Origin of the sequence: Azospirillum picis, assembly GCF_017876115.1 — a bacterium.
Taxonomy (GTDB): Bacteria; Pseudomonadota; Alphaproteobacteria; order Azospirillales; family Azospirillaceae; genus Azospirillum; species Azospirillum picis.
Window position 1 is genome coordinate 57672 of record NZ_JAGINO010000022.1, and the last position, 56072, is coordinate 113743.

52 protein-coding genes, 2 tRNA genes and 1 pseudogene (1 of these 55 only partly in view) are annotated in these 56072 nt (G+C 69.0%); 34 read left to right on the plus strand and 21 right to left on the minus strand.

The window, feature by feature from the left end:
• Window positions 1-24, minus strand: partial view of an O-methyltransferase gene (locus J2850_RS24310; RefSeq protein ID WP_209987636.1) — the 5' portion only. Its footprint begins 570 nt before the window's first position; only the first 24 of its 594 coding nucleotides appear in the window; its start codon is at window positions 22-24; the stop codon falls past the left edge of the window.
• A gap of 103 nt (window positions 25-127) precedes the next feature.
• On the opposite strand from J2850_RS24310, the gene J2850_RS24315 reads away from it, so the two are divergent.
• The 4 genes from J2850_RS24315 to J2850_RS24330 all read left to right on the plus strand — a co-directional run bounded on the left by J2850_RS24315 (window position 128) and on the right by J2850_RS24330 (window position 2750).
• On the plus strand, window positions 128-817 hold the full coding sequence (locus J2850_RS24315) for a GntR family transcriptional regulator (protein WP_209987639.1): 690 nt from the start codon (window positions 128-130) through the stop codon (window positions 815-817).
• Between the two features lie 160 nt (window positions 818-977).
• Window positions 978-1322 (plus strand): antibiotic biosynthesis monooxygenase family protein, encoded by a 345-nt coding sequence (locus J2850_RS24320; RefSeq protein WP_209987642.1) that lies wholly within the window; start codon window positions 978-980, stop codon window positions 1320-1322.
• Window positions 1323-1345: 23 nt separating this feature from the next.
• Complete coding sequence (locus tag J2850_RS24325; protein WP_209987645.1) at window positions 1346-2236, plus strand: sigma-70 family RNA polymerase sigma factor; 891 nt, start codon at window positions 1346-1348, stop codon at window positions 2234-2236.
• Between the two features lie 7 nt (window positions 2237-2243).
• Window positions 2244-2750 carry a GNAT family N-acetyltransferase gene (locus tag J2850_RS24330; RefSeq protein WP_209987648.1) on the plus strand — a complete coding sequence of 169 codons (507 nt, stop codon included), beginning with the start codon at window positions 2244-2246 and terminating at the stop codon, window positions 2748-2750.
• Window positions 2751-2833: 83 nt separating this feature from the next.
• On the opposite strand, the gene mmsB is transcribed toward J2850_RS24330, so the two are convergent.
• The 3 genes from mmsB to J2850_RS24345 form a co-directional block, all read right to left on the minus strand.
• Window positions 2834-3724: a 3-hydroxyisobutyrate dehydrogenase gene (gene mmsB, locus J2850_RS24335; RefSeq protein WP_209987651.1), complete on the minus strand. Its 891-nt coding sequence runs from the start codon at window positions 3722-3724 to the stop codon at window positions 2834-2836.
• Window positions 3725-3814: 90 nt separating this feature from the next.
• On the minus strand, window positions 3815-4960 hold the full coding sequence (locus tag J2850_RS24340) for an acyl-CoA dehydrogenase family protein (protein ID WP_209987654.1): 1146 nt from the start codon (window positions 4958-4960) through the stop codon (window positions 3815-3817).
• Between the two features lie 182 nt (window positions 4961-5142).
• Window positions 5143-6642, minus strand: coding sequence for a CoA-acylating methylmalonate-semialdehyde dehydrogenase (locus tag J2850_RS24345; protein WP_209987657.1), 1500 nt, complete (start codon window positions 6640-6642; stop codon window positions 5143-5145).
• A gap of 216 nt (window positions 6643-6858) precedes the next feature.
• On the opposite strand from J2850_RS24345, the gene ilvA reads away from it, so the two are divergent.
• Window positions 6859-8391 (plus strand): threonine ammonia-lyase, biosynthetic, encoded by a 1533-nt coding sequence (gene ilvA / locus J2850_RS24350; protein ID WP_425514136.1) that lies wholly within the window; start codon window positions 6859-6861, stop codon window positions 8389-8391.
• A gap of 20 nt (window positions 8392-8411) precedes the next feature.
• Here the strand turns inward: ilvA and J2850_RS24355 are convergent, their stop codons facing one another.
• Genes J2850_RS24355 through napE form a run of 6 tightly spaced genes read right to left on the minus strand, consistent with a single transcriptional unit; the run spans window position 8412 to window position 13270 of the window.
• On the minus strand, window positions 8412-9095 hold the full coding sequence (locus J2850_RS24355; protein ID WP_209987660.1) for a cytochrome c3 family protein: 684 nt from the start codon (window positions 9093-9095) through the stop codon (window positions 8412-8414).
• Entirely contained in the window at window positions 9092-9577 is a 486-nt protein-coding gene (locus J2850_RS24360) for a nitrate reductase cytochrome c-type subunit (RefSeq protein ID WP_209987663.1), read from the minus strand. Before J2850_RS24360 ends, J2850_RS24355 begins: the two co-directional genes overlap by 4 nt.
• A 15-nt stretch (window positions 9578-9592) precedes the next feature.
• Entirely contained in the window at window positions 9593-12085 is a 2493-nt protein-coding gene (napA, locus tag J2850_RS24365) for a periplasmic nitrate reductase subunit alpha (RefSeq protein WP_209987667.1), read from the minus strand.
• A 53-nt stretch (window positions 12086-12138) separates the two neighbouring features.
• A complete protein-coding gene (locus tag J2850_RS24370) occupies window positions 12139-12501 on the minus strand; it encodes a chaperone NapD (RefSeq protein ID WP_209987669.1) in 363 nt (120 codons plus the stop codon).
• On the minus strand, window positions 12491-13030 hold the full coding sequence (napF, locus tag J2850_RS24375) for a ferredoxin-type protein NapF (protein ID WP_209987671.1): 540 nt from the start codon (window positions 13028-13030) through the stop codon (window positions 12491-12493). Before napF ends, J2850_RS24370 begins: the two co-directional genes overlap by 11 nt.
• A gap of 15 nt (window positions 13031-13045) precedes the next feature.
• The gene (gene napE, locus J2850_RS24380; protein ID WP_209987674.1) at window positions 13046-13270 is read right to left on the minus strand and encodes a periplasmic nitrate reductase, NapE protein; all 225 of its coding nucleotides are present in this window, start codon (window positions 13268-13270) and stop codon (window positions 13046-13048) included.
• A 261-nt stretch (window positions 13271-13531) separates the two neighbouring features.
• On the opposite strand from napE, the gene J2850_RS24385 reads away from it, so the two are divergent.
• From J2850_RS24385 to rplC, 16 genes and pseudogenes are all read left to right on the plus strand, one after another.
• On the plus strand, window positions 13532-14215 hold the full coding sequence (locus J2850_RS24385) for a TetR/AcrR family transcriptional regulator (RefSeq protein ID WP_209987677.1): 684 nt from the start codon (window positions 13532-13534) through the stop codon (window positions 14213-14215).
• Between the two features lie 62 nt (window positions 14216-14277).
• On the plus strand, window positions 14278-15594 hold the full coding sequence (locus tag J2850_RS24390; RefSeq protein ID WP_209987680.1) for an amidase: 1317 nt from the start codon (window positions 14278-14280) through the stop codon (window positions 15592-15594).
• A gap of 498 nt (window positions 15595-16092) precedes the next feature.
• Window positions 16093-17046, plus strand: coding sequence for a ubiquinol oxidase subunit II (cyoA, locus tag J2850_RS24395; protein ID WP_209987683.1), 954 nt, complete (start codon window positions 16093-16095; stop codon window positions 17044-17046).
• 2 nt (window positions 17047-17048) lie between these two features.
• Window positions 17049-19061, plus strand: coding sequence for a cbb3-type cytochrome c oxidase subunit I (locus tag J2850_RS24400; RefSeq protein WP_209987685.1), 2013 nt, complete (start codon window positions 17049-17051; stop codon window positions 19059-19061).
• A 20-nt stretch (window positions 19062-19081) separates the two neighbouring features.
• Window positions 19082-19801: a cytochrome c oxidase subunit 3 gene (locus tag J2850_RS24405; protein ID WP_209987688.1), complete on the plus strand. Its 720-nt coding sequence runs from the start codon at window positions 19082-19084 to the stop codon at window positions 19799-19801.
• On the plus strand, window positions 19798-20211 hold the full coding sequence (cyoD, locus tag J2850_RS24410; protein ID WP_209987691.1) for a cytochrome o ubiquinol oxidase subunit IV: 414 nt from the start codon (window positions 19798-19800) through the stop codon (window positions 20209-20211). Before J2850_RS24405 ends, cyoD begins: the two co-directional genes overlap by 4 nt.
• A 167-nt stretch (window positions 20212-20378) precedes the next feature.
• The gene (locus tag J2850_RS24415) at window positions 20379-21188 is read left to right on the plus strand and encodes an ABC transporter permease (RefSeq protein ID WP_209987693.1); all 810 of its coding nucleotides are present in this window, start codon (window positions 20379-20381) and stop codon (window positions 21186-21188) included.
• Window positions 21189-21292: 104 nt separating this feature from the next.
• Window positions 21293-22312, plus strand: coding sequence for an ABC transporter substrate-binding protein (locus J2850_RS24420; protein ID WP_209987696.1), 1020 nt, complete (start codon window positions 21293-21295; stop codon window positions 22310-22312).
• A 45-nt stretch (window positions 22313-22357) separates the two neighbouring features.
• Window positions 22358-23182 (plus strand): ABC transporter ATP-binding protein, encoded by an 825-nt coding sequence (locus J2850_RS24425; protein ID WP_209987699.1) that lies wholly within the window; start codon window positions 22358-22360, stop codon window positions 23180-23182.
• Window positions 23183-23310: 128 nt separating this feature from the next.
• On the plus strand, window positions 23311-24708 hold the full coding sequence (locus J2850_RS24430) for an enolase-like domain-containing protein (RefSeq protein WP_209987702.1): 1398 nt from the start codon (window positions 23311-23313) through the stop codon (window positions 24706-24708).
• Window positions 24705-25856, plus strand: coding sequence for a Gfo/Idh/MocA family protein (locus tag J2850_RS24435; protein WP_209987704.1), 1152 nt, complete (start codon window positions 24705-24707; stop codon window positions 25854-25856). The genes J2850_RS24430 and J2850_RS24435 overlap by 4 nt, the downstream gene beginning before the upstream one ends.
• Before the next feature lie 158 nt (window positions 25857-26014).
• Window positions 26015-27175 (plus strand): dihydrodipicolinate synthase family protein, encoded by a 1161-nt coding sequence (locus J2850_RS24440; protein ID WP_209987707.1) that lies wholly within the window; start codon window positions 26015-26017, stop codon window positions 27173-27175.
• Complete coding sequence (locus tag J2850_RS24445; protein ID WP_209987710.1) at window positions 27175-28041, plus strand: sugar phosphate isomerase/epimerase family protein; 867 nt, start codon at window positions 27175-27177, stop codon at window positions 28039-28041. Before J2850_RS24440 ends, J2850_RS24445 begins: the two co-directional genes overlap by 1 nt.
• Before the next feature lie 219 nt (window positions 28042-28260).
• A complete protein-coding gene (locus J2850_RS24450; protein ID WP_209987713.1) occupies window positions 28261-29460 on the plus strand; it encodes a hypothetical protein in 1200 nt (399 codons plus the stop codon).
• Between the two features lie 38 nt (window positions 29461-29498).
• Window positions 29499-30701: a hypothetical protein gene (locus J2850_RS24455; protein ID WP_209987715.1), complete on the plus strand. Its 1203-nt coding sequence runs from the start codon at window positions 29499-29501 to the stop codon at window positions 30699-30701.
• Window positions 30702-30835: 134 nt separating this feature from the next.
• Window positions 30836-31522: pseudogene (gene rplC / locus J2850_RS24460) on the plus strand (50S ribosomal protein L3); the annotation flags it as partial.
• A 1041-nt stretch (window positions 31523-32563) separates the two neighbouring features.
• On the opposite strand, the gene J2850_RS24465 reads toward rplC, so the two are convergent.
• Entirely contained in the window at window positions 32564-33382 is an 819-nt protein-coding gene (locus J2850_RS24465) for a hypothetical protein (protein ID WP_209987718.1), read from the minus strand.
• Window positions 33383-33960: 578 nt separating this feature from the next.
• Here J2850_RS24465 and J2850_RS24470 point away from each other — a divergent pair.
• The 4 genes from J2850_RS24470 to J2850_RS24485 are packed head-to-tail and all read left to right on the plus strand — an operon-like array spanning window position 33961 to window position 36513.
• Window positions 33961-34248: a DUF1127 domain-containing protein gene (locus tag J2850_RS24470; protein ID WP_246513499.1), complete on the plus strand. Its 288-nt coding sequence runs from the start codon at window positions 33961-33963 to the stop codon at window positions 34246-34248.
• 4 nt (window positions 34249-34252) lie between these two features.
• On the plus strand, window positions 34253-34687 hold the full coding sequence (locus J2850_RS24475) for a GNAT family N-acetyltransferase (RefSeq protein WP_209987720.1): 435 nt from the start codon (window positions 34253-34255) through the stop codon (window positions 34685-34687).
• A gap of 17 nt (window positions 34688-34704) precedes the next feature.
• Window positions 34705-35682 (plus strand): threo-3-hydroxy-L-aspartate ammonia-lyase, encoded by a 978-nt coding sequence (locus J2850_RS24480; protein WP_209987722.1) that lies wholly within the window; start codon window positions 34705-34707, stop codon window positions 35680-35682.
• A gap of 39 nt (window positions 35683-35721) precedes the next feature.
• Window positions 35722-36513, plus strand: a complete 792-nt coding sequence (locus tag J2850_RS24485; RefSeq protein ID WP_209987725.1) for a PhzF family phenazine biosynthesis protein — start codon at window positions 35722-35724, stop codon at window positions 36511-36513.
• 78 nt (window positions 36514-36591) lie between these two features.
• On the opposite strand, the gene J2850_RS24490 is transcribed toward J2850_RS24485, so the two are convergent.
• The 3 genes from J2850_RS24490 to J2850_RS24500 all read right to left on the minus strand — a co-directional run bounded on the left by J2850_RS24490 (window position 36592) and on the right by J2850_RS24500 (window position 39345).
• Window positions 36592-37113 carry a GNAT family N-acetyltransferase gene (locus J2850_RS24490; RefSeq protein ID WP_209987728.1) on the minus strand — a complete coding sequence of 174 codons (522 nt, stop codon included), beginning with the start codon at window positions 37111-37113 and terminating at the stop codon, window positions 36592-36594.
• A gap of 134 nt (window positions 37114-37247) precedes the next feature.
• Window positions 37248-38138 carry an RNA polymerase sigma factor RpoH gene (rpoH, locus tag J2850_RS24495; RefSeq protein WP_209987731.1) on the minus strand — a complete coding sequence of 297 codons (891 nt, stop codon included), beginning with the start codon at window positions 38136-38138 and terminating at the stop codon, window positions 37248-37250.
• Between the two features lie 160 nt (window positions 38139-38298).
• Window positions 38299-39345: an RluA family pseudouridine synthase gene (locus J2850_RS24500; RefSeq protein ID WP_209987734.1), complete on the minus strand. Its 1047-nt coding sequence runs from the start codon at window positions 39343-39345 to the stop codon at window positions 38299-38301.
• 55 nt (window positions 39346-39400) lie between these two features.
• On the opposite strand from J2850_RS24500, the gene J2850_RS24505 reads away from it, so the two are divergent.
• The 5 genes from J2850_RS24505 (at window position 39401) to J2850_RS24525 (ending at window position 41832) form a co-directional block, all read left to right on the plus strand.
• Entirely contained in the window at window positions 39401-39730 is a 330-nt protein-coding gene (locus J2850_RS24505; protein WP_209987735.1) for a hypothetical protein, read from the plus strand.
• Window positions 39731-39791: 61 nt separating this feature from the next.
• Window positions 39792-40826 carry a threonine aldolase family protein gene (locus J2850_RS24510; protein ID WP_209987738.1) on the plus strand — a complete coding sequence of 345 codons (1035 nt, stop codon included), beginning with the start codon at window positions 39792-39794 and terminating at the stop codon, window positions 40824-40826.
• Window positions 40827-40869: 43 nt separating this feature from the next.
• Window positions 40870-40945: transfer RNA gene (locus J2850_RS24515), tRNA-Glu, on the plus strand.
• A 66-nt stretch (window positions 40946-41011) separates the two neighbouring features.
• Window positions 41012-41087, plus strand: a tRNA-Glu gene (locus J2850_RS24520).
• Between the two features lie 427 nt (window positions 41088-41514).
• Window positions 41515-41832 carry a hypothetical protein gene (locus J2850_RS24525; RefSeq protein WP_209987742.1) on the plus strand — a complete coding sequence of 106 codons (318 nt, stop codon included), beginning with the start codon at window positions 41515-41517 and terminating at the stop codon, window positions 41830-41832.
• Window positions 41833-41961: 129 nt separating this feature from the next.
• Here J2850_RS24525 and J2850_RS24530 read toward each other — a convergent pair whose 3' ends face one another.
• Window positions 41962-43500: a cation:proton antiporter gene (locus tag J2850_RS24530; protein ID WP_209987745.1), complete on the minus strand. Its 1539-nt coding sequence runs from the start codon at window positions 43498-43500 to the stop codon at window positions 41962-41964.
• Window positions 43501-43945: 445 nt separating this feature from the next.
• Between J2850_RS24530 and J2850_RS24535 the strand changes: the two genes are divergently transcribed.
• Window positions 43946-45838: a right-handed parallel beta-helix repeat-containing protein gene (locus J2850_RS24535; RefSeq protein WP_209987748.1), complete on the plus strand. Its 1893-nt coding sequence runs from the start codon at window positions 43946-43948 to the stop codon at window positions 45836-45838.
• Between the two features lie 325 nt (window positions 45839-46163).
• A complete protein-coding gene (locus tag J2850_RS24540) occupies window positions 46164-46880 on the plus strand; it encodes a TerC family protein (protein ID WP_209987751.1) in 717 nt (238 codons plus the stop codon).
• 16 nt (window positions 46881-46896) lie between these two features.
• Here the strand turns inward: J2850_RS24540 and J2850_RS24545 are convergent, their stop codons facing one another.
• The 3 genes from J2850_RS24545 to J2850_RS24555 form a co-directional block, all read right to left on the minus strand.
• On the minus strand, window positions 46897-48021 hold the full coding sequence (locus tag J2850_RS24545) for a THUMP domain-containing class I SAM-dependent RNA methyltransferase (RefSeq protein WP_209987754.1): 1125 nt from the start codon (window positions 48019-48021) through the stop codon (window positions 46897-46899).
• A 196-nt stretch (window positions 48022-48217) separates the two neighbouring features.
• Window positions 48218-48586, minus strand: coding sequence for a hypothetical protein (locus J2850_RS24550; RefSeq protein ID WP_209987757.1), 369 nt, complete (start codon window positions 48584-48586; stop codon window positions 48218-48220).
• Between the two features lie 261 nt (window positions 48587-48847).
• Complete coding sequence (locus tag J2850_RS24555) at window positions 48848-49576, minus strand: SDR family oxidoreductase (protein WP_425514137.1); 729 nt, start codon at window positions 49574-49576, stop codon at window positions 48848-48850.
• A 214-nt stretch (window positions 49577-49790) separates the two neighbouring features.
• Here J2850_RS24555 and J2850_RS24560 point away from each other — a divergent pair, with 214 nt between their 5' ends.
• Complete coding sequence (locus J2850_RS24560) at window positions 49791-50777, plus strand: AraC family transcriptional regulator (protein WP_209987763.1); 987 nt, start codon at window positions 49791-49793, stop codon at window positions 50775-50777.
• Between the two features lie 96 nt (window positions 50778-50873).
• Here J2850_RS24560 and J2850_RS24565 read toward each other — a convergent pair whose 3' ends face one another.
• Window positions 50874-53285, minus strand: coding sequence for a cellulase family glycosylhydrolase (locus tag J2850_RS24565; protein WP_209987766.1), 2412 nt, complete (start codon window positions 53283-53285; stop codon window positions 50874-50876).
• A 730-nt stretch (window positions 53286-54015) separates the two neighbouring features.
• Window positions 54016-54780, minus strand: coding sequence for an SDR family oxidoreductase (locus tag J2850_RS24570; RefSeq protein WP_209987768.1), 765 nt, complete (start codon window positions 54778-54780; stop codon window positions 54016-54018).
• A 134-nt stretch (window positions 54781-54914) separates the two neighbouring features.
• Here J2850_RS24570 and J2850_RS24575 point away from each other — a divergent pair, with 134 nt between their 5' ends.
• The gene (locus J2850_RS24575) at window positions 54915-55862 is read left to right on the plus strand and encodes a LysR family transcriptional regulator (protein ID WP_209987771.1); all 948 of its coding nucleotides are present in this window, start codon (window positions 54915-54917) and stop codon (window positions 55860-55862) included.
• A gap of 3 nt (window positions 55863-55865) precedes the next feature.
• On the opposite strand, the gene J2850_RS24580 is transcribed toward J2850_RS24575, so the two are convergent.
• Window positions 55866-56036, minus strand: coding sequence for an ATP-binding cassette domain-containing protein (locus J2850_RS24580; RefSeq protein WP_370878964.1), 171 nt, complete (start codon window positions 56034-56036; stop codon window positions 55866-55868).
• Between the last annotated feature and the right edge of the window lie 36 nt (window positions 56037-56072).

Sequence of the window (56072 nt, forward strand, 5' to 3'; positions counted from 1 at the left end):
ATCGACGACTGGTTCCAGGCGCATGGCATTCCTCTCCGGACGGAGTGTGCAAGGGGGTGCGTGACTGTGGGCATCTGACAGGTTAGAGTCAATGGTGACATGACAACCCGGATTAGAGGGGGGTGACTTGACCACCACTGCGGGCCGTGGCGCGGAACGCCGTCCGAATCTGGGTGAGGAGGCGTACATCAGGCTGCGCCGGCTGCTGGTCGAGGCGAAGCGCTTCGCACCGGGCGACAGGATCGGCGTGATGGAACTGGCGCGGGAGCTGGCGATCGGCCGCTCCCCCCTGTGGGATGCCATCAACCGCCTGGAGAGCGAGGGGCTGGTGGAGGTGGCGCCGCGCCGCGGTGTGTTCCTCGTGCGTTTCGACCGCCAGGGGCTGGCGGACCTGTTCGAAACCCGCGAGGCCCTGGAAGGCATGGCTGCGCGCCTGGCCGCGGAACGCGCCGTCCTGGCCGACGTCGCTGCGCTGGAGCGGTCGCTGGCACAGCAGGAGGAGTGTCTGGATCGCGCAGACCCTGCCGCCTATGCCGACGCCGCTCTCGCCTTTCATCAACTGGTGCTGCGCATCGCCGGCAACCCCACCATCGAGCGGCTGCTGGACACGCTCTACGCCCGAAGCCGGGCGATGTGCCGGGGGCTGCCGGCCAGCGTCCCGGACCTGACGGCACGCCGTGACGATCATGCCCACCTGGTGGCCGCCATCCGTGCACGCGACCCCGACCGGGCGGAAGCCGTGGCCCGCGTGCATGTCCGCTACCTGGCTGCCACCGTGCCGGCAGCGCCGGCCGACGGGCAGGGCGGCGAGGACTGAACGCGCCGGTCCTCGAAAAAACGATACGGACACGTGCCGGGATGTCACGTCGCGCCGCGCCGGTTTGTCATCTCCTGTGCAACCGGCCATCGCAGGCCGGCAATCACAGGCCAGACATCACGGGCCAGACATCACAGGCCAGACATCACAGGAGTGCACCATGGCGCCGTCCAACGCCGCAACCATCGAGGCGGAAGCCGACCGTCTCACGCTGATCAACGTCTATGAGGTGGAGCCGGAGAAGCAGGTGGACCTGAGCAGGCTTCTCTCCAAGGTGACGGAAGACACGATCCGGCATCAGCCGGGCTTCGTGTCGGTCTGCATCCACACCAGCCTCGACGGGTCGAAGGTCGTGAACTACGCCCAATGGGAGTCGAAGAAGCACTTCCAGGATTTCATGGCGCAGCCGGCGGTCCAGGAGGAGCTGAAACGATTTGCCGCCCTGGCGAAATCCGTCACGCCGAGCCTCTGCATGGTCGACGCCGTCCATGTGGCGCGGGCCTGACCGCGGACCCCGGAAAGCCGAGAATGGACATGCAGCCCGATCCCGTCCTGTCCGATCTTCGCCCGCGGCTGGTGCGGCTTGCCTACCGGATGCTGGGCTCCGTCGTCGATGCGGAGGACGTGGTTCAGGATGCCTATGCGCGCTGGCTCACCGCCGACCGGGACATGGTCCGTGAGCCGGCCGCTTTCCTGCGGACGATCGTCACCCGTCTTTGCCTCAATGCGCTGAAGGCGGCGAAGCGGCGCGACGAACGCTACATCGGGCCATGGCTTCCCGACCCGGTGTTCGATCCGGAAGACGACGCGGCCCCGGACGACGTCACCCTGCCGCTGATGATGGCCCTGGAGCGGCTATCGCCGTTGGAGCGGGCGGCCTTCCTGCTCCACGACGTGTTCGGGGTGAGCTTCGCGGAGGTCGCAAGGACGATCGGCCGCAGCGAGCCGACATGCCGCAAGCTGGCCAGCCGGGCGCGGACGCATGTCCACAAGGCGCGGCCGCGCTTTTCCGTCACCCGGGAAGAAGGGCACCGCATGGCCGCCGCCTTCTTCAAGGCGACGCGGGAGGGCGACATGACCGCCCTGCGGTCCCTTCTGGCCGCCGACGTGGTGGCCTACGCCGATGGCGGGGGCAAGGTGCCGGCCACGCCGCTGCCGCTGAACGGACTGCACAGCGTGCTCGTGCGTCATGCCGAGATGGCGCGGGGCTTCGCCCTGGCCCCGTCGCGGCTCGTTCTGTACGGCTTCATCAACGGCCTGCCGGGCTTCGTCACCGTCGAGGCCGGCGACATCACCCAGACCACAAGCCTGCAGATCAGCGACGGCAGGATTTCGGCCATCTACGTCATGCGCAATCCGGACAAGCTGCGGCATCTGTTCGCCGCCCCGCCGGCCGGATTTGCCGTGGGAAGGGAATAGCTCCGCCATGATCGAAAGCGAACGCCTGCTCCTCCGCCCCCCGCAGATCGGGGACTTCGAACAGACGGCGCAGATGCTTGCGGAGACGGCCGTCATGACCCACATCGGCGGCAGTCCGCTGAACAGGGAGGAGGCCTGGGCACGGTTCCTCCGGGATGCCGGTCATTGGGCGGTCGAATCCTTCGGCTTGTTTTCCGTCATCGAGAAATCGAGCGGCCTTTATGTGGGAAAGGTCGGATATGCCCGCTTCGAACGGCCGCTTGGCGACCATGCCCGGACCTCCGTGGAGATGTCCTGGACGCTGAGGTCGCGCTTCCACGGACGAGGCTATGCCACCGAGGCCGCCGTGGCGGCGCAGGGCCGGTTCAGCCGGTCGAACCGGCAACGGACGGCGTGCCTGATCGCGCCGGCGAATGGTCCGTCCCTGAAGCTGGCGGCACGGCTGGGGTATCGGCAGGTTGATCGCATCATGCGAGGACAGGGCGAGGTCGTGGTTCTGGTCCACGAGCCATGATGCCGCGGGCCGCGGCGACGGCCTCGCCCGCGTCCGCCGGATCGACGCCCGCTATGAGCGGCGATCCGGCATCTTCATCGCCCTTATCCTTCCCCGCGCAGCATGCGGATGATGCCGGAGAAGTCGGCGCCGCCCTGTCCGGCGGCGTTCATCATGGCGTAGAGCTGCGCCGCGGCGGCCCCGAGCGGGGTGGGGGCGCCGGCCCCCTGGGCCGCCTCCTGCGCCAGCTTCAGGTCCTTCAGCATCAGCGCCGCGGCGAAGCCGGGCTGGTAGTCGCGGTTGGCCGGGCTGGCCGGCACCGGGCCGGGAACCGGGCAGTAGGTGGTCAGCGACCAGCACTGGCCCGACGAGGTCGAGGAAACGTCGAACAGCGCCTGGTGCGACAGCCCGAGCTTCTCGGCCAGCACGAACGCCTCGCACACCCCGATCATCGAGACGCCGAGGATCATGTTGTTGCAGATCTTCGCCGCCTGGCCGGCGCCGGCGCCGCCGCAATGGACGATCTTCTTGCCCATGGCTTCCAGGATGGGGCGGGCGCGTTCGAAGGCGTCGGGCTCGCCGCCGGCCATGAAGGTCAGGGTGCCGGCCGAGGCGCCGCCGACGCCGCCGGACACCGGGGCGTCCAGCGACGCCGCCCCCCTGGCCGCCGCCAGCGCATGGGCCTTGCGCGCGGACTCGACGTCGATGGTCGAGCAGTCGATCAGCAGCGTGCCCGGCTTCACCACCGCGACGATGCCCTTGTCGCCGTCATAGACGCCCAGCACATGCTTGCCGCCGGGCAGCATGGTGATGACCACCTCGCAGGCCGCGGCGATCGCCGCCGGCGACTCGCCGATGGTGACGCCCGCCGCCCGGCCGGCGTCGAGCGCCGCGGTGGACAGGTCATAGCCCACCACCTGGTGCCCGGCCTTCACGAGGTTCGCGGCCATCGGGCCGCCCATGTTGCCCAAACCGATGAATCCGATCACCGCCATCGTCGCGTCTCCCTTTGCTTGCTTGGTCTTGTCGTTGCCGCGGTCCGCGCCGCTGCTTGTCGCCGCCGCCTTTTGCCGCCGCGTTGGCCCTCAGCCCATCCGCCCGATCTCGCTGCGCGAGACGATCAGGCGCATGATCTCGTTGGTGCCCTCCAGGATCTGGTGCACCCGCAGGTCGCGGACGATCTTCTCCACGCCGTAATCGGCCAGATAGCCGTAGCCGCCGAACAGTTGCAGGGCGCCGTTCGCCACCTCGAAGCCGGTGTCGGTGGCGAAGCGCTTGGCCATGGCGCACAGCCGCGTCGCGTCCTTGGCACCGGCGTCGAGCGCCGACGCGGCGCGGTGGACGAAGGTGCGGGCGGCCTCCAGCTCGGTCGCCATGTCGGCGATGCGGAACTGCAGCGCCTGGAAGCGGTCGAGCGTCTGGCCGAACGCCTTGCGCTCCGACATGTAGGTCAGCGCCTTGTCCAGCGCCGCCTGGGCGCCGCCGATCGAACAGGCGGCGATGTTGATGCGGCCGCCGTCCAGCCCCTTCATGGCGAACTTGAAGCCCATCCCCTCCTGTCCCAGCAGGGCCGAGGCGGGGATGCGGGCGTCCTCCATGATGACGGCACGGGTCGGCTGGGCGTTCCAGCCCATCTTGTGCTCGTTGGCGCCGAAGGACAGCCCGGGGGTGTCCTTCGGCAGCAGGAAGGCGCTGATGCCGCCGGGTCCGTCCTCGCCGGTGCGGGCCATCACCAGATAAAGATCCGAGCTGCCGGCGCCGGAGATGAACTGCTTGGCCCCGTTCAGGATGTAGCTGTCGCCGTCGCGCACCGCCTTGGTCCGCAACGCTGCGGCGTCGGAGCCGGCATTGGCCTCGGTCAGGCAATAGCTCGCCAGCCATTCCATGCGGCAGAGCCTCGGCAGCCAATGGGCCTTCTGTTCGTCGCTGCCGAATTTGTCCACCATCCCCGCCACCATGTTGTGGATGGAGATGTAGGAGGCGATGGTCGGGCAACCCTGGCTCAGCGCCTCGAAGATCACCGCGGCGTCGAAGCGGCTCAGCGCCGAGCCGCCATGGTCCTCCGACACATAGATGCCGCCCATGCCGAGTTCGCCGGCGGCACGGAGGGTGTCGATGGGGAAATGCTTCTTCTGGTCCCACTCGACGGCGTTGGGCGCCAGTTCCTCGCGGGCGAAGGACAGCGCCATGTCGCGGATGGCGACCTGGTCTTCGGTCAGTTCAAAGGACATCGCGTCACCTCAATCAAGGCCCTCTCCCGCCCCGGGAGAGGGAGGGGACCCGCCGTAAGGTGGGGAGGGTGAGGGGTGATCCAAGGATAAGCGCAACGATCCTTGTCTTCCCTCTCACCCTTCCCATGCTGCGCATGGGGTCCTTCCCGCTCCCGGGGCGGGAGAGGGAGGCTAAGAACCCATCACTCCATGGTCGGGATGACGAAGCTGGCGCCTTCCTTGACGCCCGAGGGCCAGCGCGAGGTGACGGTCTTGGTCTTGGTGTAGAAGCGGACCGCATCCGGCCCGTGCTGGTTCAGGTCGCCGAAGCCCGAGCGCTTCCAGCCGCCGAAGGTGTAGTAGGCCAGCGGAACCGGGATCGGCACGTTGATGCCGACCATGCCGACGTCGACGCGGCTGGCGAAGTCGCGGGCGGCGTCGCCGTCGCGGGTGAAGATGGCCACGCCGTTGCCGTACTCGTGGTCGTTGGGCAGGGACAGCGCCTCCTCGTAGGAGTCGGCGCGGACGACGGAGAGGACCGGGCCGAAGATCTCCTCCTTGTAGATGCGCATGTCCGGCTTCACCTCGTCGAACAGGCAGCCGCCCATGTAGAAGCCGTTCTCGTAGCCCTGCATCTTGAACTCGCGGCCGTCGACCGCCAGCTTGGCACCTTCCTTGACGCCGAGATCGACGTAGGACTTCACCCGCTCCAGGTGCTCACGGGTCACCAGCGGGCCGAAATCGGCGCTGCTGTCGGTCGAGGGGCCGACCTTCAGGCTTTCGACGCGCGGGATCAGGCGGTCCATCAGGGCGTCGGCGGTCTTCCTGCCCACCGGCACGACGACGGAGATCGCCATGCAGCGCTCGCCCGCCGCACCGTAGCCGGCGCCGATCAGCGCGTCGGTCGCCTGGTCGAGGTCGGCATCGGGCATGACGAGCGCGTGGTTCTTGGCGCCGCCGAAGCACTGCACGCGCTTCCCGGCCGCGCAGCCGCGGTTGTAGATGTATTCGGCGATCGGGGTGGAGCCGACGAAGCCCACCGCCTTGATGTCGCGGTCGTCGAGGATGGCGTCCACCGCTACCTTGTCGCCGTGGACGACGTTGAGGACACCCTCCGGCAGGCCGGCCTCCAGCATCAGCTCGGCCAGCTTGACCGGGACGCCCGGCGTGCGCTCCGACGGCTTGAGGATGAAGGCGTTGCCGCAGGCGATGGCCGGGGCGAACTTCCACATCGGGATCATGGCCGGGAAGTTGAACGGCGTGATGCCGGCGACGACGCCCAGCGGCTGGCGCATCGAATAGATGTCGATGCCGGGGCCGGCGCCGTCGGTGAACTCGCCCTTCAGCAGGTGCGGGATGCCGCAGGCGAACTCCACCACCTCCAGCCCGCGCTGGATGTCGCCCTTGGCGTCGACGATGGTCTTGCCATGCTCCAGCGACAGCAGCAGAGCCAGCTCGTCGTAATCGCGCTGGACGAGGTCGAGGAAGCGCATCAGCACGCGGGCGCGGCGCTGCGGGTTGGTGGCGGCCCAGCCGCGCTGCGCCTGCTTGGCGTTCTCCACCGCGGCGCGCATCTCCTCCACGCTCGCCAGCGGCACGCGGGCGCGCACCTCGCCGGTCATCGGGGAGTAGACGTCGGCGAAGCGGCCGGAGGTGCCGGAAACCAGCTTGCCGCCGATCAGGTGCTGAAGTTCGGTCGTCATCCTTATTGTCCTCCCTCGGGAATGTTTGTCACCATCTGGACCCGTATGGTCCCGCGGATCGACCGGATTCTTTGCGCATCGGTTGTGCAGGAATGCGGCAAGGCGAATGGAAGGGCGTGCACCGGTGCGCGGTCAAGCCTGCCGAACGGCGTGTCTGCCGGTGCCGCGCCGGGCGGCGGTTCTGCTATGCTGGCCGGCCCCTGTCGATGAAGGCCGATGTCCATGCAAGACTATGTCCGCAAGATCCTCACCGCGCGCGTCTACGACGTCGCGATCGAGAGCCCGCTCGATCCGATGACGCGCCTGTCGCAGCGCCTCGACAACACGGTTTTGCTGAAGCGCGAGGATCTGCAGCCGGTCTTCTCCTTCAAGCTGCGCGGCGCCTACAACAAGATGGTCGGCCTGCCGGCCGAGGCGCGGGAGCGCGGCGTCGTCTGCGCCTCGGCCGGCAACCATGCCCAGGGCGTGGCGCTCGCCGCGCAGAGGCTCGGGATCACGGCGATCATCGTGATGCCGCGGACCACGCCTGCCATCAAGGTCGAGGCGGTCAGGAGCCGGGGCGGGCAGGTGGTGCTGCATGGCGACATCTTCGACGACGCCTACCTCCACGCCCGCCGGATCGAGGCGGAGAGGGGGCTGACCTTCATCCATCCCTATGACGATCCGGACGTGATCGCCGGGCAGGGCACCGTCGGCATGGAGATCCTGCGCCAGCATCCGCACCCCCTGGACGCCATCTTCGTGCAGATCGGCGGCGGCGGGCTGGCGGCCGGCGTGGCGGCCTACGTCAAGTTCCTCCGGCCGGACGTGAAGGTGATCGGCGTCGAGCCCGACGACGCCGCCAGCATGGGGGCGGCGATCGCGGCCGGATCGCGCGTGCAGCTCGACCATGTCGGGCTGTTCGCCGACGGCGTCGCGGTCCGCCAGGCCGGCAGCGAGACCTTCCGGCTGTGCAGCGAGCTGCTGGACGAGGTCATCACCGTCAACACCGACGAGATCTGCGCCGCCATCAAGGACATCTTCGAGGACACCCGCGCCGTCACCGAGCCGTCGGGCGCGGTCGGGCTGGCCGGGCTGAAGAAATACGCGGGGCGCGAGGGCCTGCACGGCAAGGGGCTGGTCGCCATCGGCAGCGGCGCCAACATGAACTTCGACCGGCTGCGCCACATCGCCGAGCGGGCGGAGATCGGCGAGCGCCGCGAGGCGCTGTTCGCGGTGACCATCCCGGAGCGGCCCGGCGCCTACCGCCGGTTCATCCAGGCGCTCGGCAAGCGCTCGATCACCGAATTCAACTACCGCTACGCCGACGACCGCGAGGCGCAGATCTTCGTCGGCGTCCAGTTGACCGAGGGCGATGCCGAGAAGCGCCGGATCATGGAGCTGCTGCGGGGGCTGGACTGCCCGGTGCTCGACATGAGCGACAACGAGATGGCCAAGCTGCATGTCCGCTACATGGTGGGCGGCCGGGTCCCCGGCCTGAAGGACGAACTGCTCTACCGCTTCCAGTTCCCCGAGCGTCCGGGGGCCCTGCTGAAGTTCCTCGACGGGCTGGCGCAGGAGTGGAACATCTCGCTGTTCCACTACCGCAACCATGGCGCCGACTACGGCCGGGTGCTGGCCGGCATCCAGGTGCCGGACGCCGATCGTGAACGGTTCCGCCGCTGCCTCGACGAGCTCGGCTATCCCTGCTGGGACGAGACGGCCAACCCCGCCTACCGGCTGTTCCTGGGCGGAGCCGGGCGCGGCTGACGCGCCCCGCCGCCGGGCCGTCAGGGGACGGCGGCGCCGCCGTGGGGGCGGCTGTCCGCCAGCCAGTGGCCGATGGGCGCCTGCGGATCGTCCGACGCCTCGCTCCAGCCCGGCGGAACGCCGTTCATGTCGGGCAGGCGGTGGGCGATGCCCTTGTGGCAGTCGATGCAGGTGCGCTCGCCGGTGAACAGATACCGTTCGTGGATGCGCGCCGCCCGCGCGCCCTGCTTGGTGATGTCCATCGACTCCGCGCTGTGGCAGTTGCGGCATTCCAGGGAGTTGTTGGCCTTCAGCCGCGCCCATTCGTGCTCGGCCAGTTCGCGGCGCATGGCGACGAACTTGTCCCGGGTGTCGATGGTGCCGAAGATCTTGCCCCAGACCTCCTTGGACGCCTGCATCTTGCGGGCGATCTTGTCGGTCCACTGGTGGGGAACGTGGCAGTCGGGGCAGGTCGCCCGCACGCCGGAGCGGTTGGTGAAGTGGATGGTCTGCTTCATCTCCTCATAGACGTTCGACTGCATCTCGTGGCAGCCGATGCAGAACGCCTCGCGGTTGGTCGCCTCCAGTGCGGTGTTGAAGCCGCCCCAGAAGACGACGCCTGCGATGAAGCCGCCCAGCGTCAGGAAGCCGAGGCTGAGGGTGCGGCTGGGACTGGCGAAGGTCCGCCACGCCTGGCGTAGCGACACCGGGATGCGCGCCTTCATCGCCGGTCCCCCTGGTCCGATGGCCGGCTGACCAGGCTGTCGAGATCCTTGAAGGTGTTCGGGACGATCGGCTGCGCCGTCGTCTGCGGCACGTGGCACTGCATGCAGAAGTAGCGCCGCGGCGAGACGCCGCCCAGCGTCTGCCCCTCGCGGTCGACATAATGGGTGATGCTGACCATCGGCGCCTGCACGGCTTCGGTGAAGCGCCGGCTGTGGCAGGTCAGGCACTGGTTGTTGTTCAGCGTGATCTGGTAGTCGCGCACATTGTGCGGGATCACCGGCGGCTGTTCGGGGTAGTTGCGGGCGACGCGGCGGTCGTCGGTGACGTCCGGCGGGATCGGCGGCGCGGGGTTCTCGTCGACGAAATTCACCGGTGGCCGGAACGGGGAATCAAGCCGCCGCGGCTCGGTGTTCTGTGCCGACAGCATCGCCGGGACGAGGAAGGGCAGCACCGCCAGGGCGGCGAGGTGATGGGGACGCATGGCTCAACTCCTCCCTCAGGCGGCGACGATCTTGACGGCGCACTTCTTGAAGTCGGTCTGCTTGCTGATCGGGTCGGTGGCGTCCAGCGTGCACTTGTTGATCAGCCGGGCCGAATCGAACCACGGCACGAAGACCACGCCGCGCGGCGGCTTGTTGCGCCCGCGGGTCTCCACCCTGGTGCGCATCTCGCCGCGGCGCGAGACCACCCGCACCTCCGATCCCCGGCGCAGGCCGCGCGCCTTGGCATCGTCGGGATGCATGAAGACCAGCGCCATCGGCATCGCCCGGTACAGCTCCGGCACCCGCATGGTCATCGAGCCGGAATGCCAGTGCTCCAGCACCCGCCCGGTCACCAGCCACAGGTCGAAATCCTGGTCCGGCGCCTCGGCCGGGGGCTCGTAGGGGAAGGCGAAGAGGTTGGCCTTGCCGTCGGGATTGCCGTAGAAGCGCACCTCCTCGCCGGACTTCACGAAGGGATCGTGCCCCTCGCGGTAGCGCCAGCGCGTCTCCTTGCCGTCGACCACCGGCCAGCGCAGGCCGCGCACCTGATGGTAGGTGTCGAAGGGCGCCAGGTCGTGGCCGTGGCCGCGGCCGAAGTCGGCGTATTCCTCGAACAGCCCCTTCTGCACGTAGAAGCCGAAATGCCTGGACTCGGCATTCTCGTAGCCGGGGTCGAGGTCCGACAGCGGGAAGCGGTCGACGGTGCCGTTGCGGAACAGCACCTCGTACAGCGTCTTGCCGCGGTAGGACGGGTTGGCGTCCAGGGTTTCCGCCGGCCACACCTCGTCGGTGGTGAAGCGCTTGGAGAATTCCATCAACTGCCACAGGTCGGAGCGCGCCTCGCCGGGCGCCGTGACGAGCTGGTGCCAGAAATGGGTGCGGCGCTCCGCGTTGCCGTAGGCGCCCTCCTTCTCCACCCACATGGCGGCCGGCAGGATCAGGTCGGCGGCGGACGCCGTCACCGTCGGGTAGGCGTCGGACACCACGATGAAATTGTCGGGGTTGCGGTAGCCGGGATAGGTCTCGTTGCCGCTGTTGGGCGCCGCCTGCAGGTTGTTGTTCACCATGATCCAGAAGGCGTTCAGCTTGCCGTCGTGCAGCATGCGGTCCATCAGCACCGCGTGGTAGCCGATCTTGCCGGGCAGCAGGTCCTTCGGCAGCTTCCACGCCTGCTCGGTATGGGCGCGGTGGGTGGGGTTGGTGACCTGCATGTCGGCGGGCAGGCGATGGGCGAAGGTGCCGACCTCGCGCGCGGTGCCGCAGGCCGACGGCTGGCCGGTCAGCGAGAAGGGGCTGTTGCCCGGTTCGGAGATTTTTCCGGTCAGCAGGTGGATGTTGTAGACCATGTGGTTGGCCCACACGCCGCGGACATGCTGGTTGAAGCCCATCGTCCACAGCGACATGACCTTTACCTTGGGATCGGCATAGAGCTCGGCCAGTGCCAGCAGCCGCTCCTTCGGCACCCCGGTCAGCTCGGCGGTGTGGTCGGCGGTGTAGGTGCTGACGAAGCTGGCGAAGGCGTCGAAGTCGATCGGCTTGGAATCGGTCGGGTCCTTGGCGTTGGCGGCGCGGACCTCCAGCACGTTCTCCGGGCGCAGCCCATACCCGATGTCCTTCTGGCCCAGCCGGAAGTTGCAGTGCTTCCCGACGAACTCCCTGTTCACCCGGCCGGTCTGGATGATGTGGTTGGCGATGAAGTTCAGGATCGCCAGGTCGGTGCCGGGATGGAAGATCATCGGGATGTCGGCCAGCTCGAAGCTGCGGTGCTCGAAGGTGGAGAGCACCGCGACCTTGCAGCCGGGATGGCCGAGCCGGCGGTCGGTGATGCGCGTCCACAGGATCGGGTGCATCTCCGCCATGTTGGAGCCCCACAGCACGAAGGCGTCGGCATGCTCGAAATCGTCGTAGCATCCCATCGGCTCGTCCATGCCGAAGGTGCGGATGAAGGCGACGGCGGCCGAGGCCATGCAGTGGCGGGCGTTGGGGTCCAGGTTGTTGGTGCGGAACCCCCCGCGCATCAGCTTGGAGGCGGCATAGCCTTCCCAGATCGTCCACTGGCCGGACCCGAACATGCCGACCGCGTCGGGGCCCTTCTCCTTCAGCACGCGCTTCCACTGCCGCGCCATCTCGTCGAAGGCGCGGTCCCAGGACACCGGCTGGAACTCGCCCTCCTTGTGGTACTGGCCGTCGCGCATGCGCAGCAGCGGCTGGGTCAGGCGGTCCTGGCCATACATGATCTTGGACAGGAAATAGCCCTTCACGCAGTTCAGGCCGCGGTTCACCTCCGCCTGCATGTCGCCATGGGTGGCGACCACGCGGTTGTCCCTGGTCGCCACCATCACGCCGCAGCCGGTGCCGCAGAAGCGGCAGGGGGCCTTGGACCATTTCAGCGCCGTGTCCTCGCCGGCCACCATGGAGGACTGGGCGGCGGCCGGCAGGCTGATGCCGCCGGCTGCCGCGGCGGCGGCCACGGCCTGGGCCTTGATGAAGTCGCGACGATCCAGCATGGGTGGTTTCTCCCCTTTTCTTGTGGCGATCCCGGCGAACGGGCGTCGGCCGCTCAGGAGCCGGAGCGGCGGGCGTCCGCCGCCGTCACGTCTGCCGTCTTCACGTCCGCCGTCGTCAGGTCGGCGGCGCGCTCGATGTGGTGGAAGACCATCACGGCGGAGAAGACGCCGTCGAGCAGGTGCAGCGCGGTCATGCGGTCGGCGATCCAGCCCTCGTGCGGCCCCTCGACGGTGACCACCATCTTGCCCGGCTGGTCGATGTGCAGTTCCACCCCCGGCAGCGCGCCGATGGCGGCGCGGACCGCCGCCCGGCGGTCGGGCCGGACGTGCAGCAGCAGCGAGGCGAGGTGGCGCTCGGCGCCATCCTGTCCGGCGGCCGGTGCGGGCGTCACCGCGGGAAAGGCATCAGGCTTCATGGTCGCCGGCTCCCGGATCGGGCTGGGTGGACTGGTTGGGTGGACTGGGGTGGAGGGTGACCGCGCCGGTCGGGCAGGCGGCGACGCAGGCGCCGCAGCCGGTGCAGGCATCGTCGGCGATGCGGGCGACGGCGGCCCCGCCCGCGGCCGGGATGAAGCGGATTGCCGATTCCGGGCAGGCGTCCTGGCAGCTCCGGCACACGACCCGCCGCGCCGCGAGGCAGGATGGCGCGACGGCCGGGCGCAGGGACCAGGCGGGCAGGCTGCGGTCGAAGACCGGCTCCGTGCAGGCGTCGGCGCAGGCGCCGCAGAAGCTGCACTCGCCGCGCGCGAAGTCGACCTGCGGATAGCCGCCGTCACCACGGTGCAGGATCGCCTCCGGGCAGGCATCCGCGCAGGCCCCGCAGCGGGTGCACAGGTCGGCGAAGCGGCCGGGACGGGACCAGGGCGGACGGATCGGCTCGGGGGCCGTCTGCGGCCGTCCCCGCAGGAAGCCCCGCCGCCGCAGGTCGACGGTGTCGCCGGCCATGGCGGCCGGTCCCCGTCAGACCGGCGGCGGTCCCGGCGGCCCCATGATCAACTGCGACATCCACACCGCGAAGCCGTAGCCTCCGACGACCGCAACCGACAGCACCGGCCAGATGAAGACGGCGAGCATGAGGAACATGGCGAGTTCGCGCCGACGGGTGCCGGGAGCGGGAGGCGGCAGGTCGTCCCGCCGCAACCCGCCATCGTCCACACCAAAGTGCCGGTCTCTGCCAGTGCCCATGAGATCAGCCTCCATCGAAAGTGCCGGATTCCGCTCTACAACCGAGAATTGGGAATTCCATTCCCACCGCTTGGACGCTCATAGGGGGTAGCGGCCCGGTGTCTGCGGCGGGCGTTTCCGGGAAGCGCGGCGCCGCGCGCCGGGGCTGCCGCTTCCACCTGGCGGACGCGCGCCAATCGCCCCCTTTCAAAACCGGCGGCGGGCATTCTACCATGTGGCCGAGACCGTACCTTCCCCGGACAGCAGGAGCCGGTTCCCCGGATGGACAGCCTGACCGACATGACCGAGCCCCCGGCGCCGGCCGCGGAACCCGCGGCCCCCCAGCCGAAGGCGACCCGTGACCCGGAAGGCACCCGTGCCCGCATCATGGCCGCCGCGACCGAGGAGTTCGCCCGCTACGGCCTGGGCGGCGCCCGCGTCGACCGCATCGCCGAGCAGGCCGGCACCAACAAGCGCATGCTCTACTACCATGTCGGCAACAAGGAGGAGTTGTATCTGGCCGTCCTTGAGGACGCCTACGACCACATCCGCGCCACCGAGCGCACGCTGAGCCTTGAGACGCTGGAGCCGCCGGAGGCCATCGCCCGGCTGATCGGCTTCACCTGGCAGTATTTCCTCGACTGCCCGGAATTCATGGCCCTGCTGAACATCGAGAACCTGCACAAGGCGGAGCTGCTGAAGACCTCCGGCAAGGTCCAGTCGATGCACTCGCCCTTCGTCCAGATGATCGCCGACGTGCTGAAGCGCGGCGTGGCGCAGGGGGTGTTCCGGCCGGGCGTGGACGCGGTGCAGCTCTACATCTCCATCGCCGGCCTGTCCTATTTCTACCTGTCCAACGTCCACACCCTGTCGGTGATCTTCGGCCGCGACCTGCTGGCCGAGCCGGCCAAGGAAGAGCGCCTGTCCCACATGGTGGAACTGGTGCTGCAGTCGCTGCGGGCGTAAGAGGACGGGGCCAGGGGATCGGCGTCCGCGCGATCCCCGCATCACCGGTCCGGAGCCCCGTCATGGTCCCATCCACCGCGCCGCCGCAGATCCCGTCCGCCGACCGGCTGGAGGCGGCGCTCGCCCGCATCGCCGACCCGCAGCGGCAGGGCTCCCTGGTCTTCACCGACGTCTATGCCGAGGAGGCACGGGCCGCCGCTGCGGCCAGCGACCGCCGCCGGGCGGCCGGGCGCCCGCTGGGGCCGCTCGACGGCCGCATCGTCTCGGTCAAGGCGCTGTTCGACGTGGCGGGGGACGTCACCGCCGCCGGGTCGGCCATCCTCGCCGGCCGTCCGGCGGCCACCGCCGACGCCCGTGCCGTCGCGCGCCTGCGCGCGGCCGGGGCGGTCATCGTCGGCCGCACCCACATGACCGAGTTCGCCTTCTCCGCCGTCGGCATCAACCCGCATCTCGGCAATCCCGGCAACCCCCGCGACCGCGCGCGGGTGCCCGGCGGCTCGTCCTCCGGCGCGGTGATCTCCGTGGTCGATGGCATGGCGGAGATCGCGCTGGGCAGCGACACCGGCGGCTCGCTGCGCATTCCGGCGGCGCTGTCCGGGGCGGTCGGCTTCAAGCCGTCGTCGGGACGGCTGCCGGCGGCCGGCGCCTTCCCGCTGTCGCCGACGCTCGACGTCGTCGGCCCGATCGCCGCCACGGTCGCCGACGCCGCCTGCCTGGACCTGGCGCTGGCCGACGGCGACCCGGCACCGCTGCTGCCGCTGCCCGTCGCCGGGCAATCCTTCCTGGTGCCGCGCGGGCGCCTGTTCGAGGGGGTGGAGCCCGCGGTGTCCGCAGCCTTCGAATCCGCGCTCGACCGCCTGCGCGCCGCCGGTGCCCAGGTCGTCGACGGCTCGCTGGAGGAGGAGCTCGAGGCGCTGGCCGATCTCGACCGCATCGGCGTCTTCACCGCCATCGAGCTGGCGGCGACCCTGGCGGAGCTCGGCATCGCCGGGCTGGACGGCATCGATCCCAAGACCCGCGCCCGCATCGAGGCCGGCGGCAGGGCGCCGGCCGCCGATTATGTCCGGATGCAGCACCGCCGCGCCGGCCTGATCCGCCGGATGGACGAGCGGCTGACCCGGCACCCGGTCCTGCTGCTGCCGACCGTGCCGGTGACCGCGCCGGCCATCGCCGAGGTGCTGGAGGACGCCGCCTTCCACCGCGTCAACATGGCCTTGTTGCGCAACCCCCGCGTCGCCAACCTGCTCGACCTGCCGGCCGTCTCGCTGCCGGTCCCGGCCGACGGCCTGCCGGTGGGGCTGATGGCGGTCGGCCGCCGCGGCAGCGACCGTGTGCTGCTGGGGATCGCCGCCGGGCTGGAGCGCGCCCTGGCCGGCTGAGTGGCCGGGCGGGTGGCCGGGGGTGCCTGGACGCAAGCCCTCCGGCCACCTGCGAGTGCGCCGCCGGGGGCCGATGGTCCCCGGCGGCATTGCCGTATGCCATGGTCCCGATAAGTGGAAGGGTGGACTGGGCAAAGGGGCATGAACTTGTGTTGGCTTTACGCAGGATCGCGACGCTGCCACACATGACGGACACAGTCGTCGGTGCCGCCCCGCCAAGACATGGCCGGTGGTGACCGACGGACGGACTGGTCGCGAATACCCGGCGCCATCATCGGATGGCAGCGGGGACGGCGGCGCCGGACTTCGGAACCCTTGGGGAGGACTGCGCGGATCCTGCGCCCTTTCTCCCGCCGCGCCCCTGCCGCTCCCCTGTCGGGCAGCTTGCCGGGCGACGGTTTCCGCATGGCCGGAGCGCGGCTTTCCCGGGCGGCTTTCCCGGGCGGCCTTGCCGTGAATTTCCACGGATTCGAGCGTGCGATCGGAGGGCGTTTCCGGATGGATTGCCTGCAAGTCGTCAAGAGCGCGCCGGCCCGCGCCCGCATGGGGCGGGGCTTGAGCCTGGGCCGTGGCCTGGTCCTGGCCTTCGCCGGCCTCGGCCTCGCCGCCTGCTCGGGCGGCGTGCTGGACCCGCTCGGGCCGGTCGGCGAAGGGGATGCGGAGATCCTGATCAACGCCACCGTCATCATGCTGGTCATCGTCGTTCCGACCATCCTCATGGCCTTCTGGATCGCCTGGCGCTACCGCGCGTCGAACACCAGGGCGGAATACCTGCCCTACTGGTCCTACTCGGGGCGGGTCGAGGCGGTCGTCTGGTCGATCCCGATCCTGACCATCCTGTTCATCGGCGGCGTGATCTGGATCGGCTCCCACCGGCTCGATCCGTTCAGGCCCCTGGAGTCCGACGTCCCGCCGATCGAGGTGCAGGTCGTATCGCTCGACTGGAAGTGGCTGTTCATCTACCCGGAGCAGGGGATCGCGGCGGTCAACCAGTTGGTGGTGCCGGCCGGGACGCCGGTCCGCTTCTCGATCACCTCGGCCAGCGTCTTCAACGCCTTCTTCGTGCCGCGCCTGGGCTCGATGATCTACGCCATGCCGGGCATGGTCTCGCAGTTGCACCTGCAGGCCGACGATCCCGGCGAGATGTGGGGCATCTCGGCCCAGTTCTCCGGCGACGGCTTCTCCGACATGAACTTCCAGGTCAGGAGCCTCGCGGCGGCCGATTTCGAGGCGTGGGTGGGGGGGACGCGGGGCGCCGGCCCCGTCCTCGACCAGGCCGCCTATGCCGGCCTGACGCACCAGAGCGCGCGCGTGCCGCCATCGACCTTCCGCGCCGTCGACCCCCGGCTCTTCGAGGCCGTCGCCACCCAGGCGCATCCGCCCGGCCCCGGGCCGCAGCCCGGCGGAGCGCCGCATGCCGGGCGTGAGGCCACCACCGGAGGAAAGGACTGACGATGCTCGGGAAGCTCGGCCTTTCGGCGATCCCGTTTTCCGAACCGATCCCGCTGATCACCTCGATCATCGTGATCCTCGTGGCACTCGGCGTGCTGGGCCTGATCACCGCGAAGGGGTGGTGGCCGTATCTCTGGCGCGAGTGGATCACCAGCGTCGACCACAAGCGGATCGGCATCATGTACTGCCTGCTCGGGGTCGTGATGCTGATCCGCGGCTTCGCCGACGCGATCATGATGCGCACCCACCAGGCGATGGCGATCGACGCGCCGGGCTACCTGCCGCCGGAGCACTACAACCAGATCTTTACCGCCCACGGCACCATCATGATCCTGTTCGGCGCCATGCCGCTGGTGCTGGGCTTCATGAACTTCCTGGTGCCGCTGCAGCTCGGCGTCCGCGATGTCGCCTTCCCGACCTTCAACTCGGTCGGATTCTGGCTGACCGCGAGCGGGGCGCTCCTCGTCAACATCTCGCTCTTCGTCGGCGAGTTCGCCCGCACCGGCTGGCTGCCCTATCCGCCGCTCAGCGAGACGACCTACACGCCGGGCGTCGGCGTCGACTACTATCTCTGGGCCGTCCAGATCTCCGGCGTCGGCACCCTGATCACCGGGATCAACATCGTCACCACGGTGCTGAAGATGCGATGCCGCGGCATGAGCTACCTGCGCATGCCGGTCTTCTGCTGGACGTCGCTGGCCTCCTGCCTGCTGATCGTCGCCGCCTTCCCGGTGCTGACGGCGACGCTCGCCATGCTGACCCTCGACCGCTACCTGGACTTCCATTATTTCACGCACACGGCGGGCGGAAACCCGATGATGTTCGTGAACCTGGTGTGGGCCTGGGGGCATCCGGAGGTCTACATCCTGGTGCTGCCGGCCTTCGGCATCTTCTCCGAGATCTTCTCGACCTTTTCCGGCAAGCCGCTGTTCGGCTACCGCTCGATGGTCGCGGCCACCCTGTTCATCTGCGTCGTCTCCCTGATGGTGTGGCTGCACCATTTCTTCACGATGGGGGCGGGGGCGGCGGTCAACACCTTCTTCGGCATCTCGTCGAGCATCATCGCGGTGGGGACGGGCGTGAAGGTCTACAACTGGATCTTCACCATGTACGGCGGCCGGGTGCGGTTCGAGGTCCCGATGCTGTGGTCCATGGGCTTCATCTTCACCTTCGTCATCGGCGGCCTGACCGGCGTGCTGCTCGCCGTGCCGCCTGCGGACTTCCTGGTCCACAACTCGATGTTCCTGGTGGCGCACTTCCACAACGTCATCGTCGGCGGGGTGGTGTTCGCGATCTTCGCGGGCATGGAGTTCTGGTTCCCGAAGGCTTTCGGGTTCCGGCTGCACGAAGGCTGGGGCAAGGCCGCCTTCTGGTGCGCCTTCATCGGATTCTGGGTGACCTTCACGCCCTTCTACGTGCTGGGCCTGCTCGGCATGACGCGGCGGCTGCAGCACATCAACTTCCCGGAATGGTCGCCCTGGCTCTACCTGTCGGTGGTCGGCATCGCCATCCTCATCCTCGGCGTGATCGCGCAGGTGATGCAACTGGTGGTGAGCATCCGCGACCGCGAGAGGCTGCGCGACGTGACCGGCGATCTGTGGGACGGCCGCTCCCTGGAATGGGCCACGCCGTCGCCGCCGCCCTTCTTCAACTTCGCCGTCCTGCCGGACGTCGAGGGCGAGGAGGCCTATTGGGGGATCAAGCTGCGCGCGGTGGAGACCCAGCAGCTCGCCCCGGAGCCGGACTACCGGCCGATCGAGATGCCGGTGAACAGCCCCGTCGGCATCTGCACCGCCTTCTTCGCCGCCGTCTTCGGCTTCGCGATGGTCTGGTACATCTGGTGGCTGGCGATCGTGGCGCTGGTCGCGGCCTTCGCGGGCTTCGTCGTCTTCGCCTGGCGCGACGTCCACGAGTTCGAGGTCCCGGTGCGCGAGGTGGCGCGGGTCGACCGCGCCCGCCGCGCCGCGCGCGAGGCGCTGCTCGAACGGATGTCGCGACACGGAGCCCTGCCATGAGCGACGGCGGATCGCCTGCCATGGGTGATAACGGATCGCCTGCCGTCGGCGACGGCGGATTGCCCGCCAGCGTCGAGGCCCTCCGGCGCGTCCGCGAGGACCCCCACCGGCTCGGCCACCGTCCCCACGGCCCGCGGGAGGTCGTCGCGGGCGCCGGGCACGGAGCCACCGGCCCGGCGAACAAGCGGGTGATCGTCGGCTACGGCTTCTGGATCTTCCTGCTGAGCGACATCATCGTGTTCTCCTGCTTCTTCGCGGCCTTCGCCGTGCAGCGGGGTGCTACGGCGGGCGGGCCGGCGGTGGCGCAGATCGTCGACCTGAACCGGGTGGCGTTCGAGACGGCGGCGCTGCTGCTGTCGAGCTACACCTGCATGCTGTCCTTCGCGGCCACCGACGCCAGGAACCGGCTGTGGACCCAGCTCTTCCTGCTGGCCACCGGGGTGCTCGGCCTGGGATTCCTCCTGCTGGAGCTGCAGGAATTCGCCGAGCTGGCCGGCCAGGGCATAACGCCCCAGCGCAGCGGCATGCTCACCTCCTTCTTCGGCTTGGTCGGGCTGCACGGGGTGCACGTCGCGGCCGGCCTGCTGTGGCTGGCCACCATGATGGCGCAGGTGCAGCTCAAGGGGTTCCGTCCGGAGATCATCCATCGGCTGATGTGCTTCAATCTCTTCTGGCACGCGCTGGACATCGTCTGGATCGGCATCTTCACGATCGTCTATCTGATGGGGAGCGGTGCATGAGCAACCTCGGATCGGACCCGCACCGGCACACCGACATGCTGGATGGCCGGGAGGACCATGCCCCCGGCGACGAGCCGGAGGAGAGCGCCGGCCACTGGGTGCGCAACGCCAATCTCGGGCTCGGCTTCTCGGTCGTGCTCACCGTCGGCGCCTTCCTCCTGGCCGCCTCGGACGTGATCTATCCTCCGGCCATCCCGGTGGCGCTGATCGTGCTCGCCATCGCGCAGATGGGCGTGCACCTGGTGTTCTTCCTGCACATCACCACCGGTCCCGACAACGCCAACAATGTGCTGGCGCTCGCGTTCGGAATCCTGGTGGTCTTCCTGATCGTCATCGGCTCGATCTGGATCATGGACCACCTGGACCAGAACATGATGCCGATGGAGCAGATGATGCGGATGCAGCGATAGCATCCGCCGCCGGAGCCTCTCCCGTGGCATGAGGTTCATGCCACGAACCATCCGTTACCACCATTTTCGGTGTTGACGGCATGCCGCTGTCCGCCGTACTTTTAACCAGCCGGTTAAAAGATCGCGGCCGCTCCTCCGGCCGCCAAGCCCGCCGGCGGAGGAGACGCATGGAACGTCGCTCACGCTCGGGCGCAGCGCTGCGCCTGCTGAATTCCGATTGGGTCCGCCCCATCCTGCTGATGGTCATCCTGCTGGTTCTGTGGGATCTGTCGGTCCGGCTGTTCGGCGTTCCCGCCTACCTGGTTCCCAAGCCCGGCGACGTCGTGCTGGCGATGGTCGACGAATGGCCGCGGCTCCTGGCGGAATCCGTGCCGACCTTCACCGCCACGCTGGGCGGTTTCGCCCTGTCGGTGCTGTTCGGCATCCCGATCGCCATGCTGATCGCCGGCTCGCGCGTGGTGGAGGCCTATGTCTACCCGCTGCTGGTCTTCTCGCAGTCGATCCCCAAGGTCGCCATCGCGCCGCTGTTCGTGGTGTGGTTCGGCTTCGGCCTGATGCCGAAGGTGATCGCCGCCTTCCTGCTCGGCTTCTTCCCGGTCGTCGTCTCGGCGGTGCAGGGCTTCAAGTCGGTGGACGGCGAGATGATGGACCTGGCGCGCTCGATGAAGGCGTCGCGGCTGCAGACCTTCCAGATGGTCAGCCTGCCGCACGCGCTGCCGGCGATCTTCGCCGGGCTGAAGGTCTCCATCACGCTGGCGGTGGTCGGCGCCGTGGTCGGCGAGTTCGTCGGCTCCAACTCCGGCATCGGCTTCGTCCTGCAGCGCTCGATCGGCAACTTCGAGCTGCCGCTGATGTTCGCCGCGCTGACGCTGCTGGCGCTGATGGGCGTCGTCCTGTTCTGGGTCATCGACGTGCTGGAGCGCATCGCCATTCCCTGGCACGCCAGCCAGCGCGAGAAGGCCGGCCACACCGCCTGACCCGTTTCCCGCTTCCCGTTTCCCAACGAAACCAAGGGCAAGAACCCCGGTGCCGGACCGGCCGGCCAACGGGGCGCACCGCCACCCATGGGAGGATTACGGTCGTGATCAAGAAGACCATCGCCGCCGCGCTCTGCGCCTTCGCCGCCTCCACCCTGCCGGCGCAGGCCGCCGACAAGGTGACGCTGATGCTGAACTGGTACGTCTACGGCGAGCACGCGCCCTTCTATTACGGCAAGCAGAAGGGGTTCTACGAGGCCGAGGGCATCGACCTGGAGATCCAGGAGGGCCGCGGCTCGGCGGTGACGACGCAGCTCGTCGCCAGCAAGGGCGTCACCTTCGGCTATGTCGACGTGCCGACCATGATGAAGGCGGCGATGAAGGGCGCGCCGGTGACCTCGCCGGGCGTGCTGCTGCAGACCAGCCCGATGTCGGCGATGGGCTTCACCGACAAGAACATCCGCAAGCCCGAGGACATCAAGGGCAAGATCGTCGCCATGACGCCGGGCGACAGCATGTCCCAGATCTGGCCGCTGTTCCTGAAGAAGACCGGCCTGAAGGAGCGTGACTTCGAGGTGGTGTCGGGCGACGCCCAGACCAAGCTGAACGCCGTCATCAACGGCCAGGCCGACCTGCTGCTGGGCTACGTCATGGACCAGAGCATGAAGATCAAGGACGCCACCGGCAAGTCGGTGACGCCGGTCCGCTTCGCCGATTACGGCGTCAACATGGTCTCCTCCGGCATCATCGCCAACACCGCGACGCTGAAGGACAATCCCGACATGGTCCGCCGCTTCATGGCCGCCACCACCAAGGCGGTGGAGGAGGCGTCCAAGGCGCCGAAGGACGCCGCCGCGGCCATCCTGGCCGTCAACCCCAAGGGCGGCAAGCCGGACACGCTGCAGGAAGGCTTCGAGCTGACCATCCCGCTCTACCACACCAAGGAAACCGAGGCGATGCGGCCCTTCCAGGTCACCGACGCCAACATGAAGGAAACGGTCGACCTGCTGGTCGAATATGGCGGGCTCGACGCCGCCGCCAAGGAAAACCCCAAGCGCTTCTACACCCGCGAGTTCCTGCCGCCCGACCCCGCCGCCAAGGGGCTGGACACCGCTGCGAAGTAAAGGCTCGACGAACACGTGGGACCGAGCGACGAGGAGACATCCGGTATGGCACAGCCACAATTGAAGCTGGTCGGCGAGGCGGAGACGCAGCGCCTGTCCGGTGAGCCGCTGATCCAGATCGACGGCGTGACCAAGACCTACCGCACCCGCGACGGCGAGGTGCCGTCGCTCCGGCCCATCACCTTCGACGTGCGGCCGGGCGAGTTCCTGGTCATCGTCGGGCCGTCGGGCTGCGGCAAGTCGACCCTGCTGAAGATGCTGGCCGGTCTGCTGCCGGTCTCCGGCGGCAGCATCCGCATCGAAGGCGACACGGTGACCGAGCCGCACGACGACACCGGCATCGTCTTCCAGAGCCCGACGCTGCTCGCCTGGCGGTCGGTGCTGCGCAACATCATGCTGCCGGTGGAGATCCGCCGCCTGCCGCGGGAGCGCTACCTGGAGCGCGCCCACAAGCTGGTCGAGATGACCGGCCTGAAGGGCTTCGAGCAGAAATACCCCTGGCAGCTCTCCGGCGGCATGCAGCAGCGCGCCGCCCTCTGCCGGGCCCTGGTGCACGACCCGAAGATCCTGCTGATGGACGAGCCGTTCGGCGCGCTCGACGCCATGACGCGGGAACGGATGAACGTCGAGCTGCAGCGCATCCAGCACGAGACCGGCAAGACGGTGGTGCTGATCACCCACTCCATCCCCGAGGCGGTGTTCCTGGCCGACCGGGTGATGGTGATGTCGGAGCGTCCCGGCAGCATCGCCGCCACCTACGAGGTCCCGCTGCCGCGGCCGCGGACGATGGACGTCATGGGCGACCCGATCTTCATCGAGCTGACCCGGACGATCCGCGCCCATTTCGCGGCGCAGGGGCACCTGGACTAAGCGCCGGTCCCGGCTGCCCCCTCCCTACGCCGCTCCGCAAATTCCCCCTCTCCCGCAAAGCGGGGGAGGGAAGGGGCCCATGCGCCAGCATGGGAAGGGAGGGGGCACAGTATGAAGGACTTTCAAGCATGCCCGCCCCCCGTCTCCGCATCCGCGCCATCGAGCTGTACGAGCGGCCCGTCCGCTTCGCCAAGCCCTTCCGCTTCGGCGCGGTGACGGTGGAGGCCGCCCCGCAATCCTTCGTCCGCGCCCTGGTCGCGGTGGAGGGGCAGGGCGAGGCCTGGGGGGCGACGGCCGAGATGATGATGCCGAAATGGTTCGACAAGCGCCCGGACCGCAGCCCCGCCGACACGGTCGACGGCCTGCGCCGCTCGCTGGCCGAGGCCCGCGAGGGCTATCTCGCCGACGGCCGGCTCGACACCGCCTTCGGCCATCACGCCGCCTTCACGCCGACGCTGGAGCCGAAGCTCGCCGCCGCCTTCGGGCCGGCGCAGATCGACAAGGCGGTGCTCGACGGGCTGCTGCGCGTCCTCGGCCTGAACGTCTTCGACGGCCTGCGGGCCAACGTCGCCGGGCTCGACGCGCGGCTGGCGCCCGACCTCGACGGCTTCGATCTCGACGGCTTCCTCCATGGTCTGGCGCCGCTGCCGGCGGTGGAGCTGCGCCACACCGTCGGGCTGCTCGACAGCCCGGCCGACCTGCGGGCGCTGCTGTCCCGCTCGCCGCTGCGCTGGTTCAAGATCAAGCTGGGCGGCGACGCCGCGGCCGACCTCGACCGGCTGGCCGAGCTCGCCGCCGTGCTGGCGGAGGCCGCCCCCGGCTACCGCGCCACGCTGGACGGCAACGAGCAGTACCGCGACGCCGCCCATGTCGCCGATCTCCTCGACCGGCTGGATGCCCGGCTGGACACCCACCCGGCGGTGGCGGAGTTCCGCCGGGCGCTCGCCTACCTGGAGCAGCCGATCGCGCGGGACGAGGCGCTCGCCCGGCCGCTCGGCGCGGTGGCGGAGCGCGTGCCGGTGATCATCGACGAATCCGACGACGGCTACGACGCCTTCCCCCGCGCCCGGGCGCTCGGCTACCGCGGCGTGTCGTCGAAGTCCTGCAAGGGCCTCTACAAGGCACTGCTCAACCGGGCGCGCTGCGCCGCCTGGGGGCCGCCCCACTTCATCTCGGCCGAGGATCTGACCTGCCAGGCCGGGCTGTCGGTCCAGCAGGACACCGCGCTCGTCGCACTGCTCGGCATCCCGCATGCCGAGCGCAACGGCCACCAGTATGGCGGCGGCTTCGCCGGCGCCGCGGAAGGCGAGGCGTTCCTCGCCGCCCATCCCGGCTTCTACGCCCGCGACGCCGGCGGCGGCGTGCGGCTGGCCGCCGACGCCGGTCGGCTGGACACCACGACGCTGGCCGGCCCCGGCTTCGCCCGCAGCGCCGGCCACCCGGCCGCCGAGCCGGACTGGGCCGGCCTCTCCCCCCTTTCAGCCCCCAACGCGACATCAGCGCTTTCCGAAGGAGTCCACCCATGACCACCAAGCGCCTCGGCCTCATCATGCACGGCGTGACCGGGCGGATGGGCATGAACCAGCACCTGATCCGCTCGATCCTGGCCATCCGCGCCCAGGGCGGCGTCACCCTCTCCGACGGCTCGCGCGTCATGCCCGACCCGATCATCGTCGGCCGCAACGCCGAGAAGATGCAGGAGCTGGCCCGCCGCCACGGCATCGAGCGCTGGAGCGACAACCTCGACGCGGCGCTGGACAACCCGGACGACGTGATCTTCTTCGACGCCGGCACCACCCAGATGCGGCCGACCCTGCTGGAGAAGGCGATCCGCGCCGGCAAGCACGTCTATTGCGAGAAGCCGATCGCCACCAACCTGGACGAGGCGATGCGCGTCGTGCGGCTGGCCGCCGAGGCCGGGGTGAAGAACGGCACGGTGCAGGACAAGCTGTTCCTGCCCGGCCTGGAGAAGCTGCGCATGCTGCGGGACAGCGGCTTCTTCGGCCGCATGCTGTCGGTGCGCGGGGAGTTCGGCTACTGGGTGTTCGAGGGCGACTGGCAGCCGGCGCAGCGCCCGTCCTGGAACTACCGCGAGGAGGACGGCGGCGGCATCATCCTCGACATGATCTGCCACTGGCGCTACGTGCTCGACAACCTGTTCGGGCAGGTCAAGAGCATCTCCTGCCTGGGCGCCACCCACATCCCGGAGCGCCGGGACGAACAGGGCAAGCCCTACAAGGCGACCGCCGACGACGCCGCCTATGCGATGTTCGAGCTTGAGGGCGGGGTGATCGCCACCATCAACTCCTCCTGGTGCACGCGGGTCTACCGCGACGACCTCGTCACCTTCCAGGTCGACGGCACCCACGGCTCGGCGGTCGCCGGCCTGACCGACTGCGTGATCCAGCCGCGCCAGGGCACCCCGCGCCCGGTGTGGAACCCCGACCAGAAGCAGACCATCGACTTCTACGACACCTGGCAGCCGGTGCCCGACAACGCCGTCTTCGACAACGGCTTCAAGGTGCAGTGGGAGTCCTTCATCCGCCACGTGGTCGAGGACACGCCCTACAATCACGGCCTGATCGAGGGCGCCAAGGGCGTCCAGCTTGTCGAATGCGCGATGCAGAGCTGGCGCGAGCGCCGCTGGGTCGACGTGGCCCCGCTGGCCGGGTAAGGCGCTCCCGCCGATTGCCCCCTCCCTAACCCTCCCCCACCTCCGGTGGGAGAGGGGACTGCCGCCACTCTCCCGCAAAGCTCCTACCCCCTCTCCCGCGAAGCGGGGGAGGGATGGGGAGGGGGCTCGTCGACGCGACCTACCCAGGAATCCATCCCATGCCGACCATCCGCCTCCCGCGTTCCGACCGCAGCATCGAGAGCTACACCCTGGCCCCGCCGCGCGGCTTCCCGGCCCGCACCGAGCGGCCGCTGACCCGCGTCGCCTTCGCCGCCGCCCACATGGTCGCCGACCCCTTCGCCGAGTGCGACCCGTGGCTGGCGCCCGCCATCGACTGGGACCGCACCATCGCCTTCCGCGAGCATCTGTGGGACCTCGGCCTCGGCGTCGCCGAGGCGATGGACACCGCGCAGCGCGGCATGGGGCTCGACTGGCCGACCTCGCTGGAGCTGATCCGGCGCTCGCTGTCGGCGGCCAAGGCGCGCGGCGGCGTCATCGCCTGCGGCGCCGGCACCGACCACCTGCCGCCCGAGAACGCCAGGACGGTCGAGGACGTGATCCGCGCCTACGAGGAGCAGATCGAGGCGATCGAGGCGCTCGACGGCCGCATCATCCTGATGGCGTCGCGCGCGCTGGCCCGCGTCGCCAGTGGGCCGGAGGATTACGCCCGCGTCTACGGCCGCATCCTGTCGCAGGTGAAACAGCCGGTCATCCTGCACTGGCTGGGCGACATGTTCGACCCGGCGCTGGCCGGCTACTGGGGCAGCGGCGACGTCGACGCGGCGATGGACACCGCGCTGTCGGTCATCGGCGACTTCGCGCCGAAGGTCGACGGCATCAAGATCTCGCTGCTCGACAAGGACAAGGAGATCGTCATGCGCCGCCGCCTGCCGGAAGGCGTGCGCATGTACACCGGTGACGATTTCAACTATGCCGAACTGATCGCCGGCGACGGGCAGCTCTACTCCCACGCCCTTCTCGGCATCTTCGACGCCATCGCCCCCGCCGCCGCCGCGGCGCTTGCCCATCTGGCGGACGGCGACGAGGCCGGCTTCCACGACATCCTGGCGCCGACCGTCCCGCTGTCGCGCCACATCTTCAAGGCGCCGACCCGCTTCTACAAGACCGGCGTGGTCTTCATGGCCTACCTGAACGGCCACCAGGACCATTTCACCATGGTCGGCGGCCAGGAGAGCACGCGCTCGACCCTGCATCTGGCCGAGCTGTTCCGTCTGGCCGACCGGGCCGGGCTGCTGTCCGACCCCGACCGCGCGGCGCAGCGGATGGCGGCGGTGATGGCGGTGCGGGGGATCGCCTGATGCGCGACTTCTCCTCTGACCACCGCTGGCTGTCGATCAACACCGCCACCGTCCGCAAGCAGGGCGACCTGCTGTCGATCATCGACGCCTGCACCCGCAAGGGCATCCGCGCCATCTCGCCCTGGCGCGACCAGGTGGCGGCGGTCGGGCTCGACGCCACGGCGCGCGCCGTGCGCTCGGGCGAGCTGGCGCTGTCCGGCTATTGCCGCGGCGGCATGTTCCCGGCCGACCCCGCGAAGGCCGCCGAAGTGCGTGACGACAACCGCCGCGCGGTGGACGAGGCGGCGGCGCTGGGCGCCGCCTGCCTGGTCCTGGTGGTGGGCGGCCTGCCGCAATACTCCCGCCCCGGCTCCGCCCCCGGCAAGGACATCGCGCTGGCGCGCACCCAGGTCGAGGACGGCATCGGCGAGCTGCTCGACCATGCCCGCAAGGCCGGCATGCCGCTGGCGATCGAGCCGCTGCACCCGATGTATGCCGCCGACCGCGCCTGCGTGAACACCATGGCCCACGCGCTCGACATCTGCGACCGGCTCGATCCGGGCCGGACGGGGGCTCTGGGCGTAGCGGTCGACGTCTACCATGTCTGGTGGGATCCGGACCTGGAGGCGCAGATCGCCCGCGCCGGCACCGACCGGCTGCTCGCCTTCCACGTCTGCGACTGGCTGGTGCCGACCACCGACCTGCTGCTCGACCGCGGCATGATGGGCGACGGCGTCATCGACATCCCGCGCATCCGCGGCTGGGTCGAGGCCCAGGGCTTCGCCGGCTATTCGGAGGTGGAGATCTTCTCCCAGGCCAACTGGTGGGAGCGCCCGATGGACGAGGTGCTCGACACCTGCATCGAGCGCCACCGCAGCGCGGTGTGAGAGGCGGGGACGAGCGATTCGGCTTGAACCGGTCACACCCTGGCGGGCACTCGGCCCTGCCGCCGGGCCGAATTCCGACGGCGGTGTGGTGCTGGACAGACGGCTTGGCCGGGCGGCCAGGCCGTCCTGCACTTTTCCGAGGGTACCGCCAAGGTTCCGCAGCACTTTGGATTGGGATGCGTATAATGCCGGCTCATCGCCTCTGGTGGGAGATGGACGATGGCCGAGGAGCGTCAGCTCTGGCTTCCGTTGGCCGACCCTGACGGCTCTGCGGGGAGCGGGCGTCGTGTCTGGCTCATCGGCTGCCCGCCTGGAGAACAGTCCGCACTCGTCCGCCGGCTGACGGAAGGCACGCACTTCTTCGTGGATGCGCTGAACGGCGGTCCGGTTATCGGTTCACAGGACGTCCTGCTCCTGCGCGGCCAGCATGGGGAGGCATTCGAACTCTACATTCCGGAAGACCCGATCGTCGGTCATCGGACCCTTGCGGATTGGGAGGAGTGTGTCCTCGACACGATCGTCCAGTCGGCGAGCCGGATACGACGGACGGCCCTCGACGTGCTGCTCATCGGACATGGCGCCGGCCAGAGGGCGCCGGCCATCGTCCCGACCAGCACCCACCTGGAACGTCTGTTCCGGATGCTCCAGGCCCCGGGGGGCGCCGAAGACCTGGATGACCGGCAACGGCTATGCGCGGGAGCGTGGGATCGGTTGGAGCCCTGTGGACACCGGTTGCTTCGGGCGCTGCTCCGTTTGGAGGCTGACCGCTCGGCAATTCGCCTCGGCGTGCCGACGGGGGATGTTAGACGGGCAACGGGCGAGGCCGTCAGCATATTGCGCGGTGCCGGCTTCGGCCGCCTCGTGGACCATGCGTGGCCGGCATGCCGGGACGAGAGCGAGCAGTTGACCTTCCCGTGGCGCGAGTCCGCTTCGCTTTGCCAGGCAGCGCTGCGGTCGGTGGGCTACGGCATTCACCGGCTGGTGGCGATCGGGTTCGGGAATGCTGGTCGGCCGGAGGAGGCCGGTCCGTTGCGGCGTCTCCGGCGGACCGGTGTGCGCATCCCGGAATCCGCACTGATCGGGGCGCTCTCCGGCGTCCGGTCCCGCCTCCTCCGCCTTGATGCCGGATTGGCACCCGTTGCCGGCAAGGAAAGGACCCTGCGCCTGCACGCCACCGTGGACTGGGACTTTCGCGTCATGGCTGCCCTGGCGGGAAAGTGCGGGCTGGAAGATATGGATGTGTGGATCGAAGTCTCTAGTAGAACTTGCCGATCGCGCCCGTCCGCTGCTAAAACACGGGTCGGAAAGACCGTCTTCTTCGACTTGGAGATCGGCAAGGCCCGGGGGCAACGGGTCGAGTTGACCTTCTTCGACCGTAGGGGGAAGGGGGGGCGTCATTCCGTGCCGATCGTTTCTTGACGGCACGCGCCCTCGCCGCGTGCGTGCGAGGTGCTGTCGTGAGCTCATTCGTATTCGACGACGTGGACGATGAGGAGGATGACGGGGCGGCGGTCGTCTTGCGGCTCGGGCGGCGCGACGACGAGATCGATGGCGGGCACCGTCTTCAACTTGAAGCCTATGTCCGCGGCGAGCAGGAACCCCAGGTCTTTCCGATCACCCTTTCGATCGTGGAGTTGAAGCGGCGGTCTGCGGAAATCATCAAGACCCTGTCCACGACGGACTACAGCGAGGACATCTTCGCGCGTGACCGGTACAAGCAGGCCGACCTCGTCGACCATGTTGCCCTGTTGGGATGGGGGCTCTTCTCGCGAATGTTCAGCGCCTCCGACCGGAACCGGTTGCTTGGGCTTCTCGATGAACTGGAGGAGGGAGCTCCCGTCCTGGTGCGTGAGCAGCACCTCACCGTTCCCTGGAACCTGCTGTACCCCGAACCAGTCGCGTCCTCTGCCGATCCGCTGCGTTTCCTTGGAGCCCGCTGGCTGTTCGCCAGCATTCTGGAGGAGCGCTCCAACAATCTCTCCAGCCGGGCTGAACTCGGGATCGACGTCACGTTGCCCAGGGGCGCGCTGCCGGGGATCGGACTCGTCCATGACCGCGAACTGAGCGAGGAACAATGGAAGCGTGAGGAGGACGTGCTGCGGCGGCAGTGCCCGACGGGCGTCTTCCGGCCGATGCCGACCGCGCTGGGAGCGGAGCCGCGGGACGACGACCTGAAGACTTATGCCAAGTATTTGGCGGGACGTTGGCTCGGCATGCATTTCGGCGTGCATGCGGTGATGCCGTATGACGACCCCACCGAATACCGCATGCGCGTGACGGACAAGTTCGAGCACCTCCTCAGGGAAGTCGTCAAGGCAGTGCGCAAGGACCATGGGGGGTTTCGCTCCTTCCGCTTCGCGTTCATGAACTCGTGCCAGTCTGCCGCCCTCACCGACCTCATCGAGGCGAACGCCATAACGGTGCTGCACCGGAATGGTGTGGACGCACTCGTCGGCGTGCAGAGCGCAATCTGGGACTCCTGCGCCGGACCCTTTGCCGAAGCCTTCTACGAGGAGGCGCTCGGCAGCGCCGAGGAACGGAACGTGGGGCAGGCGCTGTTCAGAGCGCGACGGACACGCCTCGACGCATCGCCCAACCCGGCCGTGCTGCTGTACGTCCTGTATGGCCGGCCCGACACGCACATCCGACCCGCGCTCTGAGGCGTGCCCCGCCCCCGGGGGGGAAGAGGCATGCGCTCCACCTCACCGCCGGCTCCCCAGGGAGTGGCGGCGCAATCACCAAGGCAGCCGCCAAGGCTGCCGCCAAGGCAGCCAAAATGGGCAGAAAGGCAGCGATGAGGTCCGGTTTGCTGATGCAGAAAGTCGGAATGACCCGCGCCTTCACAAGCGATGGAGAGCATGTTCCAGCAACCGTGCTGAAGCTCGACAGTTGCCAGGTCGTCGCCGTGCGCACCGAGGACAGGGACGGCTACACGGCCGTCCAACTCGGCGCGGGCTCCATCAAGGTGAAGAACGTCACCAAGCCTGAGCGCGGGCATTTCGCCAAGGCGCGCGTCGAGCCCAAGCGGAAGCTGGCGGAGTTCCGCGTTTCTCCCGACGCCCTCATCGAAGTCGGCGCGGAGCTCTCCGCCGCGCATTTCGTGCAGGGCCAGTACGTCGATGTGCAAAGCACGTCGAAGGGAAAGGGCACTGCCGGACCGATGAAGCGGCACGGCTTCGGCGGGCTGCCGGCGACGCATGGCGTGTCGGTGGCGCATCGATCGCATGGATCGACGGGAAACCGGCAGGATCCGGGGAAGGTGTTCAAGAATAAGAAGATGGCAGGCCACTCGGGGAACGAGACGGTCACCATCCAGAATCTGCAGGTCATCCGGATCGATGAGGCGAAGGGGCTTGTCCTGCTCAAGGGGGCTGTTCCCGGAGCCGAGGGGGCCTGGGTCAAGGTTCGCGATGCCGTGAAGAAGAAGGTTCCCGAAGGTCTGCCGTTTCCCGCCGCGGTCCGGATGCCGCGGGCCGACGAGGAGCGTCCGGCAAAACGCACGGCCTCGCCGGACGGGGGGCCGGAGGTGCACCATCGGGATCGTGAGCCGGAATCGGGCCATCCACCGGAAGGGCCGGGCGCATCCGTTGCGGCCCCAGGTGCACAAATCGCCGGGAATAAAGTAGGAGTGGGGAATGACCTCGCCCCTCCGCCGTTGTATCGTGGCGGTGAGGTCGACGAAGCGGCACTGGCCGAACGCCGCAAGCGGGTGGAGCCGCATGAAAGCAAAAGGGAGACGCTTGAGGGCAGGACGGTAACCAACTGGGAAAGAACGTTGATGCAAGCATGGAAGGAAGCGCAGTCGCCCAATCCTTCCGAAAGGGCGGGTGCCTTGAGGCGGATGCTCGGCGTTGCCCGAGACCTCCACAGCCATTCTGCCGATTTCGCCGGCACCGATGACGAGCTGCAGGCTTTCGGGGCGTCTCTGGACTATTTCCCGCGGCAGCTCCATGCCTCGCTCTTTGACGCCGATCCCGCCGTGGGCCGGACGGCGGCGTTTGTGCTCGGTGCCTTGCTGGGGCGTGATGATCCGGCCCTTGCCCACGCGTCGATGGAGGAGCCCTGGTCGGCCGATGTCGAGAAAAAGGTCCGCGCGCGACTGGAGCGCTACCTGTCGGAAAAGCGGGTCGGCCTCGTCACTCACCTGGATATCACGGCCAAGCGCGAGCCATCCGGGCAGGTCGTGCTCGACCTGCTGGTCGAGGTGGCCGACCGCCTGCCGTTCAATCTTGACGGCCGGCCCATTCCTACCCGCCGGCCGGCCTGGCTGACCGATGCACCGAGGCTGGAGGTCGAGGTTGGAGCGCTTGGCGCGGACATCTTCGAACGGCTCCCCCACACCGACGGTCCGGTGCGGACCGGGCGGCTGGCCGGTGCCGCCGCCCGTGTTCGACTGGATGGTGCTCCCAACACCTGGGTGTTCGTCGACCCCAGGCTGGATGGTCACCTTCTCCGGCGTCGTGGCTTCATTCTGTCAGAGCACCTCGACCACGGCTGATCGGCAAGGGGGTGAGGGCGACGGTCAGTCGGAGGCTCCGGCGTCGGTGAAGTCGAGCCCGGCCTCATCCCCCAGCGGCACATCGAAGAGCTGTTCCGAATCCTCCGGCCCGCGCAGCGTGTCCTTGATGGCCTGCCGTGGCCGCGCCACGAGGCGCCCCTCCCGGACCACCAGCCCGAAGCCCGATGCGCCGAATGTGGCGCCGTCGCCCTCCGCGGAAAAGGTGATCTCGTTCTCGGCGTTGGTGATCACCTTGAGGTCCCCCGACAGCTCGCCGATCTCCTTGGCCAGCAGCGCCGCGTCCATCTTCGCCTCATGTTCGTCGAAGGCGCGGACGGTCAGTGCCTTGCCCATCCAGACCCGGTCGATCACGTACAGCGGCACGCTGCCATCCAGCAGGGCGCTGTCCACGACGGGCTTCGCCTTGATGGCTTGCTCCAGCAGCAGGAAATCGGCCCGCTGCTCGCGCCCGTGCGTCACGCTCATGTCGATCCTGCGCGCACCAGCAGCCTTCACCGCGGCGGTGAAGCGCCCTTCGGCTTCTGTCGGCAACACCCAGCCCAGGCACTTGGCGAGAAGTTGTGCCCCGATGCCCACCTCCAGCTTGGCGGAGAACACATCCCTGAAGCCGGGAAGCGCCGGAAGCGTTTCTACGATCCCCGACAGGTCGACGCCACCCTGGACCAGGCTGCCGATCTGCGTCGTTGCGACCGGCTTTCCATCGCGGACGGCGACGACAGCTCCGACACCGAGCCCCGGCTTGGGCGGCAGGACCGGCACGAGGCCGAAGCGCTGCCGCATGGCGGCAAGAAGCGGATCCTGAACTCCTGGCAGACAGCGCATGAAGCCTCCTCGGTGGAACGGCGCGTCGAACGAGAAATGCTACCATGGATGTATGGTGATCACAAAGATGCAGGCAGCGGACGCATGTCCTCGGGTCCTTTGTGCTCGACTGCCGGCCACCCGGATTTGAGCATCCACGGATGGACACCCTGTCGCAACGGGTCGCTCATGACGGCAGGTGATTGGTTGTCGGGTCCATGCCCTCTTCCGCGGGCGGGAAAGGGAGCCGTATGGGATGCTCCTGCCCGGCTTGGTCATTGCCGGCGGCGCTTCGCCTTGACGATTGTGCGGCCCTGCATTGTCACTGGGACAGTGTAATTTCGGGCGTGTCGGGATTATCGGCCGGAACGAAGCGGCCTTTTCAGTCCTTCCCTATCCTGCCCACGGGAATTTCCTCTGTGTTTTCAAGCCATTATGCCTCTCCTCCGTAGGACCCGCTCAACCATGTGGCCGAAAAGATACATCCGACATCGGGAATGTAATGGTGACAATATACGATTTGACCCTGACGATTGCGCCGTCATAATCACGATTGTCTCGATTGTTCGAGCAATGTGCGCCAGATGATGGAGGATCCGATGCGCCACACCGACGTGACCCGCAGTTCCGGTTCGTACACGGCCGCCCGGCGTGCCGTTCCGGCCGTCGACCGCGTCATCCGCGTCCGGGAGGAGGCGCAAGGGGAGGCGAAGGCCGGCCTTGTCGGGCGCAGCGCCTGGTGGCTGTTCGAGCTGCTGTTCGCGACGCTGGAACGGCACAAACAGCGCCAGGCCCTGTCGGCGCTGGACGACCACCTGCTGAAGGACATCGGCATCAGCCGCGCCGAGGCCGAGCAGGAAGTCACCAAGCCCTTCTGGCGGGGATGAGACGATGGCCGAGCAATCCCTTCCGCACTCCCTGCCGACCATCCAGTACGCCGTCGAGCCCGACCTGACCGCCGATGCCTTCATCGACGTCCTGGAGCGGTCCGGGCTGGCGGAGCGCCGGCCGGTCGGCGACCGCCCTCGGGTCGAGGCGATGCTGCGCAACGCCGGCCTGATCGTCACCGCCCGCGCCGACGGCGCGCTGGTCGGCGTCGCCCGCTCGGTCACCGACTTCGTCTATTGCTGCTACCTGTCCGACCTCGCCGTCGACCGCGCCCTCCAGGGGCGCGGCATCGGCAAGGAGCTGATGCGACGCACCCGCGACGCGATGGGGGAGGGCACGATGTGCCTCCTCCTGTCGGCCCCCAAGGCCGTCACCTTCTACGAGCAGGCGGGAATGAAGCGGCACGAGCAGGCCTTCCTCTTCACCGACCTCGACTGACGCCGGAGCATCCCGCCATGACCGACACCAGCGGCCTCGCCATCTCCTACGCCGACGTGGCGTCGGCGGCGGAGCTGATCGCCGGCATCGCCCATCGCACGCCGGTTCTGACCAGCCGCACCGCCGACCAGCGGACCGGCGGCGAACTGTTCTTCAAGTGCGAGAATTTCCAGCGCACCGGCGCCTTCAAGATCCGCGGCGCCCACAACGCCATCGCCCGCTTCACCCCCGCCCAGCGGGCGGCCGGCGTCGTCGCCTATTCCTCGGGCAACCACGCCCAGGCGATCGCGCTGTCCGCCTCGGCGCTGGGGGTGCGCTCCACCATCGTGATGCCGCTGGACGCCCCGGCGGCCAAGCTGGAGGCGACGCGCGGCTACGGCGGCGAGGTGGTGCAGTACGACCGCTACGCCGAGCCGCCCGACGCCGCCGTCGCCCGCGTGCTGGAGGAGCGCGGCGGCACCGTCGTCCCGCCCTTCGACCATCCCCATGTGATGGCCGGGCAGGGCACCGTCGCCAAGGAGCTGATCGAGGAGGCGGGTCCGCTCGACCTGCTGCTGGTGCCGACCAGCGGCGGCGGGCTGCTGGCCGGCTGCGCCGTGGCGGCCAGGGCGCTCAGCCCCGGCTGCCGGGTGGTCGGCATCGAGCCGGAGGCCGGCAACGACGCCCAGCAGAGCCTGCGCAGCGGCGCCATCGTCCGCATCGAGCCGCCGAAGACCATCGCCGACGGCGCCCAGAGCCGCAGCGTCGGCCAACTGACCTTCCCGGTGATGCGGCGGCTGGTCGACGACATCGAAACGGTCAGCGATGCCGAGCTGGTGGAGGCCATGCGCTTCTTCGCCGGCCGGATGAAGATGCTGGTCGAGCCGACCGGCTGCCTCGCCGCCGCGGCGCTGCTGTCCGGCAGGATCGACGTGCGCGGCAAGCGCGTCGGCGTCGTCGTCACCGGCGGCAACGTCGACCTCGTCCGCTTCGCAGCACTGGTCCAGGCGGCCTGACCGCCGGCACCGTCACCCCCCTTCGAAGGAATCCTTCCCATGCGCCTGCCCCTCTATCAGGTCGACGCCTTCACCGACCGTGTCTTCGCCGGCAACCCGGCGGCGGTCGTGCCGCTGGAGTCCTGGCTGCCGGACGCGCAGCTCCAGGCCATCGCGGCGGAGAACAACCTGTCGGAGACCGCCTATCTGGTCCGCAGCGGCGAAGGCTACGAGCTGCGCTGGTTCACCCCGGCGGTGGAGGTCGACCTGTGCGGCCACGCCACCCTGGCCAGCGCCTTCGTCATCTCCACCATCCTGGAGCCCGGCCGCGCGCATATCGAGTTCGCGACCCGGCAGGCCGGCGTCCTGACCGTCACCCGCGACGGCGACCGCTATACCCTGGACTTCCCCAGCCGCCCGGCGGCGCCGGCCGGCAGCCCCGACCCGGCACTCGTCCCGGCCCTCGGCGGCCCGGCCCCGGCGGCGGTGCTGCGCGGACGCGACTATCTGGTGGTGTATGACAGCGCCGACGCGGTGCGGGCGCTCACCCCCGACATGGCGGCAGTGGCCAAGCTCGACCTGTTCGCGGTCTGCGTCACGGCACCGGGGGAGGGCGGCGTCGACTTCGTCTCGCGCTTCTTCACCCCCGCCAAGGGCATCCCGGAGGACCCGGTCACCGGCTCCGCCCACTGCATGTTGACGCCCTATTGGGCGGAACGGCTGGGCAAGACGGTGCTGACGGCCCGCCAGGTGTCCGCCCGCGGCGGCGACCTGCTGTGCGAACTGGCCGGCGACCGGGTGAGGATCGGCGGCCAGGCGGTGCTCTACCTGGAAGGCTCCATCCTGGTGTGAGGCCGGGGCTCGCGGGGAGATGGCCACCGCGGATGTGGTTATCGGTGGGGGCGGCGGTCATCGCGATGGCCGCCGGTCTCACATGACCTTTTCGAACCGGAACGCCAGATCCTCGCCGGGCAGGCCGGACGGGCCGGGCGCATGCGGGTCCGGATGGCGTGCGCAGAAGAACTCGACGATGCTGAAGCCGCATTTGTTGACGTAGAAGTGGATGTTCCGCTTCTCGAAATACGGCGTGTGCGTCTGCCAGACCAGGGTGCGGGGAAACATCCGCTCGATCGCCCGCCAGGCCTTGAGGCCGACACCCCGCCCATGCTCCCCCGGCGACACGAAGAACAGGTCCAGCGAATTGCGCTGCGTGTCCTCGTCGATCGCCACCACGGCGCCGCCGACCCTTTGGCCGGCGCGCAGGATGTGCAGGACCACGGCGCCCGGCGCGGCGATGGCGCCGTCGAGGTCGCTGTCGGACGGAACCGGGCCGTCCGGGAGGCCGCCGAACTCCTCGATGACCGCCACCGCGAAGGCGTGCTGGAGGTCCTTCTTGAAGGCCGGCAGGTCCCGCGGATCGGCCTCCGCAAGCGTAATCGGGATGTCCGGCATGATCCTGGGTCACGGCCCTGTTGTGGCGTCGCGAAGCGGGGCAGGGGAGCGGGGGCAGCGGAGCAGGGGAGGGGGCGGCGAAGCAGGGGAGGGGGCGGCGAAGCGCCGGCGGGTGGAGGCCGGCGGTGCCGGCCTTACGCCTCGGTCTCCATCTTCTGCTCGACCGCCGCCGCCTTGATCGCCTTCTGCAGCTTCTCGAAGGCGCGGACCTCGATCTGGCGGACGCGCTCGCGGCTGATGCCGTATTTCTGCGACAGGTCCTCCAGCGTCGTCGGCACCTCGCGCAGGCGGCGCTCGGTCAGGATGTCGCGCTCGCGGTCGTTCAGCGCCGTCATGGCGCCGGCCAGCAGCTTGCGCCGCTTGCCCAACTCCTCGCTGTCGGCCAGGGTGATTTCCTGGTTGGCGGTCTCGTCGACCAGCCAGTCCTGCCATTCGCCCTCGCTGTCGGCGCGCAGCGGCGCGTTCAGCGAATGGTCGGGGCTGGCGAGGCGCCGGTTCATGTTGACGACGTCCTGTTCGGGGACGTCCAGCTTGGTGGCGATGGCGTTGACCTGCTCGGGCGACAGGTCGCCCTCCTCGATCGCCTGCATCTGGCCCTTCAGGCGGCGCAGGTTGAAGAACAGCTTCTTCTGGGCGGCGGTGGTGCCCATCTTCACCAGCGACCAGCTATGCAGGATGTATTCCTGGATCGCCGCGCGGATCCACCACATGGCGTAGGTCGCCAGCCGGAAGCCGCGGTCGGGGTCGAAGCGCTTGACCGCCTGCATCATGCCGACGTTGCCCTCGGAGATCAGCTCCGACAGCGGCAGGCCGTAGCCGCGGTAGCCCATGGCGATCTTGGCGACCAGCCGCAGGTGGCTGGTGACGAGCTGGTGGGCGGCGCCGGAATCCTCATGCTGCTGCCAGCGCTTGGCCAGCATGTATTCCTTCTGCGGCTCCAGCATGGGAAACTTGCGGATTTCCTGCAGGTAGCGCGTCAGGTTGCTCTCGGACCCGATCGCCGGAAGGTTGGATGCCGTCGCCATGCCTCAAAACCCCTCTTCGACGGCCCACGTACCTGCAAAGGATCTGCATGTACGCCGCCGTTCTTCGCCGCGGGTTCCACAGGCCTCTCGCAGTGAGCCGCCCCGGGAACCTCGCCATTGGCTGGAAGTCTAACGAAGAAAGACTTCCCCGTGTACCGTTTTAACCCATCTCCAAGGTGACAATTAGTTCATGAATATCCGCCGGGATTGGGGAGTGGAACGTCACGATCTCGCCGGTGCCCGGATGCCGGAATGTCAGTGCCGCGGCGTGCAGCGCCTGACGCGGAAACCCAACAAGCGGTCCGCGCGCCGGTTCCGGCAGCAGCGAGGCGAATTTGCCCCCCGGCCGCCCCGACCGGCCGCGGCCGTAGAGCGGGTCGCCGACCAGCGGATGGCCGGCATGGGTCAGGTGGACGCGGATCTGGTGGGTGCGCCCGGTCTCCAGCACGCATTCGACCAGGGCCGCCGCCTGGCCGAAGCGCTGCAGCACGCGGTAGCGGGTGGCGGCCGGCTTCCCGCCGCCGGTGACCACCGCCATCTTCTTGCGGTCGGCGCTGCTGCGGCCGATGTTGCCCTCGATGCGGCCCTGCGCCGGGTTGGGCACGCCCCAGACCAGCGCCAGGTAGGTGCGGCTGAGGGTGCGGTCGGCGAACTGCTCGGTCAGGCCGTGGTGGGCGCGGTCGTTCTTCGCCACCACCATCAGGCCGCTGGTGTCCTTGTCCAGCCGGTGGACGATGCCGGGCCGCCTCACCCCGCCGATGCCGGACAGGCTGTCGCCGCAATGGGCGAGCAGGGCGTTGACCAGCGTGCCGTCCGGGTTGCCGGCGGCCGGATGCACCACCAGCCCGGCCGGCTTGTCGATCACCAGCACGTCGGCATCCTCGAAGACGACGTCCAGCGGGATGTCCTGAGCCCGGGGCTCGGCCGGCTCGGCGGCGGGCACCCGCACCTCGTAGATCTGGCCGGGTTTGACCCTCACCGACGCGTCCGTTATCGTCCGCCCGTCGCAGCGCACGCAGCCCTGGTCGAGCAGGGCCCGCAGGCGCGAGCGCGACAGGTCCGGCAGCCCGGCGGCCAGCGCCTTGTCCAGGCGGTCGCCGGCGGCCGTATCGGGAATCCTGTAGGCCAGCGGCGAGGCGGCGGCGGGGGCATCCCCGAATTCGGGGAAGTCTTCGGGCAGCTCGTCTTCGGGCAGGTCGTCTGACATCGGGCGTGCGTCGTCGCTGGTGCTGTTTCAATCGTCCGGGAGTGGACCCCAAACCGTGCAGATCCTCAAGGCACTCGTCGTCATCATGGGCGTTCTGATCGTCGCCGGCTTCGCCTTCCTCGGCGTCGAGCTGTACAAGCGGATGTCGGATCCCTCCCGCTCCGTTTCCACGTCATCCGGCGATGCCGACCGCACCGCCGCCGACCGCAACGCCGAGGTGACGCTCGACGTCCCGGCCGGCGCCCGCATCGGCGAGATGCTGGTGGTCGGCAACCGCGTCCTGTTCAAGGTGACGCTGCCGCAGGGGCCGGACCGCCTCTACCTGATGGACCCGCGCAACGGCGCCGTCACCGCCACCATCACCGCCGGCAAGCCCGCGCCCTGACCCCGCGCCCTGATCCCGCGCTGCGGCCCCTTACCCTGAGCCCTGACCAGGACCCCAGACCATGCATGACTTCCGCAGCGACAACGTCGCCGGCGCCGCTCCCCAGGTGATGACGGCGCTGGCCGCCGCCGCGTCGGGCACCGCCTCGCCCTACGGCAACGATCCCTGGACCGCGCGGGTGACCGAGCGGCTCCGCGCCATCTTCGAGACCGAGGTCGCGGTCTTCCCGGTCGCCACCGGCACCGCCGCCAACTCGCTGGCCCTGTCGGCGCTGACGCCGCCCTTCGGCGCCGTGCTGTGCCACCACGAGGCCCACATCACCACCGACGAATGCGGGGCGCCCGAGTTCTTCACCGGCGGCGCCAAGCTGGTGCCCTTGCCGGGCGATCACGGCAAGCTGGTGCCCGAAACGGTGACCGCCCATGTCGCCCGGGCGGGCGTCGGCGTCGTCCACCGCGTGCAGCCCGCCGTCCTCAGCCTGACCCAGGCGACCGAGGCCGGCACGGTCTACAGCCCGGCCGAACTGGCGGCGCTGGTGGAGGCCGCCCATGCCAACGGCATGGCGGTGCACATGGACGGCGCCCGCTTCGCCAACGCCGTCGCCCGGCTGGGCTGCGCCCCCGCCGACCTCACCTGGCGCGCCGGGGTCGACGTGCTGACGCTGGGCGGCACCAAGGGCGGCTGCCTCGCCGCCGAGGCGGTGGTGTTCTTCAACCCGGCGATGGCCGAGGATTTCGGCTATGGCCGCAAGCGGGCGGGCCATCTGGTTTCGAAGATGCGCTTCCTGTCGGCGCAGCTCGACGCCTGGCTGGCCGACGGGCTGTGGCTGCGGCTGGCCGCCCACGCCAACGCCATGGCCGACCGTCTGGCCGCCGGCCTGACGGCGCTGCCCGGCGTGACGCTGGCCCACCCGGTGGAGGCCAACGAGCTGTTCGTCGGCCTGCCGGCGGCCTATGCCGAGGCGCTGGAGGCGGCCGGCTACGGCTTCTACCGCTGGGACGACGGCACCGCGCGCTTCGTCACCGCCTTCGACACGCCGGCCGCGGTGGTCGACGGCCTGCTGGATATTTTGCAGGGGCTGAAAGAAAAGGCTTGATCGGCGGTCCGGCCTTCGATAGAAAGCCGCCCACGCCGATGACGTCCCCTTCGTCTAGAGGCCTAGGACATCGCCCTCTCACGGCGGTAACAGGGGTTCGAATCCCCTAGGGGACGCCAACCTTCCGGGTTGGGTCGAGCGACGGTGGCAGCCTCCGCCGTCGAAGTGCATCATCGGGACCAGACGTCCCCTTCGTCTAGAGGCCTAGGACATCGCCCTCTCACGGCGGTAACAGGGGTTCGAATCCCCTAGGGGACGCCATCCACGCGCGACACAGTATACAGCGCGCGCCATTTCTCTCCCTCAGAGATCATTGCCGGAAGATCCGGTTTCGAGAATCTGCGCTGACCGTCTGCGCTGCTTTCGCCTGGTCATCTGGTCGTCAGGCGGGAGTGCGGCCGACCGGCCCGGCAGGGTTTCCACCCTCTCCCAAGGCCCCGACTCTCCCAGTCGACGACATGCCTGCCGTTGGCAACTCCCCAACGACGAAGTCGGTCATCCCTTCATCCTGTTGATGAACAGGTTGCCGTCCTTGCCTCGGCGAGGCGTTCACCGTGCCGGGCATGAGGTTATCGGCGGCAACCGGCGACACCGGAACACGCCGTCAGGACAGGGGAGACACACCGGGAAGGGACGGCATGGCGCATGCGTCTTTCAGGGAACCCGCCTCCGTCCCTGCACAACCGCGTTGCGTCGCCTGTTCTTCCTCGACGCGGCGGGCGTTGCCGATGATCCCGGAGCGGCGGAGGTCGGCGATGGCCCGGTGCGATCAGAACTGATCCTCAAGAGGAATCGGCGCGGCACGACCGCATCGAAACGCGGTCTGTCCGCGCATTCTGCGAGCGTAAACAATCCCGCTTTGTGCCACATCCGACCTTCAGTCGGGGCGGTGGAGTGGCCACCGCCCGCGCCGCTCTGGACGGAGGGAGCGAGGATGAAGGAAAGCCTCACTCTCCTGATCCTTGTGCTGGAGATCGTCAAGCGGCTGCCTGACCTCTTCGGCTAAGGACCGGGCGGGCATGCCGGGGGTCGCATCCTCTGCACGCCTGCCCCGAAGATAGGCCGATGCCCGTCGCCCAACAACCGCCCCTGATGCTCGGCCACCGATGTTCGCCTCCGGTTCACTCCCCGCGGTTCATTCCCCCGCCGGTGCCGGCCCCGAGCTGAGTTCCAGCCAGTCGAGTTCCTCCTCGACGCGGCGGTAGGCGTCGTCGCCGATGGCCCCCGACCGGCGGAGGTCCGCGATGGCCCGGCGCGACGCCGGGACCGCGCTGCGCCGCAGCCGGTTGTCGGCCGACTCGCTCGGGTTCCGGCCCTTGCGGGCCTTCACCAGGGCGTCCCGGTACTCCAGCCGGAGACGGTCGGCGGCCGGCGTGTCGTCGCCGTCCAGCACCGCCATCGCGGCCTTGAGCGCGGCGGCCCTGGCCAGGCTGAGTTCCGTCTCGACGGTGTTGTCCTCCGGCAGGCGCAGGAGGACGAGGAGCGGGCGCAGCGTCAGCCCCTGGACAACCAGGGTGCCGAGCACCACGACGAAGGCGGTGAGCTGGATGAAGTCGCGGCCGGGGAAGTCCGCCGGAAGGGCCAGAGCGGCGGCGAGCGTGACGATGCCGCGCATCCCCGACCAGCCGATCACCAGCCCTCCCTTCACCGTCAGCGGCTCCGCGGCGCCGGGGGGAGCGGGAAGGCCGGCATGGCCACCGCGCTGCGTCAGGGTATATGCCATCGCCCACAGCAGCCGGGCCGCGACAACCACCGCCAGGACGATCAGCGCCGCGCCGGACTGGGTCAGCAGCTCGGTGCCGTCGAGCGAGTCCAGGATGGGGCCGAGCTGCAGGCCGATCAGCGTGAAGGCCAGGACGTTCAGCACGAAGGTCACCGTTTCCCACACCGCGAAGGAAGGGACCCGCAGGCGGGCCGGCTGCGGCGTCGACCGTGCCGCCGTCAGGCCGAACACGACGACGGTGACCACCGGCGACAGGCCGAGGCGTTCGGCCAGCAGCCACACGCCGAAGGTGACGACGAACTGGATGATCACCGATGTCGGCACGTCGTCGATCCGATGGATCAGGGATCTGGTCAGGCGCGCCAGGCACCAGCCGGCGGCGACGCTGCCGACCGTGACGAGCGCGAAGGCCGGCACAGCCTCCTCCAGGCCGAAGCCGCCGGCGACCGCGGCGCCGACCGCCAGCTTGTAGAGGAGGAGCGCCGAGGCGTCGTTCAGCAGGCTCTCGCCCTCCAGCACCTTGCGGATGCGGTGCGGCGGCTCGACCTGGCGCATGACGGCCAGGGCGGCGACGGCGTCCGGCGGCGCCAGCAGGGCGCCCAGCGCGATCGCCGCCGCCCAGGGCATGTCGGGAGCGAGCAGCCGCGCCGTCACCGCGACGGCCAGCGTCGTCAGGCCGACCGCGACCAGGACGAGCGACGTCACCGGGCGCCAGTTGTCGCGGAGATCGCGGAGCGAGGCGTCGTAGGCGGCGTCGAGCAGCACGGGCGCCACGAACAGCGCCAGGATCAGCTCGGGCGGCAGGTCGAGCTTCGGCGCGCCCGGCAGGAAGGCGACGACCGCGCCGCCCAGCGCCAGGAGGGTCGGGTAGGGCACGTTCGCCCGTTGCGCGGCCATCGAGAGGAAGGCCGAGACGAACAGCAGCAGCAGCAGGGTTTCGAACACGAGCATGAGCGTAGAACATCCGTCCGGGCATCCTGTTCTGCACGCAACCATACCCGTTTTGCCGGACTGCCGGGACTCTCCGGCGGTGGGATCGCGCGCGGGCACCAGCCGCGCTCCCCGAGGGCGATCCGCATCCCGTGGGGCGCGGCATCGGATGAACCCGCAGGGCCGGCTCCGCCAGTGCGACAGCGCAGGAAAGCATAGGCGGCGGCCATCCTCCGCCCCAGCCGTTCTCTATGGACGAACGAACATCACCATAAGGCGTATTATTTGTTCAATTTTATAAATTTTTATCTTTCTTCTTTGGGTCGACCCGAGAATTTCGGAAATTGGCGCAGAATTGTAACGGAATATACCACCTGTTCGTGGATTGCGCGGAAAATGCCTCACCAATGCCCCAGCCGTCCTGCCAATCGTGGCGCCGCATCGCAACTGCCAAGGATACGGATCAATGGCCACGACCTCCGGGAACTCGACCATCATCGTGACCGCCAAGGGTGCCGCCAACGCGCATTTCGACCTGCTGGTCGACGGCAGGAAGATCGGCGAGGGCACCACGGGCGACACGGCCAAGGATTTCGTCTTCAAGACGGACATCGTCGAGAGCCAGGCCCACAAGGTGCAGGTCCAGTACGACAATGACGGGATCGTGCACGGCACGGACCGCAACCTGTTCGTCGACGGGATCACGATCAACGGCAAGTCGATCCTGCCGACCGACGACATCGTTTCCTACGACAAGGGCGCGCTCGACGGCCGCGACGTCGTCGATGGACGGGACGGCCTGTGGTGGAACGGCACGCTCGTCGTCGACGCCGACAAGAGCTTCTTCGCGCATGGCGGCGCGGAGGCTCCCTCCACGCCGGCCCCGACCCCGACCCCTGCGCCGGCTCCCGGGACGCCTCCCCAGACGTCGCCCGAGCCGCCCGTCGACGGGTCGACGCCCGGCGTTCCCAAGCCGACCGGCCCTGGCTTCTACGTCGCCGAGAACGGCAACGATAGCTGGTCGGGCAAGCTGGCGGCTCCCAACGCCGACGGCACCGACGGTCCCTTCGCCAGCCTGCAGAAGGCCCAGTCGGCCATGCGGTCGAGCGACATCGACACCACCTACGTGCGCGGCGGCGACTACCACCTGAAGAGCCCGCTGTGGCTGGACGGCCAGGACTCCGGCGTGACCTTCACCAGCTACGGCAACGAGAAGGCGGTGATCCACGGCGGTTCGCAGGCATCGGTGTCGATCGGCGTCGGCGGCGCCAAGAACGTCACCATCGAGGGGCTGACCTTCACCGACGGCGTGGCGAGCGGGCACTATGTCTTCGCCGACAACGCCTCCGGCCTGGTCTTCGCCAACAACGCCGTGAAGGGCGGCGGCTACGGCATCACGGTGCAGAACAGCGCCAACAGCCAGGTCGTCGGCAACCAGTTCGAGGGCACCGGCGCCGAATCCATCTTCGTCAAGGCCGGTTCCAACGCCACCGTGGTGTCGGACAACCTGATCCGCCATCCCAACGCCGCCGACCGCGGCGACGCCGGCATCTGGGTCAACGGCAGCTCCGACGTCAAGGTCACGCACAACCAGATCGAGGACTCGCCGGAGAAGGCGATCGCCGTCGGCTCGGTGCAGACGGACGGCAGCGACGCGACCCACCGGGTGACCATCGCCTACAACAAGGTCATCGACGCCAACCTGGAATCGAACGACGGCGGCGGCATCTACCTGATCAACCGCCAGCAGGACCTGACGAACCACACCGTCGTCAACAACGAGGTGACCGGCACCACGGCGACCAACCCGTCGGGCCAGGTGGCGAGCTGGGGCATCTACCTCGACGACTGGACCAGCGGCGCCACGGTGAAGGGCAACCTCGTCCACGGCAACATCGGCGGCGTGTTCCTGCATGGCGGCTGGGACAACAAGGTCACCGAGAACGTGATCGCCGACAACAGCGGCGCCCAGATCGGCCTGCAGCAGCCCGTCGCCTGGAGCGGCTGGAAGGGCCACCAGATGACCGGCAACGACGTCTCGGGCAACGTCGTCGACGTCCGCGACGGCACCGCCGTCCACATCTACGGGCCTGCCGACGTCGGCAACATCCATGGCAACTTCTACAGCAACCTGGACGCCTCCAAGGACATGTTCGACGTCTGGCCGCAGGTGATGGCGGGCGGCGGCAAGGGCGACCTGGCGGAATGGAAGGCCGCGGGCTACGACAGCGGGTCGATGATGCTGGACCCCGGCTTCGTCAATCCGGGTGCGCACGACTACAGCCTGGCGTCGAACTCCGCGGTCTATGGCCACGGCTTCGACCACATCCCCTACGGCGACATCGGGCTGCTGGGCTGACCGTCCGCGCCGCTCGGCCACCGATGACCTGACAGCGGGCCGCCCGGAGACGGGCGGCCCGTTCGCGTTGCCGGCCAGCCGCCGGCCGGACGGCGGCCCGATGGCGGCCGGATCGCGGCAAGACCGGAGTTGCGCCGTCCGGCTTGTTCGTCTAGAGATCCGCCCTGCCAGGCCGGGCCCCTCTGACAGTTCCGCGAACTGTGATGTCGGACTGGAAAGACCTTCAGAGTGGCCCAACCCCGTGCCTGCCGGCAGCGCTTCTCCGTATGTCCGGACCAGCATCGTGGATGCCACTCTCTTGCCCGATGTAAGAGGAAAGCACCCTATGACTGATCTGTTCACCGCCGACGCGCTCGCCGCGCTGCTTCAGGTTATCGCCATCGACCTCGTGCTGGCGGGCGACAATGCCATCGTCGTCGGCATGGCCGCCGCCGCCGTGCCGCTGGCCCAGCGCCGCAAGGTCATCTTCTGGGGCATCGCCGCCGCCATCGGCCTGCGCATCTTCTTCGCCCTGATCACCGCGCAGCTTCTGGCGATCATCGGCCTGACGCTGGCCGGCGGCGTTCTGCTGATGTGGGTGTGCTGGAAGATGTTCCGCGAACTGCGCAGCCACGGCGCGGACGAGGTCGCCCCCGACGAGGCGATGGGCCTGCCGGACTCCGCGGGCGCCGCGGCCGCCGGTTCGGTGGGGGCCGGTTCGGTGGGGGCTGGTTCGATGGGTGCCGGTTCCGCAGGCACCGCCGCCGTCGCGGCGGCCGGGGCGACCACGGTCGGCGCCGCCATCTGGCAGATCGTCGTCGCCGACGTGTCGATGTCGCTGGACAACGTGCTGGCGGTCGCCGGCGCGGCCAAGGAGCACCCGACCATCCTGGTGATCGGGCTGGTGCTGTCGGTGGTGCTGATGGGCGCCGCCGCCAACATGATCGCCCACGCGCTGCACAGGCACCGCTGGATCGGCTGGGTCGGCCTCGCCATCATCACCTATGTCGCGCTCGACATGATCTGGCGCGGCGGCAACCAGGTGTTCCGACAGTTCGCGTAAGGGCGGCGATCCCGCCTCAGGGCAACGGTCCCGTCTGGTGGAGCGTCACCCGCAGCCCGCCGTTCGACACCGACACCCCGCCCTCGGCGAACGGCAGCTCGGTCGCCTTCGCCAGGGCGGGCTCGTTGGTCAGCACGCCCACCCGCCAGCCGGCGAAGCCCTTCATCAGGGTCTGGCCCATGGCGTGATACAGCGGGATCAGCGACTTCCTGTCGCCGATGCGGGTGCCGTAGGGCGGGTTGACGATGACGAGGCCCGGCGGGCCTTCCGGGGCCGTCAGGTCGCTGATGGCGTGCTGGCGGAACTCGGTCCAGTCGGCGACGCCGGCCCGCCCGGCATTGGCGCGGCTCATGGCGATGGCGCCGGCATCGCGGTCGCTGCCGTGGAAGCGCCCCGCGAGCCCGGCGGGGGCCGGGGCGGTGCCGGCGGCCCGCAGGGCCTGCCAGGCGTCGGCGTCGAAGCCGGCGAGGCGCTCGAAGGCGAAGGCGCGGGAACGTCCGGGCTTCAGGCCGGCGGCGATCTCGGCGGCTTCGATCACGAAGGTGCCGGAGCCGCACATCGGGTCGACCACCGGTTCCCGCCCGTCATAGCCGCACTGGCGCAGGAACAGGGCGGCCAGCGTCTCGCGCAGCGGCGCCTTGTTGACCGCCTCCTTGTGGCCGCGCTTGTGCAGCGACTCGCCGGAGGTGTCGACGCTGATGGTGCAGAGGTCGTCGTCGATCCGCGCCTTGATGACCACCTCCGCCTCGGCGGAGAGGGGAGCGCCGAGCCCCTCGGCGATCGCGCGCTCGATGCGCTGGGCGGCGGCGCCGGCATGGTAGATGCGCGACGCCTTGCACGAGGCTTCGACCCGCACCGGCACGTCGGGGCGCAGGAACTCCGCCCACGGGACGCGGCGCGCCCGCTTGTCGAGCTGGGCCAGATGAAGGGCGCGGAAGGCGGCGACGCGCGCCAGGATGCGGGTCGCCCCGCGCAGTTCCAGATTGGCGCGCCAGACCTCGCGCCAGCCGCCGGTGACGGTCACGCCGCCCTTGACGGGCGTCGGGTTCGCGAAGCCGGCCGCCTGCGCCTCGGCACAGGCCACGGCCTCCAGGCCGGGCGCGGTCACGATGAAGATTTCAAAGGATTGGTCGGTGTTCATCCCGCCTACATAGCCCGAAGGCCGCCGGTCTTCGACATCTTTCTCGGAGTGGAAAGAGGATGGTGGCGGGCGGGGACGGGGATGTCCTGGGAAAGGCGGAGGTCCTGCTTGCCGCGCCGCGCCGCCGGCGGGGGATTCGGCGGGCGTCCGCGGCAAGGACAGGATCAGTCGGGCACGAGATGCCGGTCGAAACCCGTTACCGGTAAGAGGTGTGCGGGGCCACGGCGTCGCCGCGGCCGACGGTGTCGCCGGAGGCGGACAGCCCGACCAGCTCGCCACGGGCGACGGTCGTCAGGCCCAGCTTGCCGCGGGCGAAGTTCAGGTAGCCGGCGGCGGCCTCGGTATCGCCCTGGGCGGCCAGCGAGCGGGCGACGGACAGCGCGATGCGGGCGGCGTCGCGCTCGGTGCGCTCGGCGGTGATGGCGTTGGCGCTGGCGGCGGCGGCCGAGGTTTCGGCCAGCAGGCCGTTGAAGTCGGTGGCGGTGGCCGGCGCGGCAGCCAGGGTCAGGGCCGAAACCGACAGGACGGCGGCGGCGGCGATGGAGAAGAGCTTGTTGGTGGCCATGATCTTGTCCCTTGGAACAGCGGCCCTGCCGGGAGAAGCGCCCGGTGACGGGGGAAGATCACCGGGCGCAGGGCGGGGCTGGAGGTTGTCGTCCGGTCGGCGCCGGGGAGCGTCGGCCGTGAAGAAAGAGTTAAGCGTCCCGGCCCGCCGGATAAATCCGCGAGTTCCAACAACACTATTCGCCTCCGGACAACAATGATGCCGGCCATCGTCAGGATGGGGGCATCGTCAGGACGGGGCATCGTCAGGACGGGGCCACCGTCAGGACTGGGCCGTCGGGCGGACGACGATGTCGCCCACCTCGACCTCCGCCGGCTGCTCGATCGCGAAGGCGATCGCCCTGGCGATGGCATCCGGCGGGATGCCGGTGTCCGCCATCTGCCCGGTGACCGCGTCCCGTGCCGTCTGGTTCCGGATGGAGCCGGCGAAGTCCGTCCTGACCACGCCGGGCGAAACGCCGGTGACGCGAAGCTTCGCCCCGGCTTCCTGGCGCAGGCCTTCCGTGATCGTCCGCACCGCGTTCTTGGTCGCGGCATAGACCCCCTGGCTCGGGACGATCCTGAGCCCGGCGGTCGAGATCACGTTGACGAAATGTCCGCTGTCCTGGCGCCGGAACATCGGCAGGGCGGCGGCGATGCCATAGAGCACGCCCTTGACGTTGACGTCGATCATCGCCTCCCAGTCCTCGACGTCGGCCTGGTCGAAGAGGGCGATGGGGCCGATGCCGGCGTTGCTGACCAGCACGTCGAGCCGGCCGTAGCGATCGCCGGCCAACGCCACCAGCGCCTCCACATCCGCGCGTTTGCTGACGTCCGTGACCAGCCGGACCGCCTCGCCGCCGCGTTCGGCGATCTCCGCCACCAGGTCGTCGAGCTGCTCCTGCCGGCGGGCGCCCAGCACGAGCTTCGCGCCCCGCTCGGCCAGCAGCAGTGCGGTCGCCCGGCCGATGCCGCTGCTGGCCCCGGTGATCGCGACGATTTTTCCGCTCACGCCCATGTCTTCCTCCTGCGCTGTCGGTGATGGCGTGAGTTTTGCGCAGCCGGCCTGGACGGTCTATGCTCGCAGCGCCATGTTTTCGTCGCGGCCGTCCAATTCACGACGGCCGGAGTGTTGGTGGCCACTGTCAGGCGGGTCGATCTCCCCGATGCCCAGTTCCTCGAAGTCCAATTCCTCAACGTCCAATCCCTCGGCGCCCAAGTCTTCGATGTCCGCCTTCCCGGTGCTCGGCTTCCCGGTTTCCGGTTCCCCGGCTTCCGGCTTCCAGGCCGATCCCTTTTCGGATGTGCTGTCGCTTCTCCAGGTCCGCAGCGTGCGCTGCAGCCGGCTCGAAGCGCGCGGTCCCTGGGCATTGCGCTTTCCGGAACGGTCGCGGCTGAAGCTGGTGGCGGTGCTGCGGGGGAACTGCTGGCTCCTGCTGCCCGACCGCCCGCCGCACCGGCTGCGGGCCGGCGACCTCTTCCTGCTCACCAACACGCCCTATGTGGTGGCGAGCGACCCCGCCGTCCCCGCCAGGGACGGGATGGAGTTCTACAGGGAGGGCGGGGAGGGCACGGTCCGCCTGGGCAGCGAAGAGGGGGGTGGCGGTGGGGAGGACGGCGGAACGGTGATGCTCGGCGGCGGGCTGGTCTTCGAGGAGGACGGTGCCCGGCTGGTCGTCGAGGCGCTTCCGCCCGTCATGTGCGTCTCGGCGGATCATCCCGCCGCGGCGGTCCTGCGCAACAGCCTGGACCTGCTCGACCGCGAGATGGAGCGGCCGGAGATCGGCGCCGCGATGGTGGCGCAGGGGCTGGCGGCCATCATCGTCGTCCAGATGCTGCGCGCCTATGTGGCCGAGAATGGACGGGACTGCGCCGGCTGGGTCAGCGCCCTGACGGATCCGCGGATCGCCCGGGCATTGACCGCGATGCACCGCGAGATCGCCCGCGGCTGGACCGTAGGGGCGCTGGCGGCCGAGGCCGGCATGTCCCGCTCGGCCTTCGCCTCGCACTTCCGCCGGCTGGCCGGGGTCGCCCCGCTGGATTACCTGAGGCGCCTGCGGATGGAGCGCGCCCGTCTGGCCCTGCGGCACGGCCGGGTGCCGGTCGGCGAACTGGCGGCCGGCCTCGGCTATGCCTCGGAGAGCGCCTTCGGCCACGCCTACAAGCGGGTCTTCGGCCGCTCCCCGCGCCATGACCGGGCGGTGGACGCCTGACCGGCCGGGGCCGGTGGCCCAATGAAGAAAGGGGCCGTCCTTTCGGACGGCCCCCCTGAGTGGAGTGCTGGCGTTCGGTACCGGCGGACGGCGTGGTTACGCCGCGTGGTCGAGGATGGTGCCGGTGGCGGTGCCGAGCAGCGCGTTGCCGTTGCTCAGGTGCAGCAGGAAGTTCTCGCTCCCTTCGGTGGCGTGGTCGCCGGTGACGTGGACGGAGATGGTCTTGCTGGTCTCGCCCGGCTGGAAGGTCAGGCTGCCGGAGGCGGCGGTGTAGTCCGACCCGGCCTTCGCCGTACCGTCTTCCGTCGCGTAGTCGATGGTGGTGGCGGTGGTCAGTGCCTTGGCCAGCCGCACGGTGAAGATGGCCTCCTCGCTGCCGGCCACGGTGGTGGCGCTGTCGGTGCCGGCGGCGAGCGCCCCCTTGATGATGCTCAGCTTGGTCGGGTCGACCGTCTTGTAGTCCGGCATCAGCACGCCGCCGACGTCACCGGATTCCGGGGTCCAGGCCCAGAAGGTCGAGCTCATGCCCTGGTCGCCGGCGGGGATGTCGCTCTTGCCGTCCAGGTTCCAGTCGCCGTTCAGGTACTTGACCATGGCCTTGCCCCAGGTCTGCTCGGCCTCGGTCTTGAACTGGCCGCCCCACTCGCCCAGCAGGATCGGGGCGGTGTCGTTCTTGTACAGGTACCCCCACATCTTGTCGTACTGGGCCGGCAGGTTGTTCGGGTAGTTCGGGTCGTTCAGCCAGCTGAACTGGCCGACGCTCTGGCCGTAGGCGTGCGGCGAATAGACCAGCTTGTTCGGCACGTCGAACTCGACGGGGTGGTCCTTGGCGCCGGCGAGCGTGCTGCTCCATTCCGTGCCCTCGACCAGCATCAGCCAGTCCTTGTTCACCGACTGGATGGCGTTGCCGATGCGCTCGGCCGCCGCGGCCCAGTCGGTGGCGGCGTTGCCGTCGCCCCAGGTGGCGCTGACGCTGGGCTCGTTGTGCAGGTCGGCGCCGATGACCGTCTCGTTGCCGGCGTAATGCTTAGCCAGCATCTTCCAGTTCTCGATCATCTTCGATTCCGGGTGGGCATCGGTGTACCACAGCCCGTGCTCGTTGGTGCCGGCGCCGCCGTCGTTGCGGTGGTGGTCGAGGATCACCTTCATGCCGATCTTGCCGGCGTAGTCGATGACCTTGTCATAGACCTGCAGGCGGGTCAGGCCGGCGAGATCCGGGTTCTTGGAATAGTCGATGCCGTTGGTCACCGCCGAGCTGTCGAACATCTCGTCCGACCAGGTCAGGCGGATGGTGTTGAAGCCCACCTCCTTCATGTTCTCGAGGTGGTGCTGGTAGCTGTCGGACCACAGGCCGGCGGGTACGTAGTTGTAGCCCTCGCCGCCGAACCAGTTGACGCCGGTCAGGCGCACGTTCTGCCCGGCCTCGTCGACGATCTGGTTGCCCTCGGTGTGCAGGAAGCCCTTGATGGCGCCGGAGCTCTCGACCATGCCCGGATCGGTCACGGTGACGTTGCCGACGCTGACCGAGGACGCGCTGAGGTTGGAGCCGCCGCCGGTGGAACCGCCCGTCGAACCGCCGGCCGAGCCCCCCGTGGAGCCGCCAGTGGAGCCGCTGCCGCCGTCGGCCGGCTGGTTGCCCGGCTTCGCCGGCTCGCTGCCGCCGGTGCTGCCGGCCGGCGCGGTGAAGTGGCTGGCGCCGACCTGGGTGGTCAGGGTGGCGTCCCAATAGAGGCTGCCGGTCGCCCCGACGTCGGCGCCGCTGTCGTCGCGATGCACCGAGACGGCATCGTCGGTCGGGCTGATGTGGTGGCCGTTGACGGAGATCCCGTTGATCTGGAGGTTGCGGTCCTCCCAGCCGGCGACGGCATCGTTGTCGTACTGGATCTGGACCTTGTGCGCGGCGCCGTCGACCTTGGCGGTGAAGGTGAAGTCCTTGGCCTCCTCGCCGACGGTGCCTTCACCCACCTTGTGGCCGTCGACCAGCAGGTTGAAATGGGCGTTCTGGCCGGCGGCGGCGGTGCCCTGCGCATTCACCACGATGGTGGCGTCGGTGCCGGCCGCCGGGGCTGCCGGGGCCGCCGTGGGGGTGCCGGCCGGAGCGGCGGCGCCCTTGCCGGCGTAGAAGTCGGCCGGGGTGTCGAACTTCAGCGCGCCGTCCCACCACATGTTCTGCCGGCCGGCTTCGGCGGCACCGACGGCGCCGCCGTCGTCGCGGGTGTAGGTGGCGTCGGCCGCCTTCAGGACGTGGCCGTTGACCTCGATCGACTGCACGTAGAGATCACGGGAGGAACCGTTCACGGCATCGTTGTCGTACACGATCTGGATGCTGTGCGGCTTGTTCGCCGCCAGGTCGGCCGTGAAGCTGTAGGGGCGGGTGGACTCAGAGGCGGCGCTGGCCTCTCCGACCGCCTGCCCGTCCACCAGCAGCTTGAAGTGGGGCGGCAGTTTGTCGCCGGACATTCCAAAAGCATTGACGGTGATCGTGCTCGACGTGGTGGCCGTGCTCATGACTGAAATCCTATGTCCGTTTCGCTGGGGCCATGCTTGCGGTCCAATCCTTAACGAAACCTTTCCAAATCCGGTTAAGTTTTCCCGGCTTTTTTCCAATCGCCCCGCATCCGGCACCGCTTCAGCCTGAGCGGCGTGAAAATGGCGGAAAACCAGGGCTCACACGATGATCACAGTTATATAGAATGCAATCTGTCGCCGCTTTCGCCTGATCGTGAGGGATGCGGATGTAACAACCCTGCCCGAAGGGTCAATGCCCGTCCTTACCTTGGGAATTTACTATATGATTGCCATCAGTTCATAGAGACACGCAAAGAACTTAAAGAACTATATATTATCAAGACTGTAAATATACTGAAAACCGCGAAAGGCGGGGAAACGCAAAAGTACCGGCTTTCCGGTGTGCCGTACCTGTACCGATGGCGCCTCCTCGCCGAAATGGTCCACGAAAAAGGTTAAGAACGCCGGGGTCGGCCTGCGGCTTCAGCCGAGGCCAAGGTCCGAACTTTGTCCTGTTTTCTTTCCTAAATCGCGAGAAAGAAAGGGGCAGGGTTACCCTTTTCCCGCAGGCGAAAACCGGTTTCCGGCCGGCGGGTATTCCGCCCTTTCCCTCCCGGAACACCTTAACCTCTGCCCTGTGACAAGGAGGGGCACGGGCGTTTCCTTACCGGATCCGGTGCCGGCGCCCGCCTCCGGAACGGGGGGACGCCGGCCTGAACCGCCGGATCCGTCAGACCTGGGCCATGCCGCCATCGGCGAACAGCTCGATGCCGTTAATGAAGCTGCTGTCGTCGGAGGCGAGGAACACCGCCGCCTTGGCGATCTCGTCGGGATCGCCGACGCGGCCCAGCGGCACCTGCGATGCCAGGTAATCGACCAGCCCCTGCTGCTGCGCCGCGTCCGGACCGGCCAGCTCGACCAGGCCGGGGGTGCGGATCGGTCCGGGGCTGAGGGTGTTGATGCGGATGCCGCGGTCCTTCAGGTCGAGGATCCAGCTACGGGCGAAGTTGCGCACCGCCGCCTTGCTGGCGCTGTAGACGCTGAAGGCCGCCGTGCCCATGCTGCCGGCGGTGGAGCCGGCGAGGATCACCGAGGCGCCGCGCCCCAGCAGCGGCAGCGCCTTCTGCACCGTGAACAGCACGCCCTTCACATTGCGGTTGAAGGTGTCGTCATACTGCTCCTCGGTGATCTCGCCCAGCGGCAGCATGCCGCCGCCGCCGGCGTTGGCGTAGAGCACGTCGAGCCGCCCCTTCTCGGCGCGGATGCGGCCATAGAGCCGGTCGAGGTCGGCCAGGGCCGAGGAGTCGGCCTGGATGCCCGTCGCGGCGCCGCCGGCCGCGGCGATGGCGGCGACCGCCGCGTCCAGTTCCGCCTGCCGGCGGCCGGTGAGATAGACGAAGGCGCCTTCCGCGGCGAAACGCTTGGCCGCGGCGAGGCCGATGCCGCTGGTGGCGCCGGTGACGAGGGCGATCTTGCCGTCAAGCTTGCGTGACATTCCGGTCTCCATGTCCTGGATCGTGTGTGGAGGGGCGCCGTGTACGGGGTGCCCCGCTTGTCGTTCACAACGCTATCGACGGACCGGTCGCACCGAAATAGAAATGGATGAAAACCATCGTTGCAGGTTTGTCGATGTCGAAGCTGCCGGATTTCGAGGGCATGGCGATGTTCGCCAAGGTGGCGGAGGAGCGCTCCTTCGCCGCGGCTGCCCGCGCCATGGGCGTCTCGGTCGCCACCGTGTCGCGCGCGGTCAGCCGGCTGGAGGAGCGGCTGGGGGCGCGGCTGTTCAACCGCACCTCCCGCCGCCTGGCCCTGACCGATTTCGGCCATTCGCTGGCCGAGCGCGCGACGCGCCTGTATGAGGAGGCCGAGGCGGCGGAGAACGCGGTGCGCGAGATGTCCAGCCGGCCGCGCGGGCTGGTCCGGCTCGCCGTGCCGATGTCCTTCGGCCTGCGCTGGGTGGCGCCGCTGCTGCCGGATTTCTTCCGGGCCTATCCCGGGATCACCATCGACCTGCATCTGAGCGACGCGGAGGTCGATCTGGTGGGCGACGGCTTCGATGCGGCGCTGCGCATCGCGGTGCTGCCGGACAGCTCGCTGATGGCCCGCCGGCTCTGCCCGGTGTCGCCGGTGGTGCTGGCCGCCCCCGCCTATCTCGCCCGCCACGGCCGGCCGCTGCACCCGCGCGACCTCAACGGCCATCATTGCCTGGGCTACGCCTACCGCCGGCGGCAGGACATCTGGCGCTTCACCAATGCCGCCGGCGAGGAGGAGAGCGTGGTGCCCTCCGGTCCCCTGCGGGTCACCAACGCCGACGCGATGGTGCCGCTGCTGGTGGAGGGGCTGGCGATCGCAGAGCTGCCGGAATTCATGGCGGCCGAGTATCTGGCCGACGGGCGGCTCACCGCCATCCTGACCGACTGGTCGCTGCCGTCCGGCGGGCTCTACTTCATCACGCCGTCGGCCCGCGCCCGGCCTGCGAAGGTCGGCGTGCTCGCCGACTTCTTCATCGACCGCCTGTCGGAACCGGCGTGGCGGCGCCCGCCCGCCGGCGCGGGCAAGCCGGACGAGGCGGCGTGACGCTCAGCGCGCCTCGATCATGCCGAGGAACTGCGCCAGCTCCGGGGTGCCCGGCCGGTCGAACAGCGCGGCCGGCGGCCCGTGCTCGACGATGCGGCCGCCATGCATGAAGACCAGCCGGTCGCAGACCTCGCGGGCGAAGCGCATTTCATGCATGACCGCGACCAGCGTCATGCCATCCTCGGCCGGCCGGCGGATCAGGCCTGTCGG

Bases quoted from the DNA above. Each gene is read 5' to 3' on its own strand.
- J2850_RS24320 (WP_209987642.1), top strand. From the start codon at position 978: ATGGCGCCGTCCAACGCCGCAACCATCGAGGCGGAAGCCGACCGTCTC.
- J2850_RS24325 (WP_209987645.1), top strand. From the start codon at position 1,346: ATGGACATGCAGCCCGATCCCGTCCTGTCCGATCTTCGCCCGCGGCTG.
- J2850_RS24330 (WP_209987648.1), top strand. From the start codon at position 2,244: ATGATCGAAAGCGAACGCCTGCTCCTCCGCCCCCCGCAGATCGGGGAC.
- mmsB (WP_209987651.1), bottom strand. From the start codon at position 3,724: ATGGCGGTGATCGGATTCATCGGTTTGGGCAACATGGGCGGCCCGATG.
- J2850_RS24340 (WP_209987654.1), bottom strand. From the start codon at position 4,960: ATGTCCTTTGAACTGACCGAAGACCAGGTCGCCATCCGCGACATGGCG.
- J2850_RS24345 (WP_209987657.1), bottom strand. From the start codon at position 6,642: ATGACGACCGAACTTCAGCACCTGATCGGCGGCAAGCTGGTTTCCGGC.
- ilvA (WP_425514136.1), top strand. From the start codon at position 6,859: ATGTCCATGCAAGACTATGTCCGCAAGATCCTCACCGCGCGCGTCTAC.
- J2850_RS24355 (WP_209987660.1), bottom strand. From the start codon at position 9,095: ATGAAGGCGCGCATCCCGGTGTCGCTACGCCAGGCGTGGCGGACCTTC.
- J2850_RS24360 (WP_209987663.1), bottom strand. From the start codon at position 9,577: ATGCGTCCCCATCACCTCGCCGCCCTGGCGGTGCTGCCCTTCCTCGTC.
- napA (WP_209987667.1), bottom strand. From the start codon at position 12,085: ATGCTGGATCGTCGCGACTTCATCAAGGCCCAGGCCGTGGCCGCCGCC.
- J2850_RS24370 (WP_209987669.1), bottom strand. From the start codon at position 12,501: ATGAAGCCTGATGCCTTTCCCGCGGTGACGCCCGCACCGGCCGCCGGA.
- napF (WP_209987671.1), bottom strand. From the start codon at position 13,030: ATGGCCGGCGACACCGTCGACCTGCGGCGGCGGGGCTTCCTGCGGGGA.
- napE (WP_209987674.1), bottom strand. From the start codon at position 13,270: ATGGGCACTGGCAGAGACCGGCACTTTGGTGTGGACGATGGCGGGTTG.
- J2850_RS24385 (WP_209987677.1), top strand. From the start codon at position 13,532: ATGGACAGCCTGACCGACATGACCGAGCCCCCGGCGCCGGCCGCGGAA.
- J2850_RS24390 (WP_209987680.1), top strand. From the start codon at position 14,278: ATGGTCCCATCCACCGCGCCGCCGCAGATCCCGTCCGCCGACCGGCTG.
- cyoA (WP_209987683.1), top strand. From the start codon at position 16,093: ATGGATTGCCTGCAAGTCGTCAAGAGCGCGCCGGCCCGCGCCCGCATG.
- J2850_RS24400 (WP_209987685.1), top strand. From the start codon at position 17,049: ATGCTCGGGAAGCTCGGCCTTTCGGCGATCCCGTTTTCCGAACCGATC.
- J2850_RS24405 (WP_209987688.1), top strand. From the start codon at position 19,082: ATGGGTGATAACGGATCGCCTGCCGTCGGCGACGGCGGATTGCCCGCC.
- cyoD (WP_209987691.1), top strand. From the start codon at position 19,798: ATGAGCAACCTCGGATCGGACCCGCACCGGCACACCGACATGCTGGAT.
- J2850_RS24415 (WP_209987693.1), top strand. From the start codon at position 20,379: ATGGAACGTCGCTCACGCTCGGGCGCAGCGCTGCGCCTGCTGAATTCC.
- J2850_RS24425 (WP_209987699.1), top strand. From the start codon at position 22,358: ATGGCACAGCCACAATTGAAGCTGGTCGGCGAGGCGGAGACGCAGCGC.
- J2850_RS24430 (WP_209987702.1), top strand. From the start codon at position 23,311: ATGCCCGCCCCCCGTCTCCGCATCCGCGCCATCGAGCTGTACGAGCGG.
- J2850_RS24435 (WP_209987704.1), top strand. From the start codon at position 24,705: ATGACCACCAAGCGCCTCGGCCTCATCATGCACGGCGTGACCGGGCGG.
- J2850_RS24440 (WP_209987707.1), top strand. From the start codon at position 26,015: ATGCCGACCATCCGCCTCCCGCGTTCCGACCGCAGCATCGAGAGCTAC.
- J2850_RS24445 (WP_209987710.1), top strand. From the start codon at position 27,175: ATGCGCGACTTCTCCTCTGACCACCGCTGGCTGTCGATCAACACCGCC.
- J2850_RS24450 (WP_209987713.1), top strand. From the start codon at position 28,261: ATGGCCGAGGAGCGTCAGCTCTGGCTTCCGTTGGCCGACCCTGACGGC.
- J2850_RS24465 (WP_209987718.1), bottom strand. From the start codon at position 33,382: ATGCGCTGTCTGCCAGGAGTTCAGGATCCGCTTCTTGCCGCCATGCGG.
- J2850_RS24470 (WP_246513499.1), top strand. From the start codon at position 33,961: ATGCGCCACACCGACGTGACCCGCAGTTCCGGTTCGTACACGGCCGCC.
- J2850_RS24475 (WP_209987720.1), top strand. From the start codon at position 34,253: ATGGCCGAGCAATCCCTTCCGCACTCCCTGCCGACCATCCAGTACGCC.
- J2850_RS24480 (WP_209987722.1), top strand. From the start codon at position 34,705: ATGACCGACACCAGCGGCCTCGCCATCTCCTACGCCGACGTGGCGTCG.
- J2850_RS24485 (WP_209987725.1), top strand. From the start codon at position 35,722: ATGCGCCTGCCCCTCTATCAGGTCGACGCCTTCACCGACCGTGTCTTC.
- J2850_RS24490 (WP_209987728.1), bottom strand. From the start codon at position 37,113: ATGCCGGACATCCCGATTACGCTTGCGGAGGCCGATCCGCGGGACCTG.
- rpoH (WP_209987731.1), bottom strand. From the start codon at position 38,138: ATGGCGACGGCATCCAACCTTCCGGCGATCGGGTCCGAGAGCAACCTG.
- J2850_RS24500 (WP_209987734.1), bottom strand. From the start codon at position 39,345: ATGTCAGACGACCTGCCCGAAGACGAGCTGCCCGAAGACTTCCCCGAA.
- J2850_RS24510 (WP_209987738.1), top strand. From the start codon at position 39,792: ATGCATGACTTCCGCAGCGACAACGTCGCCGGCGCCGCTCCCCAGGTG.
- J2850_RS24530 (WP_209987745.1), bottom strand. From the start codon at position 43,500: ATGCTCGTGTTCGAAACCCTGCTGCTGCTGCTGTTCGTCTCGGCCTTC.
- J2850_RS24535 (WP_209987748.1), top strand. From the start codon at position 43,946: ATGGCCACGACCTCCGGGAACTCGACCATCATCGTGACCGCCAAGGGT.
- J2850_RS24540 (WP_209987751.1), top strand. From the start codon at position 46,164: ATGACTGATCTGTTCACCGCCGACGCGCTCGCCGCGCTGCTTCAGGTT.
- J2850_RS24545 (WP_209987754.1), bottom strand. From the start codon at position 48,021: ATGAACACCGACCAATCCTTTGAAATCTTCATCGTGACCGCGCCCGGC.
- J2850_RS24550 (WP_209987757.1), bottom strand. From the start codon at position 48,586: ATGGCCACCAACAAGCTCTTCTCCATCGCCGCCGCCGCCGTCCTGTCG.
- J2850_RS24560 (WP_209987763.1), top strand. From the start codon at position 49,791: ATGTCCGCCTTCCCGGTGCTCGGCTTCCCGGTTTCCGGTTCCCCGGCT.
- J2850_RS24565 (WP_209987766.1), bottom strand. From the start codon at position 53,285: ATGAGCACGGCCACCACGTCGAGCACGATCACCGTCAATGCTTTTGGA.
- J2850_RS24570 (WP_209987768.1), bottom strand. From the start codon at position 54,780: ATGTCACGCAAGCTTGACGGCAAGATCGCCCTCGTCACCGGCGCCACC.
- J2850_RS24575 (WP_209987771.1), top strand. From the start codon at position 54,915: ATGTCGAAGCTGCCGGATTTCGAGGGCATGGCGATGTTCGCCAAGGTG.
- J2850_RS24580 (WP_370878964.1), bottom strand. From the start codon at position 56,036: ATGACGCTGGTCGCGGTCATGCATGAAATGCGCTTCGCCCGCGAGGTC.